Origin of the sequence: Flavobacterium sp. HBTb2-11-1, assembly GCF_009826975.1 — a bacterium.
GTDB lineage: Bacteria > Bacteroidota > Bacteroidia > Flavobacteriales > Flavobacteriaceae > Flavobacterium.
The window spans coordinates 1-57,671 of record NZ_WUMO01000009.1 but is presented as its reverse complement, the minus strand read 5'-3'; the positions used below and the strand labels follow the sequence as shown (position 1 = coordinate 57,671).

Here is a 57,671-nt window from a genome sequence, read left to right as displayed (position 1 = left end):
AGATAAAAATATTCCATTTAAAGATGCAATCGAATTAAAAGGAATCAACAGCGAAAATGTTTCTACTTATTTTGATTCAATTATCACGAAATTAGGAAACGTTTCTGCTTTCGAATATGTTTCTGAAAAAGTTGATGGCGCTTTGTCTTTCCGTGTAAAATCTAATGAATATTTCATTCCGATTACTGGAAATATTGACGTTGAAGCAGAAATTGCAAAACTGACAGAAGAATTGAATTATACAAAAGGATTCTTGAAATCGGTTGAAGCGAAACTTTCAAATGAGAAATTCGTTAACGGAGCTCCGGAGAAAGTACTTAATTTAGAAAAACAAAAACAAGCTGATGCTTTAGCAAAAATTGCTACAATCGAGCAGAGTTTGGCTGGTTTGAAATAAGAAATATTTCTTTTTATAAGCAGACCTAACAGGTTTTTAAAACCTGTTAGGTCTTTTTTTTTTTTTGCTACGAATTGCTTCGCCTATTCGCTATCGCTCGGGTAAACGAATTTTATTTTTGCAATTCTTTATTTGAAGAATATAATTCGTGAATTTGTGGCTATTAAATACACTATTTTACAGGTTCTCTAAGTATTGTTTTCAGTTTTTCAGGAGCTGTTTTGCGAAAGTCTGAAAGATAAATTTCATGATGCAACCCGTTCTGTTGAAGATTGTTTTCAGTGCTAAATTTTAGAATTTTTTTTAGCGTTTGCGGTTCTGTATCAAAAGGACCAATATGGAGAACCTGAATTACTTTACCTTCTTCCATTTCAAAGAATTCAATTGTTTTGGCTAATTCATTTTGTTTTTTATTGACCGCAATGGCAATAGCTTTTTCGGTTTGTTCTCGAGTTACAAAATCGGGCATTCTAATCATGATTCTGTAATTCCATTCAGCGCGAGGTATTTTCAGCGGAGCTTCATCCATTGAGATTGATGCGTATTTTTCATTATCAAAACTCCACAATGCTTCTAATTTTGGAACAACAAAATCGTTATCCATCGCTTTATGCATAAATTTAATGACATACGCCGTGATGTATAATGCTTGAATTTTTTCTGAAAAATCTTTTCCAGAAGGATCACCTTGACCTGTAATCGATATATAATTCGCTTTTTCTATAAAGACAATTTCGGGGTTGATTTTGGCATTATAGTACGTTTTGTCTGTTTTGGTTAAATCTAATTTGCTCATCTTTTTTGTGTTTTGTTATGCAAATTAAATGGCATGAAGTGACAACGTTATGTCAGTAGAAGTTCTGTTTTTTTTACGAAATTATTTTTTTAATTCTCGTAAAAATTATCTTTTATATAGAAAACGGTATCTATAAATTGGAGAATACCATTTTCTGTCAATACATTTTCGTCGTGAAGATCTTCAAGAATAATTCCTAGGTCAGGATTATAATAATCATTGTTTTTGGTATTTAGAAAACCGTTTACAAGCATAAACTTCTTTACAACTTCTAAATCTGTTGGTTCAGTTGCTTTTACAAAAGGTTGTTCAACAACTGCATATATAATATCTTTGTTTTTGAAAAAGCCTTGTAAATTGTATGCAGTATCTGGAAAAAAGAAGTTATTTAACAATAAATTATTGAAGTAATCTATCCAGGAATTGTAATAAATGGAATCATTAAGTTTGATTACATGCTTTCCATCTTTTAGATAGACTTTTTGCTCTGCTCCTTCAGAAAGGTAATCTTCAAGATTAATATCTAGAATCCAAAGATTATTTAATTCTATAAATCTTCTAAGGTCTCTTTTTCTTGTTTTTTGAAATGCTTGAATTCTTTAGCCATTGTACTTGAGCTTTGGCTTCTTCTAAGGTAACTGGCTGCTGCTTGGATAATTGCTCCATGCTTAACTTTGCTCTTTCCTGAAATGATAAGTTGTAATTCATGTTTCATATTGTTAAATGCAAAAATAGTGCATTTTATTAAAAAACAAAATAAAAGTAAGTTTTGTATTACTTTTGTTTTTTCTTCAAAAGCAAAAACAGAGGATAAGAAGCGATCGCAATACCTACAATTATAATAAAGCTTTTTGGATCGCTGTAAATAAATCCGGCAAGTAATGCAATAGAAAATATTAAGGCTATTATTGTGGTCCACGGATACCAAAAAGAACGATATGGTCTTGGTAAATTTGGTTCGGTAGTTCTTAGTTTTAAAAGCGAATAATATGCCAGTCCCCAAACAATTATAGAGATAAAAGCGGCGAATGAAAATAGAACTTCAAAAGAACCAATGCAGATTAAAAACAAGCTGAAAACTGATGAGACCAAAAGCGCTACAATTGGTGTTCCGCCTTTGTTTACTTGAGTTCCTTTTTCGATAAAAAAACCGTCACGGCTTAATCCATATAAAATTCTTGGAGGAATCATCATAAAGGCATTCAAAATGCTAATTAAAGAAAAGATTGAAATTACGGTTACAATTTGAGCTCCGCTTTCGCCGAAAAGAATTTTAGCCACTTCGGCTGCGGCTAGATTCGATTTTGCTAATGTTTCGATTGGTAAAACATGAAAGAAAGCGGCATTAACCAAAATGTAAATGGCTACAACAAGTAAAACTCCGCTGTATAAAGATTTCGGAATATTTTTGTTTGGATTTTCATTTTCTTCAGCAAAAAAACATACAGCATTCCAGCCATTGTAAGTCCCGATAATAAGCTGTAATGATTTGAAAAATCCAAAAATAAGTCCAATTTGAAAAATAGAATTATCGCTTTTAATTGACGGAACTTCAACTCCAGAATACATAAAACAAGCCACAACCAAAGCCACAAAACAAATCACTTTTAATAAACTGGTAATCTGCTGAATCAAGCTTCCATTTTTTACGCCGCTTAAATGCAGCAATACAAATGCTACCAATAAAGAAATGGACATTACTGTTGCATAATTGGCTAATTGTGGAAATAGAATAATCGTATATTCGCTAATTACAATGCAATAAAAAGCAGGAGGAATGGCATTTACTATATAATCGTACCAGCCAGAAAGAAATCCAGCGTAATCGCCCAAAGCTCTTTTAATATAATTGTAAGACCCGCCAGCTTTTGGCAGCATTGTCGCCAATTCTGAATACGAATTGGCTCCCAATAAAACATACAAACCTCCAAAAAGCCAAGAAGCCAAAATAAGCCAATAATTGTTTAGCATTTCTGCTATAGTTCCAGGTGTTCTTAAGATTCCGACGCCGATTGTTCCTCCAATTAAAACGGCAATATTAAAACTAAGGCCTAAACTTTTTTGCAATTGATTTTTCTTGGAATCTGACATTTTGGATTTGTTTTACGGATTATAATTTCAAACAAAAATAGTGTTAATTGAATTAGCATTTGACATAAAATAAAAATCCCAAGATTTTCAGTTTTACTCGAAAATCTTGGGATAAATCAAAAAACTCTAATTCAATATTTTAGAACTTGTATCGCAAGCTTGTCATAACCTGACGAGGAGCAATTGGGTTCACACTATAATTTTCGTGAACTGTATAATTTAATTCGTTTGTAATGTTTGATAATTTGCAAAGTACAGACCATTTTCTCCAAGTATATCCGACAGACGCATCAATTGTAACATAGCCTTCTAATGGAATATCACGATCTCTAATCGTTACGGTATATGCAGGGTCAGGTTTAGGATTTGTTGGTGTAGGTTTAACAGCAGTCCAAACATAATCATCATTCCATCCGCCCAAACGGTCTCCAATATAGTTTCCGATAGCTCCAAAAGATAGGCCTTTCAAGACACCAGATGGCAAAGTATAAAAGAAACTCAAGTTCGCGGTATTTTGCGGCGTTCTTACTACGCGGTCACCTTCAACAAAACTCCCTTGTGTTCCAGATGTGTTAACGTAACGCATGTCGTTGTAACTGTAACCACCAATAATGCTTAAGCCTTCAACAGGTCTCGCTGTAATATCAATTTCGATTCCTTTACTTTTTGTTCCTCCGCCTAAAGTCTTTTTAGTTGTATCTGTATTAAGAGACCCGTCAGCATTAAACTCTGCAGTTTGTGCTAAATTGCTATTTGTGATTTGGTAAACGGTTACATTTGTGCTTAAGGCACCATTCCAGAAATCTTTTTTGATTCCAGCTTCATATTGATCTATGATAGATGCTTCTAATGGTTGCAAGTCAATTGTTGTTCCTGTATTTGGTGTAAATGAACTAGAGTAACTAGCAAATAATGACATGTCTTTTAAAGGCTGATATACTAATCCTACCTTTGGAGAAAACGCATTATCTAAACGCTTTGGAGCAACAGTTGGTGTTGCTTTTTCAGGATTTCCTGCTCCGGTAGAAGTTTCCTTATATGTTGTTACTTCAGCTTCTTGCCATGACCAACGAATTCCAGCAAGTACTTTAAATTTCTCTGTAATCGAAATTAAATCTTGGAAATAAACTCCAAAACGATTTGTTTCTGTTTTTCCGATTTGTGTTGCTCTTGCATTTGGAATATCATTTCTTTGCGTTGAGGGATCAAAATCAAAAAGATAAATTGTGTCATAAAGACTAGGATCATATTTACCGTTTACTTTTACTTTTTCTTCACTAAAAGCGTAAGTATAAGCTGTTGCAAATGAGTTTTCCCAATCTACACCTGTAAAAATTTGATGTTTTACAGATCCTGTATTAAAGTTTCCTTGTAAGCTTAATTGATCACCTAAGATTTGTTCTAAGTTCTTTCCTTGAGTTAATCCTCTGTTCCAGTAACCTGGAGTTGGATATATTTTTGTATCATCTAAATTAGATAGTTGGGCTGTAGATTTTTGTGTTCTGTTGTATGTCTGATAAGAACTATTGAAGTTCAGTTTCCAGTTTTTATTGAAATCGTGATTTAATAAAACCGATGCACTAGAAGATTTAGTAGTACCATTTGACCAAAGCGCTCCATAGAAAGCATTGCGAGGCAAGTCTAAGATTTCTTTACCGATAATTCCGGTTCCAAAATCTGGCGTCCAATCTGCACTTAAATAATCTCCTTGAACCGTGATTTGTGTTTTTGGACTAACAATAAAAAGTAACGACGGATTTACATATACGCGTTCGTTTTTTACAACATCTCTGAAACTTTCTGAATTCTCATAAGAACCGTTAATTCTAAAAGCAATAGATTTATTTAGGCCTCCATAAAAATCGAATGCTGGTTTATAGTAAGCATAGCTTCCAAACTGCATTGAGATTTCTCCACCGCTTTTGAATTGAGGCGTTTTGGTTACTAAGTTTAAAATTCCTCCTGGCGCCACGTTTCCAAATAATAGGGCAGAACCACCTTTTAAGAATTCTACTTTATCTAAGCCGGAAACATCAGGGATTGAACCTGAATTATAACGAAAGCCATTTTTAAACATGTTGTTGGCAGACATATCATATCCTCTTGAGAAAAAAGATTCGGTAGCGCCCCCACGAGCAGAACTTACATAAACACCATTAGCATTTTTAAGAACTTCGCTTAATCTGATAGCTTGCTGTTGTTCGATAACATCAGAACCAATTACTTGAATGGTTTGCGGATTATCCATTGGTTTTAATCCAGAGCGAACTGCAGTTACTGGTTTCGGTTCTTTTGTTTTAGAAACCACAACCTCGTTAAGAATTTCTCCCTTTTTATTTTTTACAGTATCAGTAACTGAAGAAGCAGTTTCATTGCTTGAATAATCTTGACCGTAAGAGACAAAACTTAATAATCCTAATGCAAATAGTAAATTATATTTCATGGTATTTATTTAGATTCAATAAAAATTATCGAGTGCAAATATAAAGACACAGACTCTTTAACAGAAAATTATGAACCAATTTTATTTCTTAAATGTTTATTATTTCTTTCTTAAGATTTGCTTAAGAATTTTTTGTTTTTATTTTAATTTAGTATTAATAATAACAAAGAGCCTCGCTGTGGAGCGAGGCTTTAAATTGAATTTAAGTATAAGAATGAACGAAAAATTATTTAACTACAATTTGGTAAGTAGCCATTTTCCAGATTTCATCGTATTTTTTTCCATTGTGTTCACCAGATGATTTATCAGTGTGAGCATATTCTACCATATAATTTCCTGACCAGATAGGCGTAAAAGAAAATTCTCCCTTATCGTTTGTCCACAATTCTTTTTCCCATCCGTTTGGCGCAATTACTTTAATTTTAGCTTCTTTTGCAATCGCTCCGTCATAAGAGGCTACGCCAGTAATTTTAGTATCTTTTTTGGCAACATCTGCACTTTCTGAGAAAACAGCAATTTTATTGGTGTTAGAAGCAATAGTATTTCCTGCTGCCTTATTTCCAACCACAACGTTTGCACTAGAATTGTAATCTAATTTCATCGTGCCATAAACGTCTTTTACCGTATGATGCATTATAATCGTATAAACCCCATCTTCATCTGGTGTAAAAAACGCTTGGTATTTATTGTCTAGAGCTTTAGAAGTCAATTTAGTCTCTTTTTTTGAAGGAGAAATTACAACTAAAGAGAAATCCTTTAAATCAGAGAACCATTTATCAGCTTTTGTAATGTCATTGTCAGAGAACTCTCCAAAATAAACAGAAATTTCTTGAGCTTTTCCTTTTGTTCCTGTTGCTTTAGTTTCGATCCAAAGCGCATGAGCAAAAAGTTGAGGTGCAGCAAAAAGCATTAGAAATAAAAAGCTTACTGTTTTTAAAGTATTTAATTTCATAAGATCGAGTTTTAAATTGTTAAATGATATTTTTCACAAACATAAGTTTTATTTAGAATAATTAAAAATAAAATCATGCAAAAAAGCACCTCAAGTTTTTATTGAGATGCTTTACTTAAACTAAAACTCTGTCTTAAAATTTAATAGTTAAACTGGCCAGAATATTTGTCGGAGCTTGTGACGTACCCCAGAAATCCCAGTATTTTTCGTTAGTTATATTATTAAATTTAAGACCCACTCTCCATGATGTACGATCATAATAAACAGATCCGTTAAGAGTTGTATAAGAAGGCATATAAAAAGTATTATCTGCTGTAAAGAAATTTTTGTCTACATAATTGGCGCCAAAACCTACACCAAGACCTTTTAGTTTATTTTGAAAAGTATACGAAGTCCAGAAGTTCACCACATTTTCAGGAGAACCTGTCGCTTTATTTCCTTCGATTGATGCGTCAGAAGCTTTTACAATTCTGTTATCATTATAGCCATAACCTGCCACAATGTTTAATCCGTTGATAGGAGTGGCCATTAATTCAAAATCAAAACCTTTGCTCACTTGTTTGCCATCTTGTTCTGTAAAACCTGTAGCATTTACTCTTGTCGCATTATCAATTGTAATATTATAATAACTCACAGAACCAGTCAGTTTTTTATTGAAAGCTTCGGCTTTAATACCTCCTTCATATTGAACTGCATAAATAGGATCCAAAACAAATATCGAAGCATCTGGCTGTGTTACAGGCTGCATATTTTGAAAACCATTCATGTAATTTCCAAATACAGAAACTTGGTCTTTTACCAATTCATAAACCAATCCAAGCTTTGGAGCCAAAGCTGTCTGATTATAACCTTCAACGGTTCCTACTTTTTCACGATCAAAATTATCCAGACGCAAACTCAACATAGCCGAAAGACGATCTGTAAAATTGATGACATCACACGCATACACGCTAAATGTTTTTTGATCTGCAATAGGAGAGGTTGTTAGAACAAGACCAGCATCTACAGCTTTTCTTCTAATAGGAGTAAATGGGGCAGTAACATCAATATTATCAAGCGTAAAAGTACTTCCTCCAGAAAAAGCCCCGCTGTAAAGTCTATAGTTTATTCCTGCAAGAAATTTGTGCTTGATGTTTCCAGTCGAAAATTTTCCGTTTACGTTTTCCTGAATGTTAGTGTAGTTATTATAAATCGGTCCCCAAAGACCAACTCTTCTCGCCACTTGAGTTGGTGAACTCCAAACGGCATAACTCTGATAACTGCGTTCTACATCTTCTCCGACAAATGAAAATACAGTAGTAGATTTCCAGTTTTCTGATATTTCATATTCGGCCTGAGCAAAAACTTTTGTTGCTTTTGTTTTAGCATCATTATCATCATGGAACATCGATTTTCTGTAATCTATCTTTAAATCATTCGGATTTGTAATTCCAGAATTTGCAGCGTAAGTATTATAAGTGCGTCTTGTATTGTTTACATTATAAAGTTCAGCATCAATATTGAAAGTAAGCTTTTCAGATGCTTTGTAAGTAAGGCTAGGGGCAAAAAGCAAAGCATTATTGAAACCATAATCAAGAAAACTTTTTTCTCTGTTAACAGCCATATTTATTCTGAACAAGACACTTTTATCTTTGTTTAGCGGAGTATTAACGTCAGCCGTTAAACGATTTAAACCATAGCTTCCGGTTGTGTATGAGATTTCGGCAGCAGTAGTTTCGTGTGGTTTTTTAGTCACTAAATTTACAACGCCTCCAAATGAAGATACAGTTGAACCAAATAGAGTTCCAGACGGGCCTTTTAGGATTTCAATGCGTTCTACATTTCCAAGATCAACAGAAGAACGCCCCGAAACCGTTTCCATTCCGTTTCTAGCATTTATACCTGTAGAAAATCCTCTAAAAATTACGCCAACTCCTCCAGATGGATAACTAATTGAAACTACTCCAGGAGAGTTTTGCACAGCACTTCTAATGTCTACCGCAACTTGTTCCTGTAAAAGTTCTTTATGGATTACACTATAAACTTGTGGATTTTCCAGATTCTTAAGGGGCATTCTGGCAACATAATCTGTTTTTTTGGAAACAATGCTTTTCGGACTGCTGATGATAACTTCTTTTAATTCTTTGTTTGAAACTTTCAGTTGTAAATTAACTGTAGTAGTTTCATTTTCTGTAACCGTAATTTCGGCTTCTAAAGTTTCATAACCGGTTAAAGATACTTGTAAGGTATAAGAATTGGCTTTTACTTTATTGAAGTCAAAAGAACCGTCATCATTAGAAACGGTGCCATATTTAGTGTTTTTGAGAATAATATTTACACCAGCAGCGGCATCGCCATCAGATGTTGCAATTGTTCCTTTAATTTTCCCATGGTTTTGTGCAAAGGCAGATAAAAACGAAAATAGAAAGCTGATTGAAAATAGAAAACGCGAAGTTTTCAAACTGAGATAATTCATTACTATTTTAAATTTGGTTGATAATAATTTTATTTAGAATAAATAAAAACAGTGCAAATGTAGAAATTAAAATAACTTTAACAATTTTATTTTTTTATCATTTATGAATGAAATTGTTAAATGTTGATTTTAGAGCGATTAATCAAAATTCTTATTAGAAGTTGTAGTGAGATAAAATTTAAAAAGGCTTAATTTTGCAGTCTGAAAAACGATTTCATGATTTTACCATTCTTTAAAAAGATTCAAAATACGCCTCGAGGATATCGTATTGCTAATACAGTTTTTTTCTTTCTTTCTGGTTTCGGTTATTCGTCTTGGGTTTCGAGAATTCCGCATATACAAGCCCAATTGAAACTTTCTGAAGCCGAATTCGGAGCTGTTTTATTTGCTTTCCCAATAGGGCTAATGCTTACAATGCCATTTACCGGAAAGCTGTTAAATAAATACAGCAGCCGTTATATCATGTTGCTTGGAGCGGTTATGTTTAATGTTGCACTGTCTTTGCCAGGTCTGGCAGCATTTGTTTGGCAATTGGTTATCATACTTTTATTTTTTGGAGCTTCGCGTAATATTTTCAATTTATCCATAAATGCACAATCGCTTGAAGTGCAGAAATTATATCCAAAATCGATTATTACGCGTTTTCATGCCGTTTGGAGTATTGCCGTTTTTTCAGGTGCAGGTTTAGGGTATGTAATGGTAACGCAGCATATTGCACCATCTCATCATTTATTGGGGGTAAGTATTTTTATGTTGGCGCTGACGGCTTGTTTTTACCCAATGAGTATTCACAACGAACCAGTTCCGGTTAAAAAGAAGTTCTTTTCTATGCCAGAAAAGAATCTGGTAAAATTTGCCTTGATTTGTTTCGTTTCTATGGCTTGCGAAAATACAATGTACGATTGGAGCGGAATTTATTTCGAAAATATCCTAAAAGCTTCACCAAAATTAACCAGTGCGGCATTTGTGTTTTTTGCTTCGGCAGTAACTTTGGGTCGTATTTTTGGGGATTATGGCGTAATGAAATTTGGGACTAAAAAAATTCTGCTTTACAGCGGAATTTTAATAACAGCAGGTTTCGGAATTTGTTTTATCATGCCGTATGCTTACCCAACTATTTTCGGTTACGTTTTAATCGGATTTGGGGTTTCTTGCGTAGTTCCGTTAGTGTTTAGCATTGCAGGAAGATCATCTAAATTAAGCACAGGTTCTGCTCTAACTTCAATATCTACAATTGGTTATTTAGGATTCTTACTGGTTCCGCCAATGGTTGGTTTTATTTCTGAATATTTAAGCATGAAATGGGCGTTTCTTATTATGGCGCTTCTCGGAATTCTGATGATTTTTATGGTGAATAAGATCGGGGAGAATGAGTAGTTTTTTACATCGAATAAAATACGATGCGATTTATAATTCCCTTATTTTATTATTCTAATAATTGAGAAATCATCTGTTGGTTTTAATCCGAATTCATTTTGTAATGTCTTCAATTTAAAAGCAAACATATCATCCTCTTTAGAGTTTACTTTGTCAATTGTCAAAAATTGAATTACATCAATTTCTTCACTAGAGTTTTTTGGCAGCAATTTTTCGAAAGTAAAAATGCCATCAGTAGAAATACTAATATCATCTAGTGTATTGAATGTAATTTTTTGGTTTTGTAAATTGTAAAAAGTTTGAAAATCCTCAGTAAGATGAAAACCTAAATAATCGGGTTTGTTGTCTTGTTCAAACTCCGTTATTTTTCCGTTTATATTTACTAGACCGTCACCAATTACCAACACAATACCACTTTCTTGTTCTTTGTCAAATAAAAGAATTATTAGCGTTGTCAATAATTCTTTCTCATCAATCAGCAACTGATTTTTAACAATTCGGAGTTCGCTTAATAGATCTTGTAAAATAAGCTTTAGATTTTCTTCTGGAAGAATAGGTTCTGTCTTTTTTTCAATAAATTCTTTATAACCTTTTTCTATACAGATTTTTTTTAGAATTTTCCCAACTAGTAAAGAAGCAAATTGACTTTCTAAAGCAGTGGTACAGCCATCCATCACAGCGCAAAGAATTTTATTTTTGCCATATTCGCCAACAAATAAATGATCTTCACAATTATTTTGATGGTAATCGCCAATTTGAAGCGATGAATATATTCTCATCTAATATATTAATAGGATTACTAAATTTCTATTTGCTTACTTCTTCGTCATCACAAACTTCTCCGAACTCGGTTTTCCATTCAAATTTCCAGAAATCTCTGCTGTCAAAGTATTATTGGCACCTTTTGTATAAGTAATTTTTTGAGGATAATCGTGTTTCGGATTTTCGAAAACCAATTTTTGTTCTGTTTCAGAAGTTGAAGGGAAGAAAACAGGTTTGTCGTCGTTTTGCCCTTTTACAGTTGCTTTGTAAGTAAGCGTCTCACCAAGTTGAGCCAGAATTATTGTTTCAAAATGCAAAGTGTCTTTTCCTTTAATGAAATAAGAAGAAGCGCTGAAAGTACTGTCATTTAACTTTTGCCAGTTTTCAGATAAAACGCCTTCAGGAGATTTATTTTCCCAGTTCCCAATTAACCAGTCGGCTTTTTTGATTTTATCTTTCTCAACCGTTTCTTTTTTCTGGCAAGAAACTGCGGCTAATACAAGAGCTAAAAGAGTAATTTTCTGAAACATATTTTTTGATATTTTGGTTTGGTAATGTGGTACTAATGTATGAATTTTTTTTTAGCCACGAATTCACGAATTTTTCTTGATAAACGGAATGGAAGTTTTCTGCGAATTTTTCGAATTATTATTGAAAGCAAAATTATTTTTAGCCACAGATTAAAAGGATTAAAATGATTTTGTCTCACGCAGATTTAGCAGATTTATTTTGTACTCTGTATTATAAAAATCTGTCAAATCTGCTAAATCTGCGAGAAAAAATTTATGTAATTATTGGTAAAATGCACAGAGTAAAGAATCATTTTAATCCGCTCAATCTGTGGCAAATAATATAGACACAGTAATTTTTAAAAATTAATTCGTGAATTCGTGGCTAAAAAAAAGCTTAAAAGCTTTCACTCAAAATAGAATACACCAGTTCCTTAGTTGGTTTTTGGTCTTTTAATTTTGCTCGAACTTCATCAAAAGTAACCTTAAAATCACAGCCCGATTTGTATTCGGCACAGCCATAAGCCGTTTTGCCTTTTAGAATAGTTCCCTTTTTGCATTTCGGACACATCAAAGCATCTGAACTTTCTTTTGCTTCGGATTTTTTATCGGTTTTCTTTGGTTCTAATTTCAGTTTGTAATTTTCCTCAAAACGAATTAATCCTTCCACAGTTCCAGAATCGGTTTTGAAACCTTTTATGTTGACTGTAGAACCTTTCTGAACCAATCGTAAATACTGGCTTTCTGTAATTTTTTTATCGTGAAAAACAAAAGGCAATACAAAATCACAGCCCGATTTGTATTCGCTGCATCCAAAAGCCGATTTTCCTTTCAGTATATTTCCTTTTTGGCATTTCGGACAAGTTTCTGCAGAAATTCCAGAAGCTTTCTTTTTCTCTTTTTCTGCTTTTACAACGGGTTTCTGAATCGTTGCAGCATGAGAAATATTAGCATGTTTGGTTTCGCTTCGCACTTCATACACTAAAGCTTCTACCATGCGTTTCATGTTTCTGATGAATGCCGCAGCGGTGAAAGTTCCTTTCTCTATATCCTTTAGCTGTTTTTCCCATGTCCCCGTAAGTTCAGCCGATTTTACCAATTCGTTCTGAATCGTATCAATCAATTGAATTCCAGTCAAAGTGGGTAAAACCTGTTTTTTGTTTCGAACAATATATTGGCGCTTGAAAAGCGTTTCAATAATATTCGCGCGAGTTGACGGACGCCCGATTCCGTTTTCCTTCATCAATTCACGTAAATCTTCATCATCAACTTGTTTTCCCGCGGTTTCCATCGCACGCAATAAAGTCGCTTCGGTAAACTGATTGGGCGGTTTGGTTTCTTTTTGAAGAAAAGAAGGTTCATGTGGCCCTTTTTCGCCTACAGTAAAACTCGGCAATAAATCGGGTTCTTTTTCTTTCGCGTTCGGATCTTCGAAAACAACACGGAACCCTTTTTTCAAGATTTCTTTTCCTGTTGCTTTAAAAGTCACATCGGCAGCTTTTCCGATTACGGTTGTATTCGCAACCAAACAATCATCGTAAAAAACGGCAATAAAACGTCTCGTTATAATATCATAAACCTGCTGCTGATTAAACGGCAGATTGTTTTGGATTCCCGTTGGAATAATCGCGTGGTGATCGGTTACTTTTTTATCGTTGAAAACCTTTGGCGATTTTTTGATTTTTTTCTCCAAAACAGGCTGAGTCAGTTCTGCATAATTGGTTAATTTTTGCAAAATGCCTGGTACTTTCGGATAAATATCATTGGGTAAAAAAGTCGTATCTACTCTGGGATAAGTGATTACTTTCTGCTCATACAAAGTCTGCGCAATTTTAAGCGTTTCTTCTGCCGAAAATCCGAATTTCTGATTGCAATACACCTGTAAACCAGTTAAGTCGAAAAGTTTTGGAGCATATTCGTTTCCGTTCTTTTTATCCACAGAAACAATTTCAAAATCACTTTCTTTAACTTTTGCGGCTATAATTTGTCCATCTTCTTGGTTTAGAAAACGGCCTTCTTCATAGCTAAAAAGTGTTTCTCTGTACAAAGTCTGCAATTCCCAATAGGGTTGAGGCTTAAAATTTTCGATTTCTCTAAAACGATCTACAACCATTGCCAGCGTTGGCGTTTGCACACGTCCGATAGACAAAACCTGTTTGTAGCCGCCATGTTTTACGGTATACAAACGTGTAGCGTTCATGCCCAATAACCAGTCGCCAATGGCTCTGGAAAATCCGGCGTAATATAAATTATCGTAATTGGCTGATGGTTTTAAGTTTTCAAAACCTTCTTTGATGGCTTCAGTTGTAAGTGACGAAATCCATAAACGCTGAATCTCGCCTTTGTAATTCGCCTCGTTCATTACCCAGCGTTGAATCAGTTCTCCTTCCTGTCCAGCATCCCCGCAGTTTATGACGACTTCGGCTTTGTCGAAAAGACTTTTAATGATTTTGAACTGTTTCTGAATTCCCGAATTCTGAACCACTTTGGTTTCAAATTTTTCAGGAAGCATTGGAAGATTATTCAGATCCCAGCTTTTCCAGTGCGGCTTATAATCATTGGGTTCTTTTAAGGTGCATAAATGTCCAAAAGTGTAAGTCACAGCGTAGCCATTGCCTTCAAAATAGCCATCATGTTTGGTATTAGCGCCCAAAACGGCTGCAATTTCACGTGCTACACTTGGTTTCTCAGCAATACAGACCTTCATTTTTTCCTTTTCTTATTGAAAGAGCGAAAATAGGGATTTTATGGGAAAGGGGCAAAGGTTGTTAGGGACAAAGGGACAGAGGTTTTTTGCTTGGCTTTAGTGAAGTTTATGTTTCTTATGATTCGCTATAAATAGTAAATGATTATTTGTCAATTTTTTTTCCATCAATAAAATCTGTTTTTTTTATGAGTTTACCATTTTCATCATACCATTTGAAAGTACCATCCTCAAGATCGTTTTTGTAAAATCCTTCGGCTTGAAGATTCCCATTTTCATAATATTTAACTGCTTTTCCATTTTTTTTACCCATAGAAAAATACATATCTGCTCTTAATTTTCCATTAGAATGCCATAGTTTGTAATTTCCATTCGTAAGCCCAGATTTATAAAACTGGATGCCTTTTTTTTGGCCATTTTCATACCAGATTTCACTTTTTCCTTCTGTTTCACCATTAAGCCAATTAGTACGCGTTTCAAGTTTACCATTCTCATAAAATGATTCATATAATCCATTTTGAATTCCGTTAACCCAATGAGAAAGCTCTTTTCTTTGTCCGTTTTTATGCCAGCTTTCGTTTTTACCATCTATTTTACCTTTAACAAAATCTGTTGAATGTGATAATTGCCCATTTTCAAAATACCATATTTTTTTGCCAGTTCCGTCGTTAAGATTATTAGCCCATTCGATATTGCCATTGTTATAATATCTAGTCCATTGATCTTCAATTTTATGATTTTTTACGATTGCTTTTTCAAAAACTTTTCCATCTTGAAAATAAGAAATATAAGGACCTTCATTTACATAGTATTGTGTGAAAGTATCTGATTTAGCAAGCGCGTAATGAATTAATTTTTCATTTAAATCGTACCAATAAATTGTATCTATTTTTTTACCATTTTTTAATTTCCCCTTTTCGTAAATTGTTCCTTTACTGTAAAAAGAAGTGTATTTTCCATTTTTAACAGTAGTTTGATCACTGACAGGAATCCAAAATGCTTCACCAGTTTTGGAGTCAACCCAATATACCCAATTTTCATTTCTTTTGCTTTTGTCATTTATGTCTACTTTATTACAGCCATAAATTAAAATTGAAATTAATAGTAATAGTCTTTTTGTCATAGGTTGGCGATCAATATCTGAAGGACTTTAAAATTAATCAAAACTCAGTTGGGAAAGTTAAGTTAAATTCAGGTTTTTTGATGGAAAGTTCTTGGCATTTTTTTTCGAATTCAGTTTTATTGAATGGTCCAAATACGGGTTTGTCTTGAAAAATGCTTTTTGTTCTTTCGATAATATAATAATGCGTTATATTTAAATTTATTTTCTCTTTGGAATTTTCCAAAAGCGGATGCTGTTTCGAGTAAATATATTTCGAATTGTATCCTGTAGCAAAAACAAAAGCAGGAATTATGGTTTCTCCTTTTTTTAAAGACCTAGATTCGTAAGCATCAACCCAAAGAACTTCGTAGTTGTCTACAATAGTATCGATTTCGTAATCGTAAAAACCAAAGCAGGAAACTAGCGTAATAGAGGTTAAGACTGTAAAAACGATTTTTTTCATAGATAATAATACTTTCGAGACAGTCTAAATGTTTAGGATTTAAAAATATCAATTCTTCTCATCCATAAGATTTCCGATTCTAAAAACTGAAGTTTTGTCTTCACTATTTTATCGCTTTTATCTCTCAGATTTTTAGTGATAAATCTCGCTGTAGAATTGCTAAAATCTAATGTGTATTTTTGGTCTAAATCTGTTTTTTTATCAGAAGAAAAAGTAATAAGATTATCTTTTGCGCTCCATCTTCCTTTTCCGTATTTATTTGTTTCTTGCGGAGTTCCGCCTTGTATATTTGAATAGTAATGAAACTCAAATGTTCCGTCTTGATTTAAAGTCAATTTATATTCAAGTTTATGATTTTCGCTAGAAAGAGAACAAGTATAATCGCCCGCAAACTGATTGGATTGTGCAAATAAATTTAATTTTAAAATTAAAAGTAATGTGGTTATTGCTAGTTTCATTGGTTTTATTTTTCGGATGATTTTAAGACTTTTTTCAAAAATAATTGGTTTTAAATCAAAATCCTTACGTAAAACCGTATTGTAAATTTTATAATTTTTTTATTGTAAGAAAAAAAATGTATCTTGCTAACAGATTACAATTAATACGACAATGATCACTGCAAATTTTTATTTAATAAACAGCCGTCTTATGTGCTTAATATGCACATTGCTGTATTTGCATGACGATACTTTCTTGAAAAGCTCAAAAGAGTTTATTTCTTTTGCCCTGTCACAACTCTAGGCAGGGGATATTTTACCATTTCATTTTATTATTTAATCTCATTTATTCAGGATATGATATCGTTGAATATGCCGTTTTGCGTGCTATTCACTGTAGAGTTGTGTCATGTCTTAGAAAGAATGAAACACACAAGAAAGTCATGTCACAACATATAATTTTAACAACAGGAACATACGATTTAATTAAAGATCACGTAAGAAGAAAAAAAGTGACCGCTCAGGAAGAAGAACTTTTATTAAGTGAACTAAAATATGCCACGCAAGTATTGCGAAAAAATCTGCCTGAAGATATCGTTTCGATAGATCGAAAAGTTACTTATAAAGACCATATCACAAATGAAGAAAAAACAATTCTTATAGTTGGTCCGGATAAAGCAAAAGCGAGCAAAAATAAAATTTCGGTTCTTTCAGATGAAGCAATTGCAATGGTAGGTTATAAAGAAGGCGATATTATTGAATGGCCTGCTAAAAAAGGAAATCTAAAATTAGAAATTCTTAAAGTAGAGGAGTAATATACATATTGTTCGTTTTCGTTTTAAAGTCAGCAACAATCCCAAAAGAGTTTTCTTTTGGGATTTTTTTTGAAATAATAGAAAGTAAATAATAAGTAAATAATAAGAGAATTACTTCAAAAAACGTTCATTGAAAGCTTAAAATAACTAAATTCGTTTTTCTCAATTTAATCATAACCAATTATAAATGAGTATGAAACAAGCTGAAACTATAGACGAAGTTATCCTGTTGTTGGATCAGATAATAGAAAAATCAAAAATAGACCAGAGCAATTTAGGACTTTTTGCTATTCTGTATCGTGAAGTTACAGTAAGAGTAAAAGAAGGTATTTTGGCTGGTTCTTTTCAGAACGGAGATCGAATGGAAAAACTTGATGTTATTTTTGCCAATCGATACTTGAAAGCTTATTATCAATATCAGGCCAAAGAAGAACCGTCTGAATGCTGGGCATTTGCTTTTGAACAAGCCGAAAAGTTCTGGCCAATAGTATTGCAGCATTTATTGCTCGGAATCAATGCACATATAAATCTCGATTTAGGAATTGCCTCGGCAGAAGTCAGTACAGTCGAAGACATCGAGGATTTAAAACATGATTTTGATCAAATAAATTTTATTCTTAGCGATTTGGTTGGAGGTGTCGAAAAGTGCTTGATCAAAATTTGGCCAACACTTACGTGGATTCTAAAATTTACGGGCAAAGTAGACAATTTCTTTATAGATTTCAGCATGGAAACAGCAAGAAACGGCGCATGGAAATTTGCCAACGAATTTGTAGCTGTTCCAGAAAACGAAAGAGAAGCCTGTACGCAATTAAGAGATAAAAGAATTACAGAAATCGCCCGATTGGTTTCGAACCCTGGATATTTTGTGAGTGCTATTTTCAAATTCATTCGCTTATTTGAAAGAGGAACCGTTGCTCAGAAAATAATCGATATGCAGATTATGGAAGAAAAAAATATGGAATGTGTTGTGGCGTAATAAATTAGGTATTAAAAACAATCAACAACATTACAAAACTACCTAAAAAGATACCTCCAATCATATGATTTCGATCGCTGTTATCATCTCTTTTTTTGATACTGCCGCCTGGCGACCAGAAACTTGAAAATGTTCTAAAGTCATTGTCGTTGGAAAGAGTCCATAAATTGTAACCAAGAAATCGTACTGAAGCTCCTAAAAACTCCAAAATAATACGACCCGATATTATTTGTTCAAGATCCATTTTAATGACCTAGTTTAATTATTAATCATAGGATTCAAATTTTCATCTTTATTGCGCAAATCCAGTCCACCTTCGTAAACCGATTTCAGATTGGTCAAATAAAAATGCCATCCGTTGGAACAGCCCAATCTGATGTATTGTTTCGAATTATCATCTGTCGGAATGTTATGATGGCGAAGTTCTACAATCGTATAGCCATTTGTTTCGCTCAATTTTATATCAACCAGACACGTTCCTTCAAACGTAAACTGCAAATAGTCTTTACCGTTGGCAGAAGTGATTTTTCCTTTCATGGCATCATCATACAAATACCAAAGCCATTCATAAGCATTGCCTTCCGAAATATTTTGGTCTTTGCTGATTGGTTCTAGATTCGCATCAAAAAAAGATACTTTTTCTAGAAACCATTTTTCCAACTCATTAGCTTTTGTCCACGCATTGTAAATGTCTGTAAGTTTAGCTTTAACGGCTATTTTTTTAGTGAAGGAAGTCCAGTCGAAGTTTTCCATTTTTAATTTTTTAATTGTTCAAACTAAATTTTAATGAAATGTCGTTTTCAGAATATGGCATTATAGCCCATCAGACCCGATAGCGCGGATTTGCAATCCGTGCCCACAAAGATTGGCTTTTAAATTTTTGTATTGTGTCTTGCTGTTACGAGCACGGATTGCAAATCCGCGCTATCGGGTGTGCGTATGTTTGTAAATTCATTTAACTCAGTTTTGTCATTTCGACGTTAGGAGAAATCTTCGCAAGTAGTTCCACAAAGGTTTTCCAAAAAATATTGTCATTTCGAGGAACGAGAAATCACACTAGAAACTCCGCAAAGTATACTTGCCAATCTTTGTAGATCAACGAGTGTGATTTCTCGTTCCTCGAAATGACAAAACTAGAAGGAAATAGAATAAGAAAATAGACTTCCTACGTAGATTGTTTGCACGAGCGTGACGCTCGCGCTAGCAAGGAAAAAATTAATTGTCAACCGTTGTTTGAACCTCGTTTGTACTATTATGATCTCTTTTTTCAACCAAACTTTTTAATTTATTTACATCAATTTTTAAAGCTTTTTTAACTGGTTTTGTTTCGATCAATGAAAAAAACTCGCTTGGCACCATTTCCATAACTAATCCTTTAGTATTGATATTGTTTTTTAAACCATACATCTGTAAGAAGTTAACATTGTTGATTTTATTGTTTTTAGAAATAAATACTTCAATTTGACGAGATTTAAATTGAGATAAATTTGCGACGTACTTATGGCAAAGTAAATTGTTAATCATTTTTGTCTCTTTAGTTTCCGTCAATAAATTCAATTTTTCTTTAGGAATTGTGTTCTGTGCGCTTGATCTTTGGTAATTAATTTCACCAGAATCAGAAAAACTTATGTTAAATAGCTGATTATTATAAAAAAGGGTATAAAAATTATTTTCTTTATAATGTATTAAGTAATCATTCGGATTAGATTTGGATGTAAAAACAGAACATTCCTTTTTTTGAATCGTATATTTTAATTCGTATTCAAAATTTAAAATACTATCCGAAGTAAAAGTTTTAAATGAAGTAAGAAGGATAATTATTGATAATAATAAAAGTTTTTTCATTGTTAATTATTAGAAGGGTTATATTTATTGCTTATGATAACTGTTACAGAAATTGAGGGTAAAATCTACAAATCCTTAATTAATTCACTTGGATGAATTTTTAAAGCTTGTGCAATCTTAAACAAAGTGCTTACTTTCATTTCTTGCGAGCCTTTTATATATTTTCTTAAGTTTTCTACATCCATTTCAGCATCATGAGCAACCTCTCTTGGTTTTAAATCATTGCTGTCAATCATATCTTTTATCTTATTTCCGAGTTCTTTTACAACTTCTGGAATTTCGCTTTTTCTTTCTCTTTTCATAGAAATGAAATTACAAGTAATAGATTGTTTCGATATGATTGTTAAAAATCGATTGTTTGCAACCGAAATTTTATATATTTGCTTAAAATTGTAAAACAAATCTTATATGAAAATAGAAATGCAAAATAAAGAAAGAGCCGAAGAATTGTTAGAATTAATAAATAAAGGAAGCTATTTCAGCAAACTAAAACCAGTGCCAAAAGAAATTAACTCGTATACAATACCGCTAAAAGTATCTTCTTATAACGAATTAAATCTAATGGTTTCAGATTTGCTAAAAGCAAGTATTATTTTGCTTAATCCAGATGCAAACGGTTTGTCGAGTTTTACAAAAGACAATAATGTCAATGTAATGACTTTGCTTGAAATTGCTTTGCAGTTATTGCCAGCAGATGAAATGGAGTTGTTGGATGATTTGTTTAAGGTTCAGTTGTGATTTTTTGATATAAAAGCACAAAGTCAGAGACGTTTGCGTAGCGTTTCAATTGAAGATTTCGTGGAGCGGGCGGGCTATTTTATTCTGATTTCTTTTTTAAAATTAACAGAATAATAAAAAGCGGAATAATAGAAAGATAAAAGTATATGTGCAAAACAGCATTCGTTTTCGCCCTTTCAAACTCTCTTTCGTTTCCCAAAAAAACTTCATCATTAATAGTGTTTCTCCACACTTTAATTGGTTTTATATTTTTGTTTACATTGTAGGTGTCATCAAAGAAGTTAAGATTCATTCCTGTAAATCTTAATTCTTTTTTCTTTGCAGAATGTAATAGATTGCCTCTAATTACTGTGATGTCTTTAGAAGTAGATTTTCCTTGACTAGAAGATGTTTCTATGTCAATAAAAACGGAATCTATTACAAAAATCTCTTTTTTGAGGTATTTTTCAGGATTCTCAAAAGCTTTATGATTTTCAAAAGCTCTTGCAAAAGTTCCTAAAATATCCTTGTCTGCAATGCCATGCACTAGCATTGAAACAAAAATAACGAGCGAAAATATTAAATGAACTAATAATACAATTTTGATAATTTTGTATTTTTTGAAGAAGGGATGTTTTTTTAGGTTCATTTTAATTATTTAACTGCTAGCTATAGCAAAAAGTATTTTTTTTTTGTTTATAAATATATGAAAAAAGGCACGTGATTTTGTGGCTTTTTGTTTTTACGATTTTAATTGTGTTTCACTGTTGCGGGTACAGATTGCAAATCCGCGCTATCGAGTTTTCGGGTTTCTAAGAAACTAGAAAAACACAAAGTCTGAGACGTTTGCGTAGCTTTTCAGTTGAAGACTTCGTGGAGCGGGGGTCATTTGAAATTTTATTTGTGTAAGTTAAATCATCAAGGTATTCATAACGAACTTTCGGATAAAATTTTCTATATGTGAAATTATAGTATTGACTCCCAGGAAGATTTTTTATTAAATTATATCTTGTAATGAATTTGTAATCGTTTGGCTCAATATTGGAAGGCTCATTGTTAATATCACTAGTGTATTCCCATTTCATACCTAATGATGACAGACTATTGAAAAATAAAATAAACTGCTCATAAGTTGAAAACTGCGATCTAATTGACTTAGCATAAAAGTACTTTTCGTCGTAATCAAGAAAATCTTGTCTTGAAAGAAATTTAAATGCTTGAAATAAGTGTCTAAAATAATGCCCTAATCTATGCTGATGTCCACCATAATATTTTTCAGCTTTTAAGTTTTCAAACAGATAATGTTTTTCTACATTATATAGAGATTCTTCTGATTTTAAGCTATCGCGATAAATTTTTTCGAATTCATCTTTCATTTTAGCTACTTCAAGACACTTAAAATTTTCCCAGTAACGATACATATTTCCCAACTCTTGTTTGGGTTTTAGTTGTATGAAAATTTTGAGAGGATGTGCGAAGTTTTTATTGTAACGATTGAAAAATTTATGAAGTAAAATTGTTTCACTTTCCTTTCCAACTCCAAAGTAAAAAAAGCAAAATGCTATATCTAGTAATGCTAATTCTCGGGTTGAAACACGAAGTTTATTCTCTTCAATAATATTTTTAAGAATTAATTCATATTCTGATTTAAGAATTGTTGTATCAGGATACATTTTACAAAATCGATGAACTTCGTGGTAGCAATCCATAAACTCTTGAACAATTACGCGAAAGACTTTTCTTGATTTAGAAGTTTGCATTTTACCCCTTGCAAATTTCGTGTATTCAAGTTCTTTTACATTTTCTCTATGCAAACGGATTATGTCATAAATTTTAGTTTCAAAACTTTGTTGCTGTCCTGATTTTCTTTGCTCATTTAACGTTAAGTAAAGAAAATAAAAGGCAGCAGCATTTATTACTGTTCCAAGAAATCCTCCTATAAAATCTCCAAATTGACCAGTTGCGGTAAAGTCTAAATTTTCGCCCCAAATCCAATAACCATTAGCAATAGTAATAATTAAAAAATAACCAAAGATTACTGCACTTGTAATTAGTAAAAGTCGTGTTAAAATCAAGGTGGATTTTTCAGTCATAATGCATTTTTTATTTATGGCACCCGAAAATGTTTTTAATAAGTCAAGTATTATTCTCCTTCTAATTTTTTCACACTGCTCTCCGCTAAAACATTTGCTTTTGACTCTTCCATTTTTATAATTAAATTAAAAGGGTTATGAATCAAAGTTGGATTTTCTTTTAATATTGCTAATTGATCTTGTGTTAAGGTTTGAGCAAATATTCTAGATTCTCCGTTAATAGTAGTTTTAGCAAACAATAAGCTTCCTACAAGACTTGAAAATTGCGGGATGTCTTTTGTTTGTGCTAATAAAATTCCAATAGCGTTAGCCGTATTTAAATCAACTTCTGATTGGACTTTGTCAATGTACTGTAATTCAACACCTCTTTCTATTTTTTCTAATCTTGTTAGAATTTCTGATTTACTAAAATTTTTAGTCCCAACCCAAAATTTCTTTATCCATGAGCCTTTTATTGAGGGATATTCTTTAGTTAATTCTAAATCTACCGTTTTTAAGACATTTAAAAAGTTTTTGTAAAAGATTTCTGCAACTTCAACATTATCGGTATCTAAGTAAATCTCACAAGGAAGATCATTTATTATAACTTTTGAATTCTCATTTTCGTCTTTAATTCCTATAACTCGAGTTGCTCTTCCCAGAATTCGCTTTATTATCCAACTTCTATTTCTTTGATTTGAGTTTCCGCCAGTTGTAATTCTAAAGTTTTTCGGGGTTCTTGGATTTCGACCTCGTCCGCCATTTGATGTTTTTGGTTTTGATGTACTATTTTCCTTTTTTATTTCCATTCTTTTTCTTTTAATATTGATAAAAATATTTGACTTGTAAGTAGGATGTTTAGTTATAGTAAAAACAAAAATCGTGTTTATTGTAAAATATGCACCAAGTAAATACACCTGATTTTTTTTGAAAAACAGAAGATTTACTTAATTTCCTTCAACATCGTCAACAACTCAGGAATTTTTCCTACTTGCGTTTCTGTCCAGAAATAATGTCCATAATCTGTAACACCATTATCTTTTAGATAAATTGATATTCTTCTAGAGTTTTTTTGAATATAAAAACTAAACCTTATTTCTTTTGAATTAAAAATATATGTTGTTGATTGATTTTTTTCGGTTTTATCTTTAAGGTTTGGAATAACATATTGTTCAATAAACAATATAAATTCGTCAACTTCGTTTAAATCAATCCATGAAGATTTGAAATCATTATTTCCGTGGTATTTTAGAGTCATGTCTACTTGTAATGATTTTATTTTTCTATTAGATTTTAAATTAATTACTTCAATTGGAAAGAAAGAAACTATTTCATCAATACCAGATTTGAATTCTGCTTTTACATTCCAATCTTTATTTATTTGAGTGATTTCTGCATTTTCAATAAATTGGCGAGCTTCAGAATTATTTTGAGAATAATTTAGGGTAATTATAAAAAGAAACAAGAATGTGGTGAGTAGTTTTTTCATTTTAAAATTTATGGTTGTTAGTTTAGTATGGTTTTCAAAACTAAGGACATAAATGCTAAATACATTACGGAAAACCGTAAACGTAATTATGAAAACTGAAGCCCTAGCCCTGATAGTAGCGGCATCCTTTTTCTTGCTTCTTTAGCAAGGAAAAGATAAAGCGGATAGCAGGAAACAGCTCCTAAAAATCATTACAATTCCGCTAAATATTCAACTTAAATTCCCTAAAAAATGAACACTAGAATTTTCGATAAAAATTTTGTAATTTTGCCGTCCAATAAAAGGAATTAGAAAATGTTAGATAGACTTCAATATGTAAAGCAGCGTTTCGATGAGATTTCGGATTTGATTATTCAGCCGGATGTTATTTCTGATCAAAAACGTTATAAGCAGCTTAACCAAGAATATAAAGGGATAAAAGCGCTTGTTGAAAAGAGAGAAGAGTACATCATAGTTTTAGCAAACATCGACGAAGCAAACGAAATTATTGCTGACGGAAGCGATGCTGAAATGGTGGAAATGGCCAAAATGCAATTGGATGAAGCAAAAGAACGTCTGCCAGAATTGGAGGAGGAAATCAAATTTATGCTTATTCCTAAAGATCCTGAAGACGCGAAAAACGTTATGGTGGAGATCCGCGCCGGAACGGGTGGGGACGAAGCGAGTATTTTTGCTGGTGACTTGTTTAGAATGTACACGAAATATTGCGAGTCTATGGGATGGAGATCATCTGTAGTAGATATGAACGAGGGTACTTCTGGAGGTTTCAAAGAGATTATTTTTGAAGTTACAGGAGAAGATGTATACGGAACTTTGAAGTTTGAAGCGGGTGTTCACCGTGTACAGCGTGTTCCGCAGACAGAAACTCAAGGTCGTGTGCACACATCGGCTGCAACGGTTATGGTTTTGCCAGAAGCTGAGGAGTTTGATGTTCAGGTAGATATGAACGATGTTCGTGTAGATTTCTTCTGTTCGTCTGGACCTGGAGGTCAGTCGGTAAATACTACGAAATCGGCTGTACGTTTAACGCACATTCCAACAGGATTGGTGGCGCAATGTCAGGATGAGAAATCGCAGCACAAGAATAAAGATAAAGCTTTGATGGTATTACGTTCTCGTTTGTACGAAATGGAATTGGCTAAAAAGCAAGAGGAAGATGCTAAAAAACGTAGTTCTCAGGTAAGTTCTGGAGACCGTTCGGCAAAAATCCGTACGTACAACTACGCGCAAGGACGTGTAACCGATCACCGTATTGGTTTAACGCTTTATGATTTAGGAAATATCATGAACGGTGATATTCAGAAAATCGTTTCTGAGCTTCAGTTGGTTAACAACATGGAGAAATTGAAGGAAGCTTCAGAAGTTTACTAATGAAACTTCTTAGATGCTGAGATCATTAAGATACAAAGTTTCTAAGCTTTACTTTAACACATAAAAAAAACAGCATCACTTTGTGATGCTGTTTTTTTTATGATTTTGAGTTTCAATAATAAAATAAGATTCGAAGAATCTAAAACTTAGAAACTTAGTGTCTTAGCATCTTAGAAGCTAAAAAAAAAACTATACTCCTAAAAATACTCTCGTATATTCAAAACATTTATATAGATTCGAGTAAACGTATACACCATTTTTTATTACTATTTCACTAAGCTTTTCCATAATAATTAAATTAAGTTAACAATTACTCTCTTGATGGTTCATATTGAGGATCTTCTTCTTCATCTTCAGAAGATTCATGATGAGGTTTCGAAACCAGATTGGTGACAATGAGCTGAACGAGAGAGCCCAAAACGCCTTTGAACATCGAATCGCCTTTTCCGACAATAAATCTTTTGGCCAGATAACCAATTCCGATACTGATTGCCGATTGCGCGATATGGCTTTTAAAACCAACCGTTTCGTTGATTTCTTCAACCGTATTTCTAATCAGATTTATCGGCTTTAAATTGTCTTTAATTTCGTCGATATGGTCTTTTATAGCGCACCATTCTTTATCTTGGCGAACTTCTAATTCCTCAATTTTTCGATTTAATTGATCAATATTGTAAATGGCTTCCATAGTCTTTTATGTTTATTAATAAATTAAATCAGTTTTTTGTTTCTTTTAGAATGCTGGAGATGATTGTATTTCCAATTGGGGTTTTTATCAATTTATGGTGTGATTTTACCACCACAATCACTAAAATAAGATAGAATAGTGCCATGATAAAAAAGCCGTAGTAATACTCTCCAAGTTCTTTTCCAATCCATAAACTAATCCCGATGTTTAGGAACAATGTAAAAAATGCAACAACAATACCAATCGCAATCTTTGAAGCCAATGATGAAGCACCATCAGCGACAGAACACACTGTTTTTAGTTTTAATAATTCTAAACTTGTTTTAGCATAGTTTTCTGCTTTTTCATAAAGATTTAAATTCTCGTTTGTTGTTGCATTTGGTTCCATGATATAAGGTTTTATGGTTTGAAAATTTCACTAATTAATAGATTGCTATTAATAGTTTGATTTTACTGTTTTAGCATCGTCTTTCAACGTGTTGTAATCTTCTTTAACTTGGTTAAGTTTAGATTTTCCTTCTTCGATAATTTCTTTACCGTTTGAAGTAATTGTGTTTACGATGCCATCAAATTTTGATTTCAAGTTATCACCATAATCTCTTGATTTATCTTTGATTTTTTTTCTTGTGTTTGATCCTTTGTCTGGTGCAAATAAAACACCTATGAATGCTCCCGCCGCTGCGGCTCCTAAAATTCCTAAAATTGTGCTACTAGTTTTCATAATATTTAATTTAATGGATTAATATTTAATAATTTGTTGATTTAATAGTTGTGATTTTAAACTTCGCGACCTTTAATTAAGCGAAGCAATACGGCAATAATGGCAATTACGAGCAAAATATGGATAATGCTTCCGAAACTGTAAACAAAGAACCCAAGAGCCCAAAGTATTACCAGAATCACTGCGATGGTATATAATAAGTTTGACATGGTTTTTTATTTTAGCGGTTAATAATTTCTTGTTTAGTTTAACTTATAAGAAAGGTATAAGGTCAAGTTGCTGTTTTTTGCATCTGGCACTGTGTAAGTTGTCCCAGCAATAGTTCTTTCTTTACCAACAGTTGTTAAACCATAATTGTAACGTAATCCGACACTAATTGGGCTAAAATCTACTCCAATACCTGCAGAAATACCGGCATCAAATCTTGCTAGATCATCTGCATCAATTTCTTCATCAAAATCGAAAGTTCCATCTCCAGTTACCTTAGAGCTTACTAAATACGATGCGTAACCACCCGCGTGAATATTAAAATTTTTGGTTACGTTTACTCTCACTAAAAGTGGAAGTTCGATATAGTTTAGTTTAAATTTTGTGTTTCCGCTTGCAAAAGCATTGCTATATTCTAATTCCGCTCCTTTTGTGGTAAACAAAAGCTCTGGCTGGATGGCAACAAAATCTGAGATAGGAAGTGTGGCGTAAACCCCAGCATTAAATCCGTATAAAATATTGTTGTCATCTACATCATCTCCGCTACCATATAGGTTGGACATGTTGAATCCTCCTTTTACACCGAACTCGGTATTTACATTATTGTCCTGAGCGTGCAGCATTCCGAATGATGCTGTTAAAAAAAGTGTTAAGGCGCATAAAAATTTGGCTTGTAATTTCATAGTTAAAAATTTAGTTAATAGATAATTAATTAGGCATTTATTCATTTTGTTTTTTTATTCGTTCAGTCTCTCGTAAGAGTCTGTATTGTTGTGGCAAAAAGCGAAGTACCAGTTCTAGAATTTCTTTATCGTTGGTTTCTCTAGAAATTGTCTCGAGTAACTCAATCTGGTCACAAATTGCTTCTGTCATTGCATCTAAATAGATATTGTTAAAGTCATTGCTGCTCGCATCAATAAGGTTGTACAGGTCTCGTTTGTGCGTGGCATTTATTTCAGTAATGACAATGAGCTTTGATGTCGCCATTTTGGTAATCTCTTCCAATAATTGATTTTCTTGAACTTCAATTCTTTTGCTTAATTCCTGAACAATAACATCTGAACTTTTTTTCTGTGCAATTTGACTTTTAGAAATAATTGATTTGCTAATATTCGCCGTCGAAATAAAAAAGAAGACTTCTGTTTCTTCTCTGTCATTTTTTGCAAAAGCTTGATTTTTAAAATTGTTTTCAATCGGATTAATTTTTCTGCAAGACGTCGCGCATAGTACTAATACGAATAAGAAAAAGACTCTAAAATATGCAGCCTTTAAAGAGGGAATTGCTTTCATTATTACTTCCTAAAGTATTACATTACAAAGATGCTAACGAATGAAAGATTTTACTTTACAGCATAAAAAAGAAACGTTATATAATTCCCATAGTGGATTTATATAACGTTTTTTATGTGTTTTTTTAATGAGGTTTAATCGGGTAGAAACACTGTAAACACTGAGCCTTTTCCTAAAATACTATCGGCTGTGATATAGCCTTTATGGTTTTCGACAATCTTCTTGCAGATCGCCAATCCGATTCCGGTTCCTGGATAATCTGTTTTGGAATGAAGACGCTGAAAAAGAATAAAAATAGTTTCTTTAAACTGCGGATCGAATCCCATTCCGTTGTCTGTAAAAGTAATTTTGTGGTACTTCTTTATAGACTGTTCTAATATTTCTGGATAATCGGCAGAATTTACTTTTTCGCTCGAAATAGAAATTTCAGGATTTACATCGGGCTGGCTGTATTTTAATGAATTTCCAATTAAATTAATGAACAGCTGTTCGATCTGATACGGAATAACAGAAAGCTTCGGAAGTTTGCCAATACGCTGAATCGTAGCTTTCTTTTCTTCAATTACTTCACCCAACTCAGATTCGGCATTATCCAAAAGTTCATTCAGATTCATTTTGATGAATTCCTTTTTGGTCGTATTGGTTCTTGAAAATAAAAGAAGATCGTCTATTAAAACACGCATTCTTTTTGCCGAACTTTCTATTTTGGTAATGTAATTTTTACCGCTTTCAGACATAACTTCTTTGTCGGCACTCGAAACTCTCGAAATGAAAGTTTGTATTTTTCTAAGAGGTTCCTGTAAGTCGTGGCTTGCCACATGGTTGAAAGAAGCTAGTTCTTTGTTGCTTTTTTCCAGTTCCTTATTTCGTTCCTGAAGTTCGATATTTAGAAGGTGCTCGTCTGTAATATCAAAATTGATTCCCAGCAAAATTTTACTGCCTTGCTGATCGGTCACCAATTTTCCCGTTGTCTTAAAATAACGAACTTCAAAATCTGGACGCACAATTTTATAATATACAAACGGAAGATGTTTCTTTTCTACAATTTCGTCTATTGCCTTGGCAACAGATTCTTTGTCGTCCGGGTGAACATATTTGATAAGTGTTGCTTTGTTAGGAGCAAAAGATTTTGGCTCAAGACCTAATAAACGGAATTGGTTGTCTGAAAAATCAATTTTATCAGAATCCAAATCCCATTGCCAAGTGCTGAATTTACCGATGTTTTCAGATTCAGAAATTAAACCGCTAGAAATAAGAAGTTTTTTATTGAATACTTTCAAACGTTCAAAATCGCGGCTAATTTGGCGGTAAGCCAATAAAATAAAACTCAAAGCCACCAAGAATAATGAAATCGAAAACAGCGGACTCAAAGAGATTTCGGAGTCGTAAATTTTAAGTCGTTTCTTTAAGAAATCTTTCTCGATATCGTTCATTTCGTCAACCTTAAAACGGATATTTTCCATTAAGATTCTTCCGCCAAACATATGATTGTCCAGTTTTCTTTTATCGTATGTTTTAGGATCGCTGTATTTTAAACAGTTTTCAAAAGAAATAAAACGTTGGGTAATGAGCTTGAAGAGTTTCTGAAGGTTTTCCTGCTGCTTAGGATTATCAGCAGTTAGTTTTTTTAAGGTAATAAATGAAGTATTTACCTTGTCGCGAGAATAAATATAGGGAGTTAAAAAACGGGCATTGCGGGTAATGATGTACCCGCGCTGACCCGTTTCTGCATCTTTAATAGCCGACATTAATCGTTCGAGCTGTATGTTGATTTCGTAAGCATGCATAACCAGTTTGCTCGATTCGTTCAAGTCCTGATTATGTTTGTAAGCAATTGAAGAAAGAAATAACAGAATGAAAACTGCGATTACAAAAATAACTCTCAAAGAGTTTGAAGAATTAAAATTTGGTATCCACTTCATTGTTGGTATGCTTTTATTTTAGTCGCAACAAGAAATTATCACGGTTTAAACCAGAAGTATGATAATGCCAGTTTACAGTCACAACCTCATTAATTATTTTTTTGAGCGTATTGAAATCGCTTGGCTTTTTGATGTAAATATTGGCTCCTTGAATAAAGGTATCTTCGATATCTTCTTCAGAGGAAGACGTGGAGTAAATGGCAATAATTATATCTTTTAAATGATCCGTTTTTTTGATTTCAATTAAACACTCTTTACCTGTTTTCTTAGGCATGTTTAAATCTAGAAACAAAATATCTGGAAGTTTATTGTCTGGGTTCATTAAATGATCCATAAGTTGCATACCGTCATGAACAAAACTTACATTTGTTTGTATCTTTATTTCTTCAAATGCATCTTTAAAGAAAAGACGGTCATCTTCATCATCATCGGCCAATAAAATGTGTAATGCGTTTTTTTGCATTTTTAATGTGGTATTTGGGTTTTATTTTAAATTTTCTCTTCGTTTCTTAATAATTCTCTGAAAAGCAGACGGAGTAATTCCGGTTGTGTTTTTAAACTGCGTACTCAAATGCGCCACACTCGAGTAGTTGAGTAAAAAAGCAATTTCGGTCAAACTCATTTCGTTGATAATAATCAATTGTTTTGCTCTTTCGATTTTCTGTAAAATGATAAAGTTTTCTATAGAAGAATACGTTACTTCTGAGAAAACATTCGATAAATATCCGTAACTGTGATTTAGTTTTTCTGCCAAAAATACAGAACTTTTGTAATTATTGTTATCATCCATAAATACAAGTTCAATAATAGCATCTTTTATTTTTTGTACTAATACACTTTTTTGATTTTCAACTACTTCAAAACCGCATGGAGCCAATTTAGTTTTTAAATTCTCCAAAGCTTCGGCATCCAGATTGTCTTCAATCTCAATTTCGCCAAAACCTAGAGTAGTAAAATTTACATTGTTTTGTTCCAGATTTTGTTTTAAATAAAGAGAGCAAATGGTATTAATGTCGAACTTTATAAATAGTTTCATTTTATAGAAATTTGGTTAAAGATACTTATTTTATTTGGTGTTTTTGCTTTTAAATGATATAGAATTACAAGTAAATGTGATTTTAAAATAAAATTTTCAAAAAAATACCGTCTAATATTTTGTACTAGACGGTATTTCCCTGATTGAGTTGCAAGGATTACAATTCTGACAGTATTTGATGAAATTCCTCTTTTGTTTTTCCCAGTTTCTGCTGAAGTCTTCCGTACATTTCGTCTTCTTTTCCTTCAGCAAACATCAAATCGTCATCTGTTAATTCAGCATATTTTTGCTTTAGTTTTCCTTTCAACTCGTTCCAGTTTCCTTTTATCTCGGTCGTATTCATGATGTCTCTTTTAGTTTTGTATTGTATTGTAAAATTGCAAATTTTCTATTAGCCTGTTGTTACATTTATTTTTCTGACTGTTGCATAATTTTCACTTCAATCCTTGATTAAAGTGTCAATTATACATTAACCATAAACGATTACACTTGATATCTTCGAAGAATCCAAGCCATTTTTTCATGTTCTTGCAGCAATCCTGTAACAAAATCTGCAGAACCAGCATCGTTAGTTTCGTTTTCAAAAATCGGAATGTAGCTTCTAAATTCAGTAACCAGCTGTTCGTGGTTTTCTAAAAGTTCAGAAAGCATATTTTTTTGAGAAGCATATTCTTTTGGAGATTCTTTAAGAGTAGAATTGTCTATAAACTCCTTCATTGTCCCGATTGTTTTTTCTCCCAACTGATTAATGCGCTCTGCAACTTCATCAATTTGGGCTTCAAGAATGCGGTATTGCTCTTCAAACAATTTATGCAGTTCCATAAAACTATTTCCAGAAATGTTCCAATGAAATTTTCGTGTTTTTACATACAAAGTCATTTCGTTTGATAAAATCGTGGCTAATATAGAAGCGCTTTTTTTTAAGTTTTTCGGTGTGATTCCGATATTTGGGCTCATAATTTGTTTCTTTTTAAGTTGTATTCAAAGATACTTTTGAGTTCTTTTCTAGAATTACACAATTTTCTATTGATTTTATAGAATTTAATGTTGGCATAAATAAATATTCTCACATGAAGCCCGAAGGGCGCAAGGGGCTTCGACTCCACTCAGCCTGAAAACAACAACTAACCTCCAACAATTAGCAATTACCATCAACCACCAACAATTAACCACCAACCATTAACTCATTAACCATTATAATTTGTAATTTTGCCGCACAAGAAAAAAAGAATATGACAACACAACAACTACACGAACAAATTCTTCAAAAAAAATCATTTTTATGCGTTGGTTTAGATCCTGATCTGACTAAAATTCCGCAGCATTTATTAGAAACTGAAGATCCGATTTTCGAATTTAATAAAGCCATTATTGATGCCACTCATGATTTGACTGTTGGATACAAACCAAACACAGCTTTTTTTGAGGCATACGGAATAAAAGGATGGATGTCTCTGCAAAAAACAATTCATTATATCAACGAAAATTATCCTGATATTTTTACGATTGCAGATGCAAAACGAGGTGATATAGGCAATACTTCAAGTATGTATGCCAAAGCTTTTTTTGAAGACCTTAATTTTGATAGTGTAACGGTTGCCCCTTATATGGGGAAAGACTCTGTGGAGCCTTTTCTAGCTTTTGAAAATAAACACACGATCATGCTAGCTTTGACTTCTAATGAAGGAGCTTTCGATTTTCAGACTTTAAATACAAACGGAAAAGAATTGTACAAACAAGTTCTAGAAACTTCTAAAACTTGGAAAAACAGCGAAAACCTAATGTATGTTGTGGGTGCAACCAAAGCAGAATACTTTACAGAAATCAGAAAAATTGTTCCAGACAGTTTCTTGTTAGTTCCGGGAATTGGCGCTCAAGGCGGAAGCTTATCTGAAGTTTGCAAATACGGGATGAATGATAAAGTGGGTCTTTTGGTAAATTCTGCAAGAGCGATTATTTACGCTTCAAAAGGAACTGATTTCGCTGAAAAAGCGAGAGAAGAAGCTTTGAAAGTGCAAAAGGAAATGGAAGGAATTATTGCTAATAAATAAAGTTTTCAGTCACAGTTTCTAGTCGGAGTTTAGACTGGAACTGTGACTGCGACTGAGAACTATGAAACAACTCACCGACCAAATAGGAACTGTTCATGCTTTTGAAACCGCTCCAAAGCGTATTATTTCGCTTGTCCCTTCGCAAACCGAATTATTGTATGATTTAGGTTTAGAGGAGAAAATTATCGGAATAACGAAGTTTTGTGTTCATCCGTTTCATTTTAAATCAACAAAAAAGATTGTCGGCGGAACAAAGAAAATTCACTTCGAAAAAATAAAGCTTTTAGAACCGGATATTATTATCTGCAATAAAGAAGAAAATACGCTTGAGATTGTAGAACAGTTAAGTGCAATTTGTCCTGTTTGGGTGACCAATATTGTTTCTGTTGAAGATAATTTTCAAATGATTTCAGATTTCGGACAATTATTCAATTGCAGGACTGAAGCTCAGAAATGGAACAATAAATTAGTTTTCGCCTTGAGCGATTTTAAAAATTATGTAAAGGATATAAAAGAAAAGAAAGCTGCCTATTTTATTTGGAAAAATCCCTATATGGTGGCTGGAAATGATACGTATATCAATGAGTTGCTAAAACTGAATCATTTTAAGAACATCTACGAAGAGAAAGGTCGTTATCCTGAAATCGAATTAAAGAAAATGCGTTTAGAAGGCGATCCTGATATTGTTTTTCTTTCTTCTGAGCCTTATCCTTTTAAAGAAGAAGATGCTTTCGAAATTGGAAGGTTTACACACCACGCCAAAACTATTTTCGTTGACGGCGAGATGTTCTCTTGGCACGGCAGCAGATTGCTAAAAGCTTTTTCGTACTTCAAATTACTGCACGAAAGATTGAAGAATTAAAAAAGAGAAATTCCAATATTTTAAATTCCAAATTCCATTTTTTGCTATATGTGGCTAAGATTGGAATTTGGAATTTTTTATTGAGTAATTTAAATTTATTTGGAATTTAATCCAAAAAAGAATGCCGACATCTCGAAGACGCCGGCATCATTTAACTAACCAAAACCAAAATAATAAATAACCAGTTTATTACAGTACAAATATCCGACATATATCAATTTTATGCTGTTAATGTCTTGTTATTACTTTGTTGGATATAAGTTAATATTAAAATTTTTTAAAAAACATCAATATTTTTAAATTCCAAATTCCAAATTTCCAGTTTCGAAAAAGCGGAATTTGTTTTTTTGTTTACTTGGATTTTAATCTAAAAGGGAAGTTTTACGAGAATTGGAATTTGGAATTTTTTTATTGGAATTTAAAAAATCCTGTTAGGATTTAACCCAAAAAAGAATGCCGGCATCTCGAAGACGCCGGCATCATTTAACTAACCAAAACCAAAATAATAAATAACCAGTTTATTACATTACAAATGTCCGACATATATCAATTTTATGCTGTTAAGGTTTTGTTATTACTTTGTTGGTCATACGTTAAGATTTGTAAAGTGGCTGTTTTGAGCTTTCTGCAACGGAAAATAATTTTTTATTATTAATATGTAATAATAATCAATTTTGTTTATAAATATACTAATGGGAAGTTTGTGAGTGTGATAATGCGTTAAAAATCAATAAAGTGTAATCAAACAAAAAATTAACAACTGTAGCATAAACTCCCTTTTTGATAACGAAAAACATCCAAAAGAAATTTTATGGATTTAGTTGCATGACAAGATCTTCAGTTCTAAGTTGCCAACTTTTGAGCTTATAAAAAGAAAACCCGACAAGTTTCGAAAAAACTGTCGGATTTTTTATAAAAGAACTCAGTATCTTAGCATCTCAGCAACTAAGAAAAAACAACCGTTTTATTGCTGTAAACCATAGTTTTTCTTTCGGCATGCAATTTAATGGCTCTCGCTAAAACGATGCGTTCCAAATCACGCCCTTTCATGATAAAATCTTCTACAGAATGAATATGGGAAACTCTTGCAATATCTTGCTCTATGATTGGACCTTCGTCTAATTCTTCTGTTACGTAATGGCTAGTAGCTCCAATAATTTTTACGCCTCGTTTAAAAGCCGAATGATACGGTTTTGCACCTGGGAAAGCAGGTAAGAATGAATGGTGTATATTGATAATTTTATTTTCATAAAGTGAAATCACTTTTGGAGTTACAATCTGCATGTAACGAGCCAAAACGATAAAATTGATTTGATATCTTTTTAAAAGCTCAATTTGCCTTGCTTCACCTTCTTCTTTGTTGTCTTTTGTAAAAGGAACATAGTGAAACGGAATATCAAAACGTTCTGCAATCGAACGTAAATCATTATGGTTGCTTATAATCATCGGAATTTCAACGCCCAATTCATCAGCACTGTAACGTCCTAAAATGTCAAACAAACAGTGGTCGTACTTAGAAACAAACAAAGCCATTTTAGGTTTCTGTTCCTGATTGTATAAATCCCAAGACATATTAAAATCGGCAGCAAGCGTCTGGCTGAATTCTTCTTTTATGGCTTCAATGCTATTGCCTTGATTGGTAAATTCGCATTCTAAACGCATAAAAAACACATTTTGCTCCACATCAACATGTTGGTCAATATAAGTAATGTTTCCTTCTACTTTAGCAATAAAAGTAGTCACTGCAGCGATAATTCCTTTTTGGTCTTTGCAATGAATAAGTATGGTAATTTTTTGCATTACGGTCTTTTGGTTTTGGTTAGTTGCAAAGTTACAAAGGTTCAAAGTTGCAAAGGTAGCTTTGTCCTTTGTAACTTTGTCCCTTTGAACCTTACAAGAAAAAACTATTTTCCATCCTGCATGGCAAAAACCTTTTGCAATAAAGGCGTTGTTCTTGCAGTAATATTATTTCTGATTTCTTTTTCCTCAACAGCAATCATTTTAAAAACACCAGACAAAGCTTGATTCGTTGTGTAATCAGTCAAATCTGGATTTACTTTTTTTACTAATGGAATAGTGTTGTATTTTGTTATGATTTTTGTCCAGACAGCATCTGCGCCTACCTTTGCAAAGGAGTTTTTAATTACTGGATTAAATTTGGCGTATAATGCAGTTGTGGTGCTGGTTTGCAAATAATTTGTTGCGGCATTGTCACTTCCTAAAAGAATATTTTTAGCATCTGTAAAAGTCATGTTTTTTACTGCGGTAACAAAAATCGGAGTAGCTTCCTTTACAGCATCTTCTGCAGCGCGGTTCAACATTTTGATTCCTTCATCTGCAAGAGAACTCAATCCTACTTTACGCAGAGTTGCATCTACTTTTTGCAATTCTTCAGGCATTAAAATTTTTACAGCTTCGTTTTTATAAAAACCATCTACAGCGGTTAATTTACTTACTTGTTGTGTAATTCCTTTATTTAAAGCTTCTTTTAATCCAGAAGCAATATCAACAGTTCCTGTAGTTGGAATCTGGGATGCAATTTGAGGCAATTGATTCAAAGTCTGTTGTACCTCTGCGCAAGCAGTAAGCGAAAATGTAACGGCTAATAGTAAAATCTTTTTCATTATTGGGGGTTTATTTAAGTTTCAAAAATACTACTTATTCAAAAATAACGCCACAATTTTATTTTAAGCAAACTAACATTTTGTTGTAAACTTAACATCGGGAAATTTAGCATCTTAATTTATGGCCAAGCCATTCGAATATTATCTTGCCAGTAGGTTTTACTCGAAATATAAACGGGTTTTGGAAGCGTTATAGGTTTATTATGAGCATCAAAATATTGAACTCGAATGATTTTTTCATTAGAATCATCTTTCATATCAATATTTCCTTCAGCATAATCGATTGCTTTCTTTCTTTGGAGATACAAGGAAGGTTTTTCGACAATGTATTCAGTAACGGCTTCTCCGTTTAGTTTTAAGTTGCATCCAATCAAATTCCCGCTACTGTCAAGCGTTTCAATTCTTCTCAAATAATTATTTTGATAATAATATATTTCAAAAGCAATCCTGCAAGATCCTAGTTGAAGTTTATTGTTTTGCAATCTAAAACGAAGTATCTGGTTTTTCGCATTTGTAAATTCAATAGAGCCATTGCCCTGCGTATTAATATCATTGTGCAATATTCTCGCAGGTTTTGAGAACCGTTTGATTCGATTAGCGAGCACTTGGTAATTTTCTGGCGATTGCGCAAAAGAAGAGACATAAAGAAAAAGTCTAAAGAGTAGACTAAAAAAAGATTTCATTTTATAGTTGGGTTGGGGCTTTAGATTTTTATGGCTTCAATAAATCTATTTTTTCATCTGTTTTTTCAATATAGACAGACATTTCATTGTATTTCCATTTTCCTCTTTTTTCGCCCACAACAAATAAAGTTGCTTTGCCTTTAGGCCCTTTGATTGGCACTTGTACATCACAAGTTCGTACATCATTACTTGAGGTGACGCTTCCAGAAACCATTCCGTCAGTTTCTATTGGAGATCCGAGCCTCTCAACTACTAATTTATTATTTTGTACCGCAGTCATAGATTCTTTATAAGCCTCAGAGTCTTTTAGCACAGAAGTAACTTCATAGAAAATTCCACCGATAAATACAGCCACTATTATAATAAGTGTTAAGCACCCGCTTGGAATAAGCCATTTCCAGTTTCGGTTTAGCCAGCTTTGGTTTCGTACTAACTCGTTAGAATCTTCCATAAATTAAAGTTTAGGGTAAAATGATATAGCTAAATTAAACATAAATTTCTTATTTATTTCGGAATTTTTTTATGAAAGATATTGAATTTTAAATTTTTGAAAATCGTTGGTTTTTCTATTAGATAAAAAAAAAATCACCTCATACATATAAGGTGATTTCTAGGAAAAGCTTTTTGAGACTTTACAAATAAGATAATGTAAATTGAGGCGTATATGTTGGACTATTAGTGTCTAAATCTTTTAATATAGTCTCAGTATAATCTTTTCCACCTTTCATTAGATAAAACAATGATTTTATGATATAAATTGGAGCAAAAAGGGAAAAATGCAAACTTAATGACATATTCAAAAAGAAATGCCGTAGGGCGTATTTAAATGTGCCTTCATTTGGGCGTATAAAATAGATATTTGGTTCCTTAACTTTTTTTACGATCTTAGAAATAATAAAAGGAAACATGATAAATTTTCCTCCCTGCTGAATTAGTAGATTAATTTCAAACAGAGTAAGACCTTCTACATTATTTGCTTTCATAATAGTTTATTTTTTAAACATTTATAAAAAAAAGGAGCTGAATTATACATGCAAAATAAAGAAGATTCTTAAAATCATGTTGCCTCTAAAAGCTTTAAAAATAATAGTTTACGGTATTTTTAGTCTGGCAGGAAATAAAAAAGGAGAGAATTTATCAAATATACTTTTGATAAATTCTCTCTAAAATTTTTGACGTAAATTATTGATTTACAATTGAGGTGTCAGGAATAGACTCACCATTTGGATTGTTGTCTTTTTCATAGACATCTTGGAAAAAACCTACTTCTCCTTTTTCATTTACCAATGAAGTAAAATATGTAATGAAAATTGGCACTTTTTTCGTCAGTTTAAAACTGTTTTCTACCTTACCCGCCATAGCTTTGTCGATTTTTGACTGAGTCCATTCAGGATAATCTTTCAGCATGGCAACAGCTAGTTCTTTTGCCATTTTTACATTAATGCATCCGTGGCTGAAAGTTCTTTTTTCAAAGTCGAACAAAGTTTTAGATGGCGTGTCGTGCATATAAATATCATCAGGATTTGGAAACATAAATTTTACCAACCCTAAAGAATTGTCAGGTCCCGGTTTTTGTCTTACTTGGCCGTTAACCATCTCCATATTTTTTTCTGCAAGATAATTTGGATCTGCGGCAATTTTAGATCTTAACTCGTTTTGTACAATGCTTTGAGGCACTGTCCAATATGGGCTAAAAACAATGCGGTCAATTTCGCCATTAAAAATGGCTGTTTTGGTCAAGGGTGCTCCAACAAATACAGGAGAAGTCAAAACTACTTTTCCGTTTTTAACATAAAACAATTCATAAGAAGGAACGTTAACCAAAACATATTCGTCGCTTGCAGCAATTTTAGCCGAAATCTCACGGCATCTTTCCATGTTAAGTTTTAAAGTTGCCACTTTGTCTTCAAGCGGAATATTCATTTCGTTAATATGCTCTTCAGCCAAGATGTAATTCGGTTTAAATCCGTTGCGGACTTTGTATTTCATTACAGCATCCATCAATTCACGATCATAAACGTTGCTTTTAGAATCAGTTTTTAAATCTCCTAATAAGTACAAGCGAGTTCTAACCTGTGAAATGGTGCTTGAAACCGCATCTGGACGCAACTCTTTATATGGAGATTCTTCTGGAACAATAGGTTTGTATTTGCTGGATTTTTCTAATCTTTTGTATTTTTTTAGAGCATCTTGCAATTTGTAATATTGATCAAATTCAACTTTTTCATTTGTTGCAACTGCTGTTGTTTCTTCTTCCAATGTGCTATAGTTTAAGAAATCTTTCAGCATGGCATCATAAGCAATTCTTTTTTTGTCAGCATTATTTTTCTTAGTGTACAATACATACAATGAACTTAAAAGCATATCTGCATCCGTTTGAGAAAGAGTGCTTTTATCTGATGAAGCGCTAAACAATTGATCAATTTCTTTTTGATAGGGAATGATTAAGTCATTTGTTTTTTTTGCTTTTTCATACAAAACAGAACCAAACTCGTTAATTTCATCTTCGTCAAACCAAATAGTTCCAAGCGTTCGGTTTTTGTACAACGACATAACTTCAGATTTATATTTTTTCAAATCAGAATATCTTTTAAAGAAGTCGTTCGAAATTTCGTTTACATCATCTGAATTGTGGTAAACGGTTGAATGATTTGAAGCTTTTGTATTTGTATATTTAAGATTACTTTTTTCAAAACTGTTAAAAGAAAATACAAAAAAACTCAAACCTAAAATTACGGTGAATGAATAAAATGTTCTCATTTTTTTAATTTTTACGTTATTACTTTTCTACGTAAGTTTTTAGGTAAAAATTTGGGGCTTTTCTACACTGCTAAATTAATTTAGGAAGGCTTAAAATATGTTTTCTGATTTTATTTAAATGTTGCGAAATTGCCATGTCTTTAAGCTTTCTTTAACTATATCAATTAGTTACGTAAATTGTTACCCTTTCGGTTTACGAAATCGATTTATTTTTGTTAACATAAAGCTATTGTCTTAATCAAATATTAAAATATTTTGTACATTGGTCGCATAAAATTATCATATTCATAAAATGGAACAACAAATACCATATATTCCTAAAAATAAAGTAAGAATTGTTACTGCTGCTTCGCTTTTTGACGGACATGACGCTGCCATCAATATCATGCGTCGTATTATACAGTCTACGGGCGTTGAAGTGATTCACTTAGGACACGATAGAAGTGTTGAAGAAGTGGTAAATACCGCCATTCAAGAAGATGCCAATGCTATTGCTATGACTTCTTACCAAGGCGGACACAACGAATACTTTAAATATATGTATGATTTGCTTCGAGAAAAAGGAGCAGGGCATATTAAAATCTTCGGCGGAGGAGGCGGTGTGATTCTGCCAAGCGAAATTGAAGAACTGCATGAATATGGTATTACAAGAATTTATTCTCCAGACGACGGCCGTTCTCTTGGTTTACAAGGAATGATTAATGATTTGGTTCAAAGAGCCGATTTTCCTATTGGAGATAAATTGAATGGAGAAATCGATCATATCGAAAATAAAGTGCCAACGGCAATTGCGCGTTTGATTTCTGCAGCAGAAAATTTCCCAGAAATTGCAAAACCTGTTTTTGACAAAATTCACGAAAATAATGCCAGTTCAAAAATTCCAGTTTTAGGAATTACAGGAACGGGAGGCGCCGGAAAATCTTCTTTGGTGGACGAATTGGTTCGCCGATTTTTAATTGATTTCCCAGAAAAAACAATCGGATTAATATCTGTCGATCCTTCAAAAAGAAAAACCGGAGGAGCGCTTTTAGGAGACAGAATCCGTATGAATGCCATTAATAATCCTCGTGTTTATATGCGTTCGCTGGCGACACGTCAGTCAAATTTGGCTTTGTCTAAATATGTAGCCGAAGCGATTCAGGTTTTGAAAGCCGCAAAATACGATTTGATTATTTTGGAAACTTCAGGAATCGGTCAGTCTGATACCGAAATTATGGATCATTCAGACGTATCATTATATGTAATGACGCCAGAATTTGGAGCGGCAACACAATTGGAAAAAATCGACATGCTTGATTTTGCCGATTTAGTGGCTTTAAACAAATTTGATAAACGTGGAGCGCTTGATGCTTTGCGTGATGTAAAAAAGCAATATCAAAGAAACCATAATCTTTGGGATAAAAGCCCAGATGAAATGCCAGTTTTCGGAACGATTGCTTCTCAGTTCAACGATCCGGGGATGAACACGCTGTACAAAGCGATTATGGATAAAGTGGCAGAAAAAACCGATTCTGATTTGAAATCGACTTTCGAAATCACTAAAGAAATGAGCGAAAAGATATTCGTGATTCCGCCAGGAAGAACACGTTATTTATCTGAAATTGCCGAGAATAATAGAAATTATGATGAGACTGCAATTGCACAGCAAAAAGTAGCTCAAAAATTATATGGAATCTTCAAAACCATTGAATCGGTTTCGGGTAAAGTTCCTCAAATTACAAAAGCAGGAATAGACGACAATAGTGTCATCCTGAGCGGAGTCGAAGGACTCGACGAAAACAGAATCTTTTTAAACCTTTTACTAAATCAATTCGATAAAGTAAAAATGGATTTAGATCCGTACAATTGGGAAATTATTCTGAATTGGGATGAAAAAGTAGCGAAATACAAAAATCCGGTTTATTCGTTTAAAGTTCGTGATAAAGAAATCAAGATTGCAACGCATTCTGAAAGTTTATCGCATTTACAGATTCCGAAAATTGCTTTGCCCAAATATGAAGGTTGGGGCGATATTCTGCGTTGGAATTTACAGGAAAATGTTCCTGGAGAATTTCCGTTTGCTTCGGGATTATATCCGTTTAAACGTGAGGGCGAAGATCCGTCGAGAATGTTTGCGGGCGAGGGCGGACCAGAAAGAACCAACAAGCGTTTTCATTATGTAAGTGCGGGAATGCCTGCAAAACGTCTTTCTACAGCTTTTGACAGCGTAACTTTATACGGAAATGATCCAGATTTACGTCCAGATATTTACGGAAAAATTGGAAATGCGGGCGTTTCAATCTGCTGTTTAGACGATGCTAAAAAACTATATTCAGGTTTCGATTTGGTTCATGCTTTGACTTCGGTAAGTATGACGATTAATGGACCTGCGCCAATGCTTTTAGGTTTCTTTATGAATGCCGCAATCGATCAGCAATGTGAGATTTATATCAAAGAAAATGGTTTAGAAAAAGAAGTTGAAGCTAAAATCAACAAACTTTATAAAGATAAAGGAATCGAAAGGCCGAAATATCAAGGCGAACTTCCAGCAGGAAACAACGGTTTAGGATTAATGCTTTTGGGCGTTACAGGAGATCAGGTTTTACCTCAGGAAGTGTACAACGAAATAAAAGTAAAAACGTTAGCTCAAGTTCGCGGAACGGTTCAGGCCGATATTTTAAAAGAAGATCAAGCGCAAAATACTTGTATTTTTTCAACTGAATTTGCGTTGCGTTTAATGGGAGACGTTCAGGAATATTTTATCAATAAAAACGTTCGTAATTTCTATTCGGTTTCGATTTCTGGATATCATATTGCAGAGGCAGGAGCAAACCCAATTACGCAATTGGCATTTACGCTTTCAAATGGTTTCACTTACGTGGAATATTATTTGAGCCGTGGCATGAACATCAACGATTTTGGACCAAACTTATCGTTCTTCTTCTCAAACGGAGTAGATCCAGAATATTCAGTTATTGGTCGTGTGGCGCGTAAAATTTGGGCAAAAGCCATGAAAAACAAATACGGAGCCAACGAAAGAGCACAAATGCTGAAATATCATATTCAAACTTCTGGACGTTCGTTGCACGCACAGGAAATTGATTTCAACGATATTAGAACGACTTTACAGGCTTTGTATGCGATTTATGACAACTGTAATTCGCTTCACACAAATGCTTATGACGAAGCGATTACAACACCAACAGAAGAATCTGTACGTCGAGCAATGGCGATTCAGCTGATTATTAATAAAGAATTAGGTTTAGCGAAAAACGAAAATCCAATTCAAGGTTCTTTCATCATCGAAGAATTAACTGATTTAGTGGAAGAAGCCGTTTTGCAAGAATTCGACAGAATCACAGAAAGAGGAGGAGTTCTTGGTGCAATGGAAACGATGTACCAAAGATCTAAAATTCAGGAAGAAAGTTTGCATTACGAAACCTTAAAACACAACGGAGATTTCCCAATTGTGGGCGTAAATACGTTCTTGAGCTCAAAAGGTTCGCCAACGGTAATTCCAGCAGAAGTTATTCGTGCTACCGAAGAAGAAAAACAATATCAAATCACGATGTTGGATAACCTGCATAATTTCCACGAAGCAAAAGTAAACGAGCATTTAAATACGTTACAGCAAGCCGCTATTAAAAACGAAAACTTATTTGATTATTTAATGGAAGCTACAAAGGTTTGTTCTTTAGGTCAGATTACTTCGGCGCTGTTTGAAGTTGGTGGGCAGTATAGAAGGAATATGTAGATTTTACATTTTAATGATATTGGAAAACCTCTCATGTGAATGGGAGTTTTTTTTTGAAAAAAATATTTCAAAATGAGGAAAACCGTAATTTAATTTAAAAATTATTTAATTAATTTGAAAAATTTAGAATAAGTAATAGTGAATAAGAGAAGGAGCTGAAAAATACGTTTTATGGTATAGAGTAATCTAACTCAACATTAAACGCTGTTGAGGAAGTCTAATTTCAGATATGCAAGAGAATATTGAATAAATTTCTCCTAAGCAATCTGTTATTCCCAGCGCTGTTAATAACAGATTGCTTAGGGATAATATGACTGGAATGTACTTATAGATGACTGGTTCTTTCATAGAATTAGATTTAATTTGTAAAGTTACAACAATAATTACCCGACTTGAAGGAGCGATGTTCTGGCATCAATAACGCATGTATTTTTCACATAATAAAATTTGTAAAAGCAATGCTTCGTAGTCACCTTCTCTTTTTTCACTTTAAAAATTAATATGGCTGTAAATATACCAGTAGAAAAAAACAAAGATTGGTTCAAATTAAAACGATATCCTCATATTGGTTTTCCCTTAAAGGCTAAAGATCGTGTTGTTTGGATTGAAAATTATGTTACCAATCCAGAAAGAATTTCTCAACATGCTTTTCTTCCTTTTATTCATAAAAAAAGTAAAGTTAGAAAATTCAGAAAGGATTATTCAAAAAAAACTGGACTACTAAAATATACTGATGTAAATGGAAAGAAAAAAACTCGTGTTGCAAGTACTAAAGAGCGCGAACTGTTTTATGCTGGACATCTCGATTCTCTAATTTATAGTTATTATGCAGAACTCTTAACCAAAAATTATGAGAATGTAATTTTGGAAAAAAAATTATCTCAAGTAATTACTGCATATAGGAAGATTCCATTTAAAGAAAATTCAAAGAAAAATAAATGTAATATTGATTTTGCGGTAGATGTTTTTAAATCAATAAAAGATTATCCTTCAAATCATTTTATAGTTATTGCTTTTGATATTACTGGCTTTTTCGATAATCTGAACCATCAAAAGCTAAGAACAAAATGGAATGAAATTATTGGTAATTTAGAAAATCCGATGCCAAAAGATCATTTCAATGTTTTTAAGAGTATAACAAGATTTAGCTATATTGATTTAGTTGATATTTTTAAAGAATTTCAAAATAATATTTTTGTTAAAACAACTAAAAATCACAAAGAAACTATAGCAAGAAAGCGGGTCTCAAAAATTAAATATTTAAAGAAATCTGATGCTGTTTCATTTTGTACGAAAGAAGAATTTATCTTAAAAAATAAAAAACTTGTCAAAAAGTCTAAATATGTTAAGGATGAAGACGGTATAGTTAGGATAAAAGACTTTGGAATCCCGCAAGGATCACCTATCAGTTCAATTTTAGCAAATATTTACATGTTAGATTTTGATTTTGAAGTTAACGAGTATATTAAAGATATTGACGGTATTTACAAGAGATACTCTGATGATATGGTTGTAGTATGTCCATTAGATAAAAAACAAGAGGTTATTTCACTTTTTAATAAAAAGATTCAAGAAATCGATTTAAAAATACAAAATAAAAAAACTCAGATATTTCATTTTCATCGAGATGCTAATGATTTGAAATGCGGTCAAGAATTTGAAAAATTAATTAATTTTGATAAAAACTTCATTTATTTAGGATTAGAATTTGATGGCACTGATGTAAAAATAAAATCTGCTAGTTTATCTGGATTTTATAGAAAAATGAAACGAACAATTAAAAGGGCAAAACATTTTTCAAGCTCTTCTACTTCAAAATATCCAGGAGAACTGTTTAAACGCAGATTGCTAAATAGATTTACCTATAAAGGAGCCACTCGAAGAAGAAAGTATATTTATAATCATGCAAAAAAATATTTTGAAGTATCAACACACTTTGATTGGGGTAATTTTTTGTCATATGCCTATAAAGCACGTGCTATAAAATTTTCAAATAAAATAAAAAGCCAAACTAAAAACCATTGGAGTAAAATAGACAAACTACTTAAATAGTTTAAGTAATAATTTGCCAATAACAGGAGCATTTCCCCCGTTAGCGCGAGCGTCACGCTCGTGAACACAAAGTAATGCACGAGCGAGACGCTCGCGCCAGCAAAAGAATTTACTTTTTAATTGAGAAAATCTCGTGCTAACATCAGCAAAAAGAATAATATGATAAATAAAATATCTAAAATTATCGTGATTTCGTTCTTTATTTGTCTTTCAGTAATGATTGTGAGATCTTATTATATTGGATATAAAATAGATAATTATGGGCAGACAATTATAGGTAAATATGTTTTGCATAAAAGTTATCCAAAATCACAAGAAAATCATTTCATTTATTATGTTAACTCTAAAAGAATGATAAATTATTCAACTGAAAATGTCTCACTTGAATTTAAGCAGAACATAGGCAAATTTTATAAAATGAAATATCTAGATGAATATCCAGAAGCAATTCATCCAATATTTGACGAAGAAGTTGTAGATACTACAGAAATATTAAATGCTGGATTTTCTAAGCAGGATTTGTAAAGAATAAATGCTGGATTGCAATTTAAATAAAGTTAAAATAATCAAGTGCTTAGAGATGCAGCAAGTGTTTTATCTTGTGAACAATTAGTTTGTTCGAATTAGTTCATTTCGACCGAAGGGAGAAATCACACTAGAAACTCGACAAAGAAATTCACCAATCTTTGCGGAATAACTTGTGTGATTTCTCCCTTCGGTCGAAATGACAATATTGTGTGCTAATTTGGGATGAAATATAGCTATTCAACAACCTCCCCAACAAACCCCAAAAACTCCATTTCATCCATAGGAAACAAATGCAGAATTGTTTCCAAAATCAGACTTACATTAATAGTTGCACTTTTATCTTTTTTAGAAAAATTATGCATATCGTTATCAAGGGCTAGAATGGATAATTTTAGCAAATCGGTAATAAGGCAGCCGAGTTCTAAATAATTGACAACTTTAAATTGTGCGGTATAAGAATTGGCTTCATTGGTTGGTTTTAGCGTTGTAAAATACTTAGCAGTTAATTTTTGCAGTTTTTGTAGCTTTTCTGTTTGGTTCGTTTCCATAAGGCGTATATTGTTAAATAGTTTACAATTTGACTTTTATGAAATTATTATAAGAAAAATTGTACTTTTGTTTGATTCGGCGAAGAAAGAAATAGATTTTTATGTGTCCTATCAATTTTTTGTGTTTGGTACACGATTAAATATGTTTTTTACATCTCGCAGATTCTTACACTAAATCATTATCTTTGAATTATGAGCACACTAACAAAACCAAATCATATAGGGCGAAAAATAAGCCGTATTCGTGAACTTCGTGATATGAAGCAGGAAGCTTTGGCGCAGGCTTTAGGAACAAATCAGCAAGCGATTTCTATTTTAGAAAATAGTGAAACGATTGATGAAGATAAACTTATCGCAATTGCAAAAGCATTGGGTGTAACAGCAGAAGCAATTAAAAACTTTTCAGAAGAAGGCGTGATTAATTATTTTAATACTTTTAATGAATCCGGAAATAATACTTTTGGAGATTATAATTCTTGTACTTTCAATCCATTAGATAAATTAATTGAAACGGTAGAAGAAAATAAAAAGCTTTACGAGCGTTTGCTTCAGGCAGAAAAAGATAAGATTGAATATTTAGAAAAATTGCTAAAAGAGAAATAGTAATTGAATAGAAATAAAAAGCATCTGCCACGGCAAGGTGCTTTTCTCATTTTAAAACTTTCCAATTATTGAAAGTAGTACTAGAAAATAAAGGCATTAAAACAGATACTTATTATATACCACCTTTTGTTCTAAATGAAGGTGAAATAATTGTTTTGTATTTGTATAATGGAAAACACTTATACGATACTGAGATTTTTCTCAGAAATATTTTTTGTGGTAAAATCAAGCATGAAAATGTGATTCTTCACAGAAAAATGACCTACGTTGAGTATTTTAAAAGATCTTACTTCAGGGATACTTTTTTTCCTGTAACAGTAAAAAGATTCCTTAAGAAAAATGCAAATCTTAAGAGCTCATTATCTCAAAAAATATTTGAAGATAAATGGATAAAGCCCGAAACAAAAATAGAGAGAATGGCTGGAACGCCTCGCAGACTTTTGGCCTTATATGCGACTCTTTCAAAAAACAAAGATATTGTATTTGACCTTCCTGCATTGGATTGGCAAGGCTATGAATTTGCTTTTAAAAAGGTAAAGGAAATTGTAAAAGATGAAGGCTCGGCAATATTACTAGATGGTTTTGCTAATATGGAAGAACATGCATCTAAAATTATAAGCTTAGAATGGAACGCTGGTCATCCTCCAGAGGGAAATGAATTTCAATTCAATTTCTGAGAGTTTTTTTATATCAATTCAAGTTTTTTAAACTTTCTTTTTTATCGTTGTTTTCGGTTTACGCTTTAATTTTTCAATCAGAGCATCGGCTTTTTCGTTTTCAGAAATAGAGCGTAAAGATTCTGCATAGCGGTAATAATAAACAGGATCTAAATCTGTGGTAAGAGAAAAAAGTTTTGTGTACCATTCGGCTGCTTTTTCGAGTTCGCAATTCGAATATGATGAATTTCCTAGTTTTTGAAATAAGTCTACAGATTTGTAGCCTTTTGCAGCAACCTTTTCGTAGGTTTTTATAACGTCGACATAGGCATACTTTTCGCCGACCTTATCGGTTTTATAATAAGTTTCATTTTGCGCAACTGCACGAAATGAAAATACGATTAACAATACTAAAAGAGCTAGTTTTTTCTGCATAGGTTTTTAGTTTTGGTTGTGGTATTTAATCGTATTCATTAATTGTTTTTGAAAATCTTTCACTGCAAGAAACAGTTATAAAAACAATTATAAACTTCACTAATTTATTTTTATTGTATGCTTGGTGCAATTTTGGTTACAAATATATGGAAATCAGTAACATGAATGGATTTTAGACGATGTTTTGTAAATAAAAACTGTTGTATTGCATTTTAGAATCAATTGATTTTGAAAGTTTTGAATATACAAATTAGATTTTATCGAGAAATAAAACAAAAAAAGCAGCTCCTGGTACGAGCTGCTTTTCTAATTTTTAGGGGCAAAAAATTAACGACGGAAAGCTGGACTCTGATTTACAGATTGGTCTAACTTTATAGTCTTTACTTTTTTAGCAGCAACTTTAATTTCGTGTTTCTCAACTTTGTCGTTGGCTTTCACTTCAAGAACATACGTTCCAGCAGGAAAACTTTCTAAACTAATTGTTTTAGAAACTTCCAATTTGTCTGCTGCAGATTCTCCCGCATAAAGTAAGTTGTGATTCTCATCATAGATAGAGAAAGATGCATTTTCTACAGTGTCTAAAGTAAAGCTAACTACTTTTCCGTTTCCTGTTTTGATATTTAAAATGTAATCACCTTTTCCATCAATGGCATAGGTAAACACAGTCGCTAAAAAAAAGGCAGCAACTAAACCAGCTTTGGTAAATTTTGTCATGTTTTTTTTAAATTGTTAATTACTAAATGTGGAACGCGTAAAACTACAAATACAAATTTAATTTTTAGCAATAAAATGGCATTTTTAAATCCATAAGTTATTGAATTGTAATTATTTCTGCATTTTGTTTGAACTATGTACGTAATTACTGGGCTTACGGATTGTTTTTTCTTGAATATTTTTTAGTCCTTAAAAATCAGTGGGTTGTAATTAATAAGAATAATTTTCAGAAAATGGTTTTGCTTTGCAATTTTGGATTTATTATAAAACAAAAAAACAGCTCCATAACCACCAAGAGCTGTTTCTTAAAACGTAATTTTTAATTTTTTTAACCTCAATTTATACCTTTTTGGGGCGTATAAATTCTTAGCGCGCAGCAACACTTGAATTTTTGGCAAAACCAGCTTTGTAAACTGAAGAAATTGCAGTTCTAGATAATGACGCAGTATCATCTATTGTAATTTCATATTTTGCTTTTTTCACATTGTCTTCTACTTCTAAGTAATAAGTTCCCTCAGGAAATTGCTCTAAACTGAAAGTTCTTAAAATTCCATCTTTTCCAGATGCAGTTTCAGAATAGATTAAAGTTCCGTCGTTGTCATAAATAGCTAAATTGGCTTTCTGTACTTTGTTAAGAGCGAAAGTGATCAGTTTCCCATTAGCTTTTAATACATGAAGATTAAATTCTCCATTTCCATCAATTGCGTAAGTGCTTATTCCTGTGAAAAGCAACGCTGCTACTAAACTCAATTTTGCAATCTTTTTCATGGTACTTAGGTTTTAAATTATTAGTTCTAATTCTCTGATGCTAAATTACTTATGTAATGCATGAAAAAGCGCAACTGTATTTTCCTATTTCTATGCTATATTCTCATTTACGAAACCGTTATAGGTTAAAACTTGAATTATTTTTAACGTTTTTGTTAATTCGATTATTATTTTTCAACGTTTTGCTTGATTTTAACTTTACAATGGATTAAGGATTTATTTACAAAATGCGATAAGTTTTTTAACCGCAAAGACACCAAGAAAGCGCAAAGTTTGCAAAGCTTTCAAATAAAAAACTTTGCGAAACCTTAGCGCCTTTGCGGTTAAAAAAATGTGGCAAAATTAAAGCAAAAAAAACAGCTCAGTAACCACAAAGAGCTGTTTTTAAAACTTTTGAAAGTTTTTAAACTTACTAACTATCTAACCTCACTTTATACTTATGAAAAGCATAAACTTTTTTAGCGTGCTGCCACGCTTGTATTTTTAGCGAAACCTGCTTTGTAAACCGAAGAAACTGCTTTTTGAGATAAAACAGAAGAATCGTCAGTTATTGTGATTTCGTATTTTGCTTTTTTTGCATCGTTTTCTACTTCTAAGAAGTAAGTTCCTTCTGGAAATTCTTCTAGGCTGAAAGTTCTTAAAATTCCATCTTTACCTGAAGCGGTTTCAGAATAAATTAGAGATCCATCTTTGTCATATATCGCTAAGTAGGCTTTTTGTGTTTGGTTAAGGCCAAAAGTGATCATTTTGCCATTAGCTTTAATAACATGCAGATTAAAATCTGCTGTTCCATCAATTGCATATGTGCTAATTCCTGTGAAAAGCAACGCTGCTACTAAACTCAATCTAATAATCTTTTTCATGGTATTTAGTTTTTAAATTAATAGTTCTAATTCTCTGATGCTAAATTACTTCAGATGTAAGTAAAAAAACAATACTATATTTGCCAATTTCGATGCTATATTCTCATTTACGAAACCGTTATAGGTTAAAATTTGAATTATTTTTACCTTTTTTGCTAAAACACCTATTATTTTTCAACGTTTTTCTTGATTTTGAATTTACATTGAATTAAAGATTTGTTTAAAAATGTAGGAAGTTTTTAAAGATACTAAGGTTCTGAGATTCTAAGTTTTTAATTGGATTGTGTATTGTAACACAAAGGGCGCAGAGGAGGCGCAAAGTTCGCAAAGGTTTTTTTGAGTAAATTTTATAGAATAAAAAAGTTCGCAAAGCTATATCTAGATAAAGCTTTGCGAACCTTGATTTATATGCATCACCTTAGATAAAAAAACTTTGTGAACTTTGCGTAAACCTTTGCGCTCTTTGCGGTAAAAAAACTTTGCGGTTAGAAAAAAGTAATAAGCAAAAAAAAACGGCTCAGTAACCACAAAGAGCCGTTTTTAAAACTTTTGAAAGTTTTTAACTTACTAACTATCTAACCTCACTTTTTATACTGTATTAGAGTATAAAGTTTTAAGTGCCGTGAAGAATTGCACTTAACGTTTATATTTTCTTAGTTAACAGAAACTGTTCCTTTTGAAGACAAAACAGAACTGTTTGCATTTACCGTAATATCGTATTTTACTTTTTTGAAGCTATCAGCAACTTCTAAAATATATTTTCCTTCTGGAAACTGTTCTAAACTGAAAGTTCTTAAGATTCCGTCTTTACCAGAAGCGGTTTCAGTATAGATTAATTCACCATTATCATCATATATACTAATAACTGCTTTTTGCAATTGATTAATTCCAAAAGCAATTACCTTGCCATTTCCTTTTAATACGTGAAGATTTAACGTTTCATTTCCATCAATTGCATAAGTACTCATTCCTGTTAGAAGTACTGCACATACTAAACTTAATTTCATAATCTTTTTCATATTCTATAGTATTAAATTTTTTTCGTTCATTTCTCTGAGGCAAAGTTATAGCAGCATGTGTGTTATTTTAACATCTATATTTTCCAATTTATATGCTATATTCTCATTTACGAAACCGTTATAGGTTAAAATTTGATTTAAATCTTATGTTTTTGTTAATTTGATTGTTATTCTTCAAAGTTTTTGAAAAACTTAATACTTCTTAAAATTTCCATCTTTCTTACAATTTTTAACATATTGGTATAAAATGAGGTTTTAAATGGGATAAATAGAAAAAAAGTCAAGAAAAAAAATAAGACCCTAAAAAAAAGCCGATTTTGATATAAATTTTTCAGTGTTAAGTATGTTATTTTAATGTAAAATTCGCATTTACGAAACCGTTATAGGTTAAAATTTAAATTATTTTAGGTGATTTTGTTAAATTTGCTATTATTTTTTAAAGAAATTATCATGAAGACTATTGCCCCAGCTCTAGAAGTGATAACTAACTCATACGGAAGTTCTTTTACCTACACTAAACACGCCGAAAAGACCAATAGCAAAGCTCATTTATGGCACTATCATCCAGAAATTGAGTTGGTTTATATAAATGGCGGGGCTGGAAAAAGACAAATAGGGAGCCATGTTTCTTATTACACCAATGGTAGTTTACTTTTAATAGGAGCTAATTTGCCGCATTGCGGTTTTACAAATGAGCAGACAGGAAATACAAACGAAACTGTTATTCATATTAAACCTGAATTTTTAGGAAGCGATTTTTTTGTTGCTCCCGAAATGAAAAAAGTTCAGAATATATTAAAACAAGCTAAAGGTGGAATCGCTTTTGGCGGGGAAACGAAAAAACGAATCGGAAATAAAATTGAAATGATGGAAAATGAACCACCATTTCAAAGATTAATGACACTTTTGACTGTTTTAGACGAACTGGAATCGGCTGAGGAATATACCATTTTAAATGCTGACGGATTTACGATGGAACTTCAGACTCAGGATAACGACCGTATGAATGTGGTTTTCAATTTTGTGAAAGATCATTTTCAGGAATCTATTTCTATCGACGAGGTTTCTAGTCTGGTCAGTATGACTACACCTTCTTTCTGCCGTTATTTTAAGAAGATTTCAAACAAAACATTTACTGAGTTTGTAAACGAATATCGTCTAGTGCACGCGTCTAAGCTTTTGGCAGAACAGCCTATGAGTATTAATGAGGTTTGTTACGAAAGCGGTTTTAATAATTTCAGTCACTTCAGCAAATCGTTTAAACAATACACCGGTAAAAGCGCTTCGCAATACCGTCACGAGCATAAGATTATTATTAGTTAATGTTTTATGCCACTCCCGATAGCTATCGGGATACACAGATTAAAATGATTTGTTATTATTCTGGGTTTGAAATATAAATTGAAAAAATCCGAATAATCATTTTAATCTGTGGCAAAAAAATAGAAATCCGATTGGTCAAAGGCTAATCGGATTTTTTTATTTTTCTATGAGAGAGTACTTTAAATCAATTAGTGAAAATTAGTGCAATTCGTGGCATCAAAAACCAGTCGGATTTTTCATATATTTTATTCTGAAAAAAGGTATATTTACAAACCCTAATCAGAAAAAAATATCAAAATGAAAAAAATTAAAATGCTATTGTCTGCATTTCTGTTTTGTCTTACCACCATGACATACGCTGCAAAAGTAGACACACTTCAAGTTGCTAGTACTGCAATGGGAAAAACCTATAAAGCAGCGGTAGTTTTACCGAATTCCTATGCTAAAAGTAAAACCACTTTTCCGGTTATGTATCTGCTGCATGGTGCATACGGACATTTTAGCGATTGGCTTAAAAATACTCCAAACAAAAAACTGGTTCATAATCTGGCAGATCAATATAATATGATCATCGTAATGCCCGAAGGCGAGACATTTAGTTTTTATATTGATAGTCCTGTAAATAAAGAAAGCCAATTTGAGACTTTTATTACACAGGAAGTAATCCAAAAAATAGATAAAACATACCGAACAATTGCCAATAAAAACGGAAGAGTAATCACGGGACTTTCCATGGGCGGTCATGGCGCTTTGTATTTATCGGCTAGACATCCTGATTTGTTTTGCGCAGCCGGAAGCATGAGCGGTGCTGTAGATATGAGTACAATGCTTAACAGAGATTCTTCGGCTCAAATTGTAAAATTAATGCAGCCTGTTTTTGGTGATAAAAGCGGTAATACCGAATTGTATGAGCAAAATTCTGTTCTAAGAATGGCTGATAAAATAAAAGCAAATAAATTGCCTCTAATTATAGATTGTGGTGTAGACGATTTTTTAATTGAGCCTAATAGAGAACTGCACAGAAGATTGGTTTATAATAAAGTGGATCACGATTATACAGAACGTCCAGGAGCTCATACATGGGATTATTGGGAAAACTCGCTTCCATATCACGCATTATTTTTTAATAAAATATTGCTTAAAACTAAAACGAAGTAATTAAGAGATTCGTACTTTTTAATTGTTGTAGTTTATAGTTGCATTTTATTGAGCACTTGATAAAAAACAGATCTTTATTTTTATTTTGAAAATGAATAGAGATCTGTTTTTTTATTTGCTTAAATGGGTATGTGTTACTTTTCTTACTCGTTATTCCGTTCATCGATTTTTTTTGAATGATATCGATTTTACATCTTTTTAATGGAGAGCATTTGGGTTATTAACTAATTTTAACAAATGTTTTTCCCCCTGATCGTCAATGTCAGATTTTTTTCTGAGGGTCAAGTCTTTTTAGAAGAGTTTTTTAGATTTTGTGCTTCAATATTTTTTGAAGATGGTTTATTATTAGAATGTAATTGCCAAATCTCTAAACTATCTAGTTTTTACTAATGTAATGGTATTCTAAATACTATTATCATGAAAAAAACTATTTTTTATCACATGAAGATTGTACAATTTTGTAAAATCTTTCGTTGTTCCCTTATCGATTTAGTTTTTCCAAATTTTAATTTGATGAAAACTATTGTGCACAAAAGGTATCAATATTATTTGATGGTACTTTTTATGCTATTTGCTTTCCACCCTTATTTGCATTCACAAGCTATATCTGGAGCGGCCGTGCAAGCTAATTTTGGTATTGATGCTGACGTTTATGCAAACAAAGAGCAATTTTTAGTTCCCCCAACAGTTTCAGGTATTTATGATGACTGGTTTTTTAATTCGGCTTTCGCCAATGGAACGGGTCAAAATGTTATCGATCAGACTAATGCGGCGGGGCTAAAAACATCAATCCAAGCGAATAATAATTTTACATTCGAAAAAAGAATGTCGAAACCCAAAAATACCATGGTTGGTAATTTTTTGTGGATTGATGCTGTTTATGGACGTGATGGAAATTCAACGCAAAGTAACAGCGACTCTAATACTTTTTCTGGAAATTCTAACAAGAATGGCGATAACCCGACTACTTGGGCTTTAGGTTCAGGTAGTATTCCTCAAAAAGATGATATTGTCGATGTGTATGGCTATTTAAGAAGAGATTTGTCTCCGGCGGCATTAGCAGTGAATCCTAATGGAATTTTATGGGGATATGGAGGAGCATCTAAAATTTCTTCTGATGGGAATTCCCATTTTGATTTTGAATTTTTTAGAACAGAAGTAAGCTTTAACGGTAGTGCGTTAGTTGGTACAGGTAGCCAAGCAGGACACACAGCATGGACTTTTGACGCTACCGGAAAAATACTTGTACCTGGAGACGTACTCGTTGCCATTGATTTTGAAAACGGTGGGACAAAACCGCTTGGAAGTGTAAGAGTTTGGATGTCTAGTGCTGATATCGCTAATTTTAACTCAAGACCCGACAGACCTTTTGATCTTACTGGTGTTTTTGACCAAGGAAATGGTGCGCCTCCTTATGGATATGCTGAAATAAAAGCAAAAGGAGGAGGTATACTTACAAATGTTTTTGCAGTTGTTAATGTAACAGCTGCTACATTAGGTCCGCCTTGGGGAACTTTAGAAGGTTCGCAAGCCTCGTTTCAAGATAATTATAAAGCTTTGCAGTTTACAGAGTTTGGAATTAATTTGACAGCGTTAGGACTGGATAGCCGAAATGTCAACCAAGGACCTTGTTCAAATTTACTGGGTAGTCTGATAGTAAAAACAAGATCGTCATCTTCATTTACTGCAGAATTAAAAGATTTTTCTGGACCTTATTTGTTCGGAAATATTACGGATGTAGCCGTAGAGGGTAATGTTAGTAATCCATTAACCTGTAATAATCCAACAGCTACTTTAACAGCAACACCAACTCCGCCAAATGCCACTATAAAATGGTACGGCCCTTCACCTGATGGCATAGCCGATGGGCCTTTTATACCAGGAAATGCTCCTGTTGTATCTGTTAAGGGAGTTTATACGGTATATGCTTATACAAATTTAGAAGGCTGTTTTGCTAAAAAAACGGTCACAGTTCTTGAAAATAAAGAACTGCCAAATGTTAATGCAGGAGAAGATAAAGCTTTAACTTGTTTGATAACGTCAATAAAACTGTCGGGTTCATCAAGCACGCCAAATGCTACCTATTTATGGAGTACATTGGATGGAAACATTGTGTCGGACGGTACAACTCTGACACCAACTATAGATAAGGCTGGAACTTATACATTAACAGTCACCGATCCTATAAATGGATGTAAAAAGGCAGATGATGTAGTTGTCACTAGTACTCCGCCAACACCGATTGATATAACTTGTCCTGAAGATAATATAAAAAGTTCTTGTTTTTATGCCGATCAGGCTGCTGTTGATGCGGCTTTTGATACCTTTAAACAAAGCTTTACAGCTTCAGGAGGTAACGGAACTTTAACCATTACAGGATTAGAGAATTTGACTCCTCCAGCTTTATGCGGAGGAACTGTAACCGTAAATTACAATGTTACTGATTCTTGTGGATTACAGAAATCATGTTCTGCTACATTTACGATCACCGCACCTTCAGCAGTAACTGCAGAAGCTCCTGAAGCAGTGAATGCCTCAGCCTGCGCTTATGCCGACCAGGCCGCACTTGATGCCGCTTTCGAAACCTTCAAAGCCGGCTTTAAGGTGAGCGGAGGATGCGATGCGAAAGGCGAGATCCAAGGAACTCCGAT

At 32.8% G+C, this 57,671-nt stretch carries 58 protein-coding genes and 1 pseudogene (1 of these 59 running past the window's edge); 15 read left to right on the top strand and 44 right to left on the bottom strand.

All coding sequences use genetic code 11. From position 1 onward, the window contains the following. Positions 1 to 397: the 3' portion of a valine--tRNA ligase gene (locus tag GR162_RS18685; protein ID WP_160783360.1), read on the top strand. Its footprint begins 2,237 nt before the window's first position; the window shows 397 of its 2,634 coding nt (coding positions 2,238–2,634); its start codon lies beyond the left edge, outside the window; the stop codon is at positions 395 to 397. Positions 398 to 569: 172 nt separating this feature from the next. On the opposite strand, the gene GR162_RS18680 is transcribed toward GR162_RS18685, so the two are convergent. The 7 genes from GR162_RS18680 to GR162_RS18655 all read right to left on the bottom strand — a co-directional run bounded on the left by GR162_RS18680 (position 570) and on the right by GR162_RS18655 (position 9,134). Then, positions 570 to 1,193, bottom strand: coding sequence for a GyrI-like domain-containing protein (locus tag GR162_RS18680; protein ID WP_160783359.1), 624 nt, complete (start codon positions 1,191 to 1,193; stop codon positions 570 to 572). 89 nt (positions 1,194 to 1,282) lie between these two features. Further along, positions 1,283 to 1,714, bottom strand: coding sequence for a hypothetical protein (locus tag GR162_RS18675; RefSeq protein ID WP_370516258.1), 432 nt, complete (start codon positions 1,712 to 1,714; stop codon positions 1,283 to 1,285). Positions 1,715 to 1,740: 26 nt separating this feature from the next. Then, positions 1,741 to 1,908 (bottom strand): hypothetical protein, encoded by a 168-nt coding sequence (locus GR162_RS22330; RefSeq protein WP_237421394.1) that lies wholly within the window; start codon positions 1,906 to 1,908, stop codon positions 1,741 to 1,743. Positions 1,909 to 1,967: 59 nt separating this feature from the next. Further along, positions 1,968 to 3,284, bottom strand: a complete 1,317-nt coding sequence (locus tag GR162_RS18670) for an APC family permease (protein ID WP_160783358.1) — start codon at positions 3,282 to 3,284, stop codon at positions 1,968 to 1,970. A gap of 139 nt (positions 3,285 to 3,423) precedes the next feature. Next, complete coding sequence (locus tag GR162_RS18665) at positions 3,424 to 5,727, bottom strand: TonB-dependent siderophore receptor (RefSeq protein WP_160783357.1); 2,304 nt, start codon at positions 5,725 to 5,727, stop codon at positions 3,424 to 3,426. A gap of 226 nt (positions 5,728 to 5,953) precedes the next feature. Continuing rightward, complete coding sequence (locus tag GR162_RS18660) at positions 5,954 to 6,679, bottom strand: DUF4198 domain-containing protein (protein WP_160783356.1); 726 nt, start codon at positions 6,677 to 6,679, stop codon at positions 5,954 to 5,956. Positions 6,680 to 6,812: 133 nt separating this feature from the next. Continuing rightward, entirely contained in the window at positions 6,813 to 9,134 is a 2,322-nt protein-coding gene (locus GR162_RS18655; protein ID WP_160783355.1) for a TonB-dependent receptor, read from the bottom strand. 216 nt (positions 9,135 to 9,350) lie between these two features. Between GR162_RS18655 and GR162_RS18650 the strand changes: the two genes are divergently transcribed. Beyond that, entirely contained in the window at positions 9,351 to 10,511 is a 1,161-nt protein-coding gene (locus tag GR162_RS18650; RefSeq protein WP_066032369.1) for an MFS transporter, read from the top strand. A 41-nt stretch (positions 10,512 to 10,552) separates the two neighbouring features. On the opposite strand, the gene GR162_RS18645 is transcribed toward GR162_RS18650, so the two are convergent. The 6 genes from GR162_RS18645 to GR162_RS18620 form a co-directional block, all read right to left on the bottom strand. Beyond that, a complete protein-coding gene (locus GR162_RS18645) occupies positions 10,553 to 11,290 on the bottom strand; it encodes a protein phosphatase 2C domain-containing protein (protein ID WP_160783354.1) in 738 nt (245 codons plus the stop codon). A 36-nt stretch (positions 11,291 to 11,326) separates the two neighbouring features. After that, positions 11,327 to 11,803: a DUF6265 family protein gene (locus GR162_RS18640; protein WP_091130792.1), complete on the bottom strand. Its 477-nt coding sequence runs from the start codon at positions 11,801 to 11,803 to the stop codon at positions 11,327 to 11,329. Positions 11,804 to 12,179: 376 nt separating this feature from the next. Further along, positions 12,180 to 14,489 carry a type IA DNA topoisomerase gene (locus GR162_RS18635; protein WP_160783353.1) on the bottom strand — a complete coding sequence of 770 codons (2,310 nt, stop codon included), beginning with the start codon at positions 14,487 to 14,489 and terminating at the stop codon, positions 12,180 to 12,182. A gap of 142 nt (positions 14,490 to 14,631) precedes the next feature. Beyond that, on the bottom strand, positions 14,632 to 15,609 hold the full coding sequence (locus GR162_RS18630) for a toxin-antitoxin system YwqK family antitoxin (protein ID WP_160783352.1): 978 nt from the start codon (positions 15,607 to 15,609) through the stop codon (positions 14,632 to 14,634). Between the two features lie 37 nt (positions 15,610 to 15,646). After that, complete coding sequence (locus GR162_RS18625; protein ID WP_160783351.1) at positions 15,647 to 16,051, bottom strand: DUF3997 domain-containing protein; 405 nt, start codon at positions 16,049 to 16,051, stop codon at positions 15,647 to 15,649. A gap of 32 nt (positions 16,052 to 16,083) precedes the next feature. Continuing rightward, complete coding sequence (locus GR162_RS18620; protein ID WP_160783350.1) at positions 16,084 to 16,509, bottom strand: copper resistance protein NlpE N-terminal domain-containing protein; 426 nt, start codon at positions 16,507 to 16,509, stop codon at positions 16,084 to 16,086. A gap of 422 nt (positions 16,510 to 16,931) precedes the next feature. On the opposite strand from GR162_RS18620, the gene GR162_RS18615 reads away from it, so the two are divergent. Both GR162_RS18615 and GR162_RS18610 read left to right on the top strand, forming a co-directional pair. Further along, positions 16,932 to 17,303, top strand: coding sequence for a GreA/GreB family elongation factor (locus GR162_RS18615; protein WP_160783349.1), 372 nt, complete (start codon positions 16,932 to 16,934; stop codon positions 17,301 to 17,303). A gap of 187 nt (positions 17,304 to 17,490) precedes the next feature. Further along, the gene (locus GR162_RS18610; RefSeq protein WP_160783348.1) at positions 17,491 to 18,282 is read left to right on the top strand and encodes a DUF5995 family protein; all 792 of its coding nucleotides are present in this window, start codon (positions 17,491 to 17,493) and stop codon (positions 18,280 to 18,282) included. 4 nt (positions 18,283 to 18,286) lie between these two features. On the opposite strand, the gene GR162_RS18605 is transcribed toward GR162_RS18610, so the two are convergent. The 4 genes from GR162_RS18605 to GR162_RS18590 form a co-directional block, all read right to left on the bottom strand. Further along, positions 18,287 to 18,526 carry a hypothetical protein gene (locus tag GR162_RS18605; protein WP_160783347.1) on the bottom strand — a complete coding sequence of 80 codons (240 nt, stop codon included), beginning with the start codon at positions 18,524 to 18,526 and terminating at the stop codon, positions 18,287 to 18,289. 14 nt (positions 18,527 to 18,540) lie between these two features. Further along, positions 18,541 to 19,035, bottom strand: a complete 495-nt coding sequence (locus GR162_RS18600) for an SRPBCC domain-containing protein (RefSeq protein WP_160783346.1) — start codon at positions 19,033 to 19,035, stop codon at positions 18,541 to 18,543. Positions 19,036 to 19,497: 462 nt separating this feature from the next. Next, positions 19,498 to 20,127: a hypothetical protein gene (locus GR162_RS18595; protein WP_160783345.1), complete on the bottom strand. Its 630-nt coding sequence runs from the start codon at positions 20,125 to 20,127 to the stop codon at positions 19,498 to 19,500. 65 nt (positions 20,128 to 20,192) lie between these two features. Then, positions 20,193 to 20,429: a helix-turn-helix domain-containing protein gene (locus GR162_RS18590; protein WP_160783344.1), complete on the bottom strand. Its 237-nt coding sequence runs from the start codon at positions 20,427 to 20,429 to the stop codon at positions 20,193 to 20,195. A 106-nt stretch (positions 20,430 to 20,535) separates the two neighbouring features. Here GR162_RS18590 and GR162_RS18585 point away from each other — a divergent pair, with 106 nt between their 5' ends. After that, entirely contained in the window at positions 20,536 to 20,865 is a 330-nt protein-coding gene (locus tag GR162_RS18585) for a hypothetical protein (protein WP_160783343.1), read from the top strand. Between the two features lie 79 nt (positions 20,866 to 20,944). On the opposite strand, the gene GR162_RS18580 is transcribed toward GR162_RS18585, so the two are convergent. The 4 genes from GR162_RS18580 to GR162_RS18565 all read right to left on the bottom strand — a co-directional run bounded on the left by GR162_RS18580 (position 20,945) and on the right by GR162_RS18565 (position 24,405). Then, positions 20,945 to 21,493, bottom strand: coding sequence for a hypothetical protein (locus tag GR162_RS18580; protein WP_160783342.1), 549 nt, complete (start codon positions 21,491 to 21,493; stop codon positions 20,945 to 20,947). A gap of 163 nt (positions 21,494 to 21,656) precedes the next feature. Then, entirely contained in the window at positions 21,657 to 22,937 is a 1,281-nt protein-coding gene (locus tag GR162_RS18575) for a putative phage abortive infection protein (protein WP_160783341.1), read from the bottom strand. Positions 22,938 to 22,987: 50 nt separating this feature from the next. Continuing rightward, positions 22,988 to 23,725, bottom strand: coding sequence for a hypothetical protein (locus GR162_RS18570; RefSeq protein ID WP_160783340.1), 738 nt, complete (start codon positions 23,723 to 23,725; stop codon positions 22,988 to 22,990). Between the two features lie 134 nt (positions 23,726 to 23,859). Beyond that, positions 23,860 to 24,405 carry a hypothetical protein gene (locus GR162_RS18565; RefSeq protein ID WP_160783339.1) on the bottom strand — a complete coding sequence of 182 codons (546 nt, stop codon included), beginning with the start codon at positions 24,403 to 24,405 and terminating at the stop codon, positions 23,860 to 23,862. Between the two features lie 294 nt (positions 24,406 to 24,699). Here GR162_RS18565 and prfA point away from each other — a divergent pair, with 294 nt between their 5' ends. After that, positions 24,700 to 25,776 carry a peptide chain release factor 1 gene (gene prfA, locus GR162_RS18560; protein WP_008462336.1) on the top strand — a complete coding sequence of 359 codons (1,077 nt, stop codon included), beginning with the start codon at positions 24,700 to 24,702 and terminating at the stop codon, positions 25,774 to 25,776. Between the two features lie 310 nt (positions 25,777 to 26,086). On the opposite strand, the gene GR162_RS18555 is transcribed toward prfA, so the two are convergent. From GR162_RS18555 to GR162_RS18505, 11 genes are all read right to left on the bottom strand, one after another. After that, a complete protein-coding gene (locus GR162_RS18555) occupies positions 26,087 to 26,464 on the bottom strand; it encodes a hypothetical protein (RefSeq protein WP_160783338.1) in 378 nt (125 codons plus the stop codon). A gap of 28 nt (positions 26,465 to 26,492) precedes the next feature. After that, on the bottom strand, positions 26,493 to 26,852 hold the full coding sequence (locus GR162_RS18550; protein WP_008462338.1) for a hypothetical protein: 360 nt from the start codon (positions 26,850 to 26,852) through the stop codon (positions 26,493 to 26,495). Positions 26,853 to 26,900: 48 nt separating this feature from the next. Continuing rightward, the gene (locus GR162_RS18545; RefSeq protein ID WP_008462340.1) at positions 26,901 to 27,185 is read right to left on the bottom strand and encodes a YtxH domain-containing protein; all 285 of its coding nucleotides are present in this window, start codon (positions 27,183 to 27,185) and stop codon (positions 26,901 to 26,903) included. Between the two features lie 56 nt (positions 27,186 to 27,241). Further along, positions 27,242 to 27,394 (bottom strand): lmo0937 family membrane protein, encoded by a 153-nt coding sequence (locus GR162_RS18540; protein ID WP_111365189.1) that lies wholly within the window; start codon positions 27,392 to 27,394, stop codon positions 27,242 to 27,244. A gap of 33 nt (positions 27,395 to 27,427) precedes the next feature. Then, on the bottom strand, positions 27,428 to 28,075 hold the full coding sequence (locus GR162_RS18535; RefSeq protein WP_066032351.1) for a porin family protein: 648 nt from the start codon (positions 28,073 to 28,075) through the stop codon (positions 27,428 to 27,430). A gap of 37 nt (positions 28,076 to 28,112) precedes the next feature. Beyond that, complete coding sequence (locus GR162_RS18530; protein WP_066032350.1) at positions 28,113 to 28,682, bottom strand: DUF4142 domain-containing protein; 570 nt, start codon at positions 28,680 to 28,682, stop codon at positions 28,113 to 28,115. A 134-nt stretch (positions 28,683 to 28,816) separates the two neighbouring features. Then, complete coding sequence (locus tag GR162_RS18525) at positions 28,817 to 30,604, bottom strand: CHASE3 domain-containing protein (protein WP_066032349.1); 1,788 nt, start codon at positions 30,602 to 30,604, stop codon at positions 28,817 to 28,819. Positions 30,605 to 30,617: 13 nt separating this feature from the next. After that, positions 30,618 to 31,067, bottom strand: coding sequence for a response regulator (locus GR162_RS18520; RefSeq protein ID WP_008462348.1), 450 nt, complete (start codon positions 31,065 to 31,067; stop codon positions 30,618 to 30,620). 21 nt (positions 31,068 to 31,088) lie between these two features. Continuing rightward, positions 31,089 to 31,640 carry an AraC family transcriptional regulator gene (locus tag GR162_RS18515; RefSeq protein WP_160783337.1) on the bottom strand — a complete coding sequence of 184 codons (552 nt, stop codon included), beginning with the start codon at positions 31,638 to 31,640 and terminating at the stop codon, positions 31,089 to 31,091. A gap of 157 nt (positions 31,641 to 31,797) precedes the next feature. Continuing rightward, complete coding sequence (locus GR162_RS18510; RefSeq protein WP_008462351.1) at positions 31,798 to 31,983, bottom strand: CsbD family protein; 186 nt, start codon at positions 31,981 to 31,983, stop codon at positions 31,798 to 31,800. 140 nt (positions 31,984 to 32,123) lie between these two features. Next, positions 32,124 to 32,597: a Dps family protein gene (locus GR162_RS18505; RefSeq protein ID WP_008462353.1), complete on the bottom strand. Its 474-nt coding sequence runs from the start codon at positions 32,595 to 32,597 to the stop codon at positions 32,124 to 32,126. A 275-nt stretch (positions 32,598 to 32,872) separates the two neighbouring features. Here GR162_RS18505 and pyrF point away from each other — a divergent pair, with 275 nt between their 5' ends. Next, on the top strand, positions 32,873 to 33,691 hold the full coding sequence (pyrF, locus tag GR162_RS18500; RefSeq protein ID WP_160783336.1) for an orotidine-5'-phosphate decarboxylase: 819 nt from the start codon (positions 32,873 to 32,875) through the stop codon (positions 33,689 to 33,691). Between the two features lie 61 nt (positions 33,692 to 33,752). Beyond that, positions 33,753 to 34,553 carry an ABC transporter substrate-binding protein gene (locus GR162_RS18495; protein ID WP_160783335.1) on the top strand — a complete coding sequence of 267 codons (801 nt, stop codon included), beginning with the start codon at positions 33,753 to 33,755 and terminating at the stop codon, positions 34,551 to 34,553. Positions 34,554 to 35,498: 945 nt separating this feature from the next. Here the strand turns inward: GR162_RS18495 and purU are convergent. From purU to GR162_RS18465, 6 genes are all read right to left on the bottom strand, one after another. Then, positions 35,499 to 36,353 (bottom strand): formyltetrahydrofolate deformylase, encoded by an 855-nt coding sequence (gene purU / locus GR162_RS18490; protein WP_160783334.1) that lies wholly within the window; start codon positions 36,351 to 36,353, stop codon positions 35,499 to 35,501. A gap of 104 nt (positions 36,354 to 36,457) precedes the next feature. Further along, entirely contained in the window at positions 36,458 to 37,177 is a 720-nt protein-coding gene (locus GR162_RS18485; protein ID WP_160783333.1) for a DUF4197 domain-containing protein, read from the bottom strand. A gap of 119 nt (positions 37,178 to 37,296) precedes the next feature. Then, positions 37,297 to 37,860 carry a hypothetical protein gene (locus GR162_RS18480; RefSeq protein ID WP_160783332.1) on the bottom strand — a complete coding sequence of 188 codons (564 nt, stop codon included), beginning with the start codon at positions 37,858 to 37,860 and terminating at the stop codon, positions 37,297 to 37,299. A gap of 28 nt (positions 37,861 to 37,888) precedes the next feature. Beyond that, entirely contained in the window at positions 37,889 to 38,311 is a 423-nt protein-coding gene (locus GR162_RS18475) for a cytochrome c oxidase assembly factor Coa1 family protein (RefSeq protein ID WP_160783331.1), read from the bottom strand. Positions 38,312 to 38,492: 181 nt separating this feature from the next. Further along, the gene (locus GR162_RS18470) at positions 38,493 to 38,843 is read right to left on the bottom strand and encodes a hypothetical protein (protein ID WP_160783330.1); all 351 of its coding nucleotides are present in this window, start codon (positions 38,841 to 38,843) and stop codon (positions 38,493 to 38,495) included. 199 nt (positions 38,844 to 39,042) lie between these two features. Continuing rightward, on the bottom strand, positions 39,043 to 40,620 hold the full coding sequence (locus GR162_RS18465; protein WP_160783329.1) for a murein L,D-transpeptidase: 1,578 nt from the start codon (positions 40,618 to 40,620) through the stop codon (positions 39,043 to 39,045). A 292-nt stretch (positions 40,621 to 40,912) separates the two neighbouring features. Between GR162_RS18465 and GR162_RS18460 the strand changes: the two genes are divergently transcribed. Then, complete coding sequence (locus GR162_RS18460) at positions 40,913 to 44,353, top strand: methylmalonyl-CoA mutase family protein (RefSeq protein WP_160783328.1); 3,441 nt, start codon at positions 40,913 to 40,915, stop codon at positions 44,351 to 44,353. Between the two features lie 501 nt (positions 44,354 to 44,854). After that, entirely contained in the window at positions 44,855 to 46,405 is a 1,551-nt protein-coding gene (locus GR162_RS18455) for a reverse transcriptase domain-containing protein (RefSeq protein ID WP_160783327.1), read from the top strand. A 761-nt stretch (positions 46,406 to 47,166) separates the two neighbouring features. Here the strand turns inward: GR162_RS18455 and GR162_RS18450 are convergent. Next, complete coding sequence (locus tag GR162_RS18450) at positions 47,167 to 47,481, bottom strand: hypothetical protein (RefSeq protein ID WP_160783326.1); 315 nt, start codon at positions 47,479 to 47,481, stop codon at positions 47,167 to 47,169. 192 nt (positions 47,482 to 47,673) lie between these two features. Between GR162_RS18450 and GR162_RS18445 the strand changes: the two genes are divergently transcribed. Then, positions 47,674 to 48,084 (top strand): helix-turn-helix domain-containing protein, encoded by a 411-nt coding sequence (locus GR162_RS18445; protein WP_160783325.1) that lies wholly within the window; start codon positions 47,674 to 47,676, stop codon positions 48,082 to 48,084. Positions 48,085 to 48,152: 68 nt separating this feature from the next. Further along, complete coding sequence (locus GR162_RS18440; protein ID WP_160783324.1) at positions 48,153 to 48,761, top strand: hypothetical protein; 609 nt, start codon at positions 48,153 to 48,155, stop codon at positions 48,759 to 48,761. A 27-nt stretch (positions 48,762 to 48,788) separates the two neighbouring features. On the opposite strand, the gene GR162_RS18435 is transcribed toward GR162_RS18440, so the two are convergent. From GR162_RS18435 to GR162_RS18415, 5 genes are all read right to left on the bottom strand, one after another. After that, positions 48,789 to 49,175 (bottom strand): flagellar motor protein MotB, encoded by a 387-nt coding sequence (locus GR162_RS18435; protein WP_160783323.1) that lies wholly within the window; start codon positions 49,173 to 49,175, stop codon positions 48,789 to 48,791. Positions 49,176 to 49,502: 327 nt separating this feature from the next. Beyond that, positions 49,503 to 49,889, bottom strand: a complete 387-nt coding sequence (locus GR162_RS18430) for a secretion protein (protein WP_160783322.1) — start codon at positions 49,887 to 49,889, stop codon at positions 49,503 to 49,505. 366 nt (positions 49,890 to 50,255) lie between these two features. Next, positions 50,256 to 50,657, bottom strand: coding sequence for a DUF3244 domain-containing protein (locus GR162_RS18425; RefSeq protein ID WP_008462386.1), 402 nt, complete (start codon positions 50,655 to 50,657; stop codon positions 50,256 to 50,258). 458 nt (positions 50,658 to 51,115) lie between these two features. Beyond that, positions 51,116 to 51,520, bottom strand: coding sequence for a secretion protein (locus GR162_RS18420; RefSeq protein WP_008462388.1), 405 nt, complete (start codon positions 51,518 to 51,520; stop codon positions 51,116 to 51,118). A 653-nt stretch (positions 51,521 to 52,173) separates the two neighbouring features. Continuing rightward, positions 52,174 to 52,539: a DUF3244 domain-containing protein gene (locus GR162_RS18415; RefSeq protein WP_008462389.1), complete on the bottom strand. Its 366-nt coding sequence runs from the start codon at positions 52,537 to 52,539 to the stop codon at positions 52,174 to 52,176. A gap of 450 nt (positions 52,540 to 52,989) precedes the next feature. Here GR162_RS18415 and GR162_RS18410 point away from each other — a divergent pair, with 450 nt between their 5' ends. The 3 genes and pseudogenes from GR162_RS18410 to GR162_RS18400 all read left to right on the top strand — a co-directional run. Then, complete coding sequence (locus GR162_RS18410; RefSeq protein ID WP_160783321.1) at positions 52,990 to 53,862, top strand: AraC family transcriptional regulator; 873 nt, start codon at positions 52,990 to 52,992, stop codon at positions 53,860 to 53,862. Between the two features lie 297 nt (positions 53,863 to 54,159). After that, on the top strand, positions 54,160 to 55,020 hold the full coding sequence (locus tag GR162_RS18405) for an alpha/beta hydrolase family protein (protein ID WP_160783320.1): 861 nt from the start codon (positions 54,160 to 54,162) through the stop codon (positions 55,018 to 55,020). 513 nt (positions 55,021 to 55,533) lie between these two features. Continuing rightward, positions 55,534 to 57,671 (top strand): annotated as a pseudogene (locus GR162_RS18400) (immunoglobulin domain-containing protein); the annotation flags it as partial.

What these genes read in the sequence shown, in the direction of transcription:
- GR162_RS18680 (WP_160783359.1), bottom strand. Translation starts at nt 1,193, where the DNA reads ATGAGCAAATTAGATTTAACCAAAACAGACAAAACGTACTATAATGCC.
- GR162_RS22330 (WP_237421394.1), bottom strand. Translation starts at nt 1,908, where the DNA reads ATGAAACATGAATTACAACTTATCATTTCAGGAAAGAGCAAAGTTAAG.
- GR162_RS18670 (WP_160783358.1), bottom strand. Translation starts at nt 3,284, where the DNA reads ATGTCAGATTCCAAGAAAAATCAATTGCAAAAAAGTTTAGGCCTTAGT.
- GR162_RS18665 (WP_160783357.1), bottom strand. Translation starts at nt 5,727, where the DNA reads ATGAAATATAATTTACTATTTGCATTAGGATTATTAAGTTTTGTCTCT.
- GR162_RS18660 (WP_160783356.1), bottom strand. Translation starts at nt 6,679, where the DNA reads ATGAAATTAAATACTTTAAAAACAGTAAGCTTTTTATTTCTAATGCTT.
- GR162_RS18655 (WP_160783355.1), bottom strand. Translation starts at nt 9,134, where the DNA reads ATGAATTATCTCAGTTTGAAAACTTCGCGTTTTCTATTTTCAATCAGC.
- GR162_RS18650 (WP_066032369.1), top strand. Translation starts at nt 9,351, where the DNA reads ATGATTTTACCATTCTTTAAAAAGATTCAAAATACGCCTCGAGGATAT.
- GR162_RS18645 (WP_160783354.1), bottom strand. Translation starts at nt 11,290, where the DNA reads ATGAGAATATATTCATCGCTTCAAATTGGCGATTACCATCAAAATAAT.
- GR162_RS18640 (WP_091130792.1), bottom strand. Translation starts at nt 11,803, where the DNA reads ATGTTTCAGAAAATTACTCTTTTAGCTCTTGTATTAGCCGCAGTTTCT.
- GR162_RS18635 (WP_160783353.1), bottom strand. Translation starts at nt 14,489, where the DNA reads ATGAAGGTCTGTATTGCTGAGAAACCAAGTGTAGCACGTGAAATTGCA.
- GR162_RS18630 (WP_160783352.1), bottom strand. Translation starts at nt 15,609, where the DNA reads ATGACAAAAAGACTATTACTATTAATTTCAATTTTAATTTATGGCTGT.
- GR162_RS18625 (WP_160783351.1), bottom strand. Translation starts at nt 16,051, where the DNA reads ATGAAAAAAATCGTTTTTACAGTCTTAACCTCTATTACGCTAGTTTCC.
- GR162_RS18620 (WP_160783350.1), bottom strand. Translation starts at nt 16,509, where the DNA reads ATGAAACTAGCAATAACCACATTACTTTTAATTTTAAAATTAAATTTA.
- GR162_RS18615 (WP_160783349.1), top strand. Translation starts at nt 16,932, where the DNA reads ATGTCACAACATATAATTTTAACAACAGGAACATACGATTTAATTAAA.
- GR162_RS18610 (WP_160783348.1), top strand. Translation starts at nt 17,491, where the DNA reads ATGAGTATGAAACAAGCTGAAACTATAGACGAAGTTATCCTGTTGTTG.
- GR162_RS18605 (WP_160783347.1), bottom strand. Translation starts at nt 18,526, where the DNA reads ATGGATCTTGAACAAATAATATCGGGTCGTATTATTTTGGAGTTTTTA.
- GR162_RS18600 (WP_160783346.1), bottom strand. Translation starts at nt 19,035, where the DNA reads ATGGAAAACTTCGACTGGACTTCCTTCACTAAAAAAATAGCCGTTAAA.
- GR162_RS18595 (WP_160783345.1), bottom strand. Translation starts at nt 20,127, where the DNA reads ATGAAAAAACTTTTATTATTATCAATAATTATCCTTCTTACTTCATTT.
- GR162_RS18590 (WP_160783344.1), bottom strand. Translation starts at nt 20,429, where the DNA reads ATGAAAAGAGAAAGAAAAAGCGAAATTCCAGAAGTTGTAAAAGAACTC.
- GR162_RS18585 (WP_160783343.1), top strand. Translation starts at nt 20,536, where the DNA reads ATGAAAATAGAAATGCAAAATAAAGAAAGAGCCGAAGAATTGTTAGAA.
- GR162_RS18580 (WP_160783342.1), bottom strand. Translation starts at nt 21,493, where the DNA reads ATGAACCTAAAAAAACATCCCTTCTTCAAAAAATACAAAATTATCAAA.
- GR162_RS18575 (WP_160783341.1), bottom strand. Translation starts at nt 22,937, where the DNA reads ATGACTGAAAAATCCACCTTGATTTTAACACGACTTTTACTAATTACA.
- GR162_RS18570 (WP_160783340.1), bottom strand. Translation starts at nt 23,725, where the DNA reads ATGGAAATAAAAAAGGAAAATAGTACATCAAAACCAAAAACATCAAAT.
- GR162_RS18565 (WP_160783339.1), bottom strand. Translation starts at nt 24,405, where the DNA reads ATGAAAAAACTACTCACCACATTCTTGTTTCTTTTTATAATTACCCTA.
- prfA (WP_008462336.1), top strand. Translation starts at nt 24,700, where the DNA reads ATGTTAGATAGACTTCAATATGTAAAGCAGCGTTTCGATGAGATTTCG.
- GR162_RS18555 (WP_160783338.1), bottom strand. Translation starts at nt 26,464, where the DNA reads ATGGAAGCCATTTACAATATTGATCAATTAAATCGAAAAATTGAGGAA.
- GR162_RS18550 (WP_008462338.1), bottom strand. Translation starts at nt 26,852, where the DNA reads ATGGAACCAAATGCAACAACAAACGAGAATTTAAATCTTTATGAAAAA.
- GR162_RS18545 (WP_008462340.1), bottom strand. Translation starts at nt 27,185, where the DNA reads ATGAAAACTAGTAGCACAATTTTAGGAATTTTAGGAGCCGCAGCGGCG.
- GR162_RS18540 (WP_111365189.1), bottom strand. Translation starts at nt 27,394, where the DNA reads ATGTCAAACTTATTATATACCATCGCAGTGATTCTGGTAATACTTTGG.
- GR162_RS18535 (WP_066032351.1), bottom strand. Translation starts at nt 28,075, where the DNA reads ATGAAATTACAAGCCAAATTTTTATGCGCCTTAACACTTTTTTTAACA.
- GR162_RS18530 (WP_066032350.1), bottom strand. Translation starts at nt 28,682, where the DNA reads ATGAAAGCAATTCCCTCTTTAAAGGCTGCATATTTTAGAGTCTTTTTC.
- GR162_RS18525 (WP_066032349.1), bottom strand. Translation starts at nt 30,604, where the DNA reads ATGAAGTGGATACCAAATTTTAATTCTTCAAACTCTTTGAGAGTTATT.
- GR162_RS18520 (WP_008462348.1), bottom strand. Translation starts at nt 31,067, where the DNA reads ATGCAAAAAAACGCATTACACATTTTATTGGCCGATGATGATGAAGAT.
- GR162_RS18515 (WP_160783337.1), bottom strand. Translation starts at nt 31,640, where the DNA reads ATGAAACTATTTATAAAGTTCGACATTAATACCATTTGCTCTCTTTAT.
- GR162_RS18510 (WP_008462351.1), bottom strand. Translation starts at nt 31,983, where the DNA reads ATGAATACGACCGAGATAAAAGGAAACTGGAACGAGTTGAAAGGAAAA.
- GR162_RS18505 (WP_008462353.1), bottom strand. Translation starts at nt 32,597, where the DNA reads ATGAGCCCAAATATCGGAATCACACCGAAAAACTTAAAAAAAAGCGCT.
- pyrF (WP_160783336.1), top strand. Translation starts at nt 32,873, where the DNA reads ATGACAACACAACAACTACACGAACAAATTCTTCAAAAAAAATCATTT.
- GR162_RS18495 (WP_160783335.1), top strand. Translation starts at nt 33,753, where the DNA reads ATGAAACAACTCACCGACCAAATAGGAACTGTTCATGCTTTTGAAACC.
- purU (WP_160783334.1), bottom strand. Translation starts at nt 36,353, where the DNA reads ATGCAAAAAATTACCATACTTATTCATTGCAAAGACCAAAAAGGAATT.
- GR162_RS18485 (WP_160783333.1), bottom strand. Translation starts at nt 37,177, where the DNA reads ATGAAAAAGATTTTACTATTAGCCGTTACATTTTCGCTTACTGCTTGC.
- GR162_RS18480 (WP_160783332.1), bottom strand. Translation starts at nt 37,860, where the DNA reads ATGAAATCTTTTTTTAGTCTACTCTTTAGACTTTTTCTTTATGTCTCT.
- GR162_RS18475 (WP_160783331.1), bottom strand. Translation starts at nt 38,311, where the DNA reads ATGGAAGATTCTAACGAGTTAGTACGAAACCAAAGCTGGCTAAACCGA.
- GR162_RS18470 (WP_160783330.1), bottom strand. Translation starts at nt 38,843, where the DNA reads ATGAAAGCAAATAATGTAGAAGGTCTTACTCTGTTTGAAATTAATCTA.
- GR162_RS18465 (WP_160783329.1), bottom strand. Translation starts at nt 40,620, where the DNA reads ATGAGAACATTTTATTCATTCACCGTAATTTTAGGTTTGAGTTTTTTT.
- GR162_RS18460 (WP_160783328.1), top strand. Translation starts at nt 40,913, where the DNA reads ATGGAACAACAAATACCATATATTCCTAAAAATAAAGTAAGAATTGTT.
- GR162_RS18455 (WP_160783327.1), top strand. Translation starts at nt 44,855, where the DNA reads ATGGCTGTAAATATACCAGTAGAAAAAAACAAAGATTGGTTCAAATTA.
- GR162_RS18450 (WP_160783326.1), bottom strand. Translation starts at nt 47,481, where the DNA reads ATGGAAACGAACCAAACAGAAAAGCTACAAAAACTGCAAAAATTAACT.
- GR162_RS18445 (WP_160783325.1), top strand. Translation starts at nt 47,674, where the DNA reads ATGAGCACACTAACAAAACCAAATCATATAGGGCGAAAAATAAGCCGT.
- GR162_RS18435 (WP_160783323.1), bottom strand. Translation starts at nt 49,175, where the DNA reads ATGCAGAAAAAACTAGCTCTTTTAGTATTGTTAATCGTATTTTCATTT.
- GR162_RS18430 (WP_160783322.1), bottom strand. Translation starts at nt 49,889, where the DNA reads ATGACAAAATTTACCAAAGCTGGTTTAGTTGCTGCCTTTTTTTTAGCG.
- GR162_RS18425 (WP_008462386.1), bottom strand. Translation starts at nt 50,657, where the DNA reads ATGAAAAAGATTGCAAAATTGAGTTTAGTAGCAGCGTTGCTTTTCACA.
- GR162_RS18420 (WP_008462388.1), bottom strand. Translation starts at nt 51,520, where the DNA reads ATGAAAAAGATTATTAGATTGAGTTTAGTAGCAGCGTTGCTTTTCACA.
- GR162_RS18415 (WP_008462389.1), bottom strand. Translation starts at nt 52,539, where the DNA reads ATGAAAAAGATTATGAAATTAAGTTTAGTATGTGCAGTACTTCTAACA.
- GR162_RS18410 (WP_160783321.1), top strand. Translation starts at nt 52,990, where the DNA reads ATGAAGACTATTGCCCCAGCTCTAGAAGTGATAACTAACTCATACGGA.
- GR162_RS18405 (WP_160783320.1), top strand. Translation starts at nt 54,160, where the DNA reads ATGAAAAAAATTAAAATGCTATTGTCTGCATTTCTGTTTTGTCTTACC.